The 56710-nt window shown below is 59.4% G+C and carries 52 protein-coding genes (2 of these 52 running past the window's edge); 25 read left to right on the forward strand and 27 right to left on the reverse strand.

The window, feature by feature from the left end; all coding sequences use genetic code 11:
* Window positions 1-1160: the 3' portion of a murein DD-endopeptidase MepM gene (mepM, locus tag BS300_RS10420; RefSeq protein ID WP_071912594.1), read on the forward strand. It extends 178 nt beyond the left edge of the window; 1160 of the gene's 1338 nt are visible here — the last part of the coding sequence; its start codon lies off the left edge, out of view; it ends in the stop codon at window positions 1158-1160.
* 70 nt (window positions 1161-1230) lie between these two features.
* Here the strand turns inward: mepM and BS300_RS10425 are convergent, their stop codons facing one another.
* Window positions 1231-2175 (reverse strand): D-2-hydroxyacid dehydrogenase, encoded by a 945-nt coding sequence (locus BS300_RS10425; RefSeq protein WP_071912596.1) that lies wholly within the window; start codon window positions 2173-2175, stop codon window positions 1231-1233.
* 162 nt (window positions 2176-2337) lie between these two features.
* Here BS300_RS10425 and BS300_RS10430 point away from each other — a divergent pair, with 162 nt between their 5' ends.
* Window positions 2338-2919 carry a YjaG family protein gene (locus BS300_RS10430; protein WP_071912598.1) on the forward strand — a complete coding sequence of 194 codons (582 nt, stop codon included), beginning with the start codon at window positions 2338-2340 and terminating at the stop codon, window positions 2917-2919.
* 46 nt (window positions 2920-2965) lie between these two features.
* Here the strand turns inward: BS300_RS10430 and BS300_RS10435 are convergent, their stop codons facing one another.
* Window positions 2966-3445: a MarR family transcriptional regulator gene (locus tag BS300_RS10435; protein ID WP_041209315.1), complete on the reverse strand. Its 480-nt coding sequence runs from the start codon at window positions 3443-3445 to the stop codon at window positions 2966-2968.
* Between the two features lie 158 nt (window positions 3446-3603).
* On the opposite strand from BS300_RS10435, the gene BS300_RS10440 reads away from it, so the two are divergent.
* Both BS300_RS10440 and BS300_RS10445 read left to right on the forward strand, forming a co-directional pair.
* On the forward strand, window positions 3604-4131 hold the full coding sequence (locus BS300_RS10440) for a hypothetical protein (protein ID WP_042032612.1): 528 nt from the start codon (window positions 3604-3606) through the stop codon (window positions 4129-4131).
* Window positions 4132-4140: 9 nt separating this feature from the next.
* Window positions 4141-5739, forward strand: coding sequence for a BCCT family transporter (locus BS300_RS10445; protein WP_042032611.1), 1599 nt, complete (start codon window positions 4141-4143; stop codon window positions 5737-5739).
* 102 nt (window positions 5740-5841) lie between these two features.
* Here BS300_RS10445 and BS300_RS10450 read toward each other — a convergent pair whose 3' ends face one another.
* Window positions 5842-7080 carry a multifunctional CCA addition/repair protein gene (locus tag BS300_RS10450; RefSeq protein ID WP_071912599.1) on the reverse strand — a complete coding sequence of 413 codons (1239 nt, stop codon included), beginning with the start codon at window positions 7078-7080 and terminating at the stop codon, window positions 5842-5844.
* Between the two features lie 248 nt (window positions 7081-7328).
* Between BS300_RS10450 and mutY the strand changes: the two genes are divergently transcribed.
* The 3 genes from mutY to mltC all read left to right on the forward strand — a co-directional run bounded on the left by mutY (window position 7329) and on the right by mltC (window position 9881).
* Window positions 7329-8381 carry an A/G-specific adenine glycosylase gene (gene mutY / locus BS300_RS10455; RefSeq protein WP_071912601.1) on the forward strand — a complete coding sequence of 351 codons (1053 nt, stop codon included), beginning with the start codon at window positions 7329-7331 and terminating at the stop codon, window positions 8379-8381.
* 8 nt (window positions 8382-8389) lie between these two features.
* Entirely contained in the window at window positions 8390-8662 is a 273-nt protein-coding gene (locus BS300_RS10460) for an oxidative damage protection protein (RefSeq protein ID WP_041209221.1), read from the forward strand.
* A 115-nt stretch (window positions 8663-8777) separates the two neighbouring features.
* Complete coding sequence (mltC, locus tag BS300_RS10465; protein ID WP_071912927.1) at window positions 8778-9881, forward strand: membrane-bound lytic murein transglycosylase MltC; 1104 nt, start codon at window positions 8778-8780, stop codon at window positions 9879-9881.
* 87 nt (window positions 9882-9968) lie between these two features.
* On the opposite strand, the gene BS300_RS10470 is transcribed toward mltC, so the two are convergent.
* Window positions 9969-10355 (reverse strand): NirD/YgiW/YdeI family stress tolerance protein, encoded by a 387-nt coding sequence (locus BS300_RS10470; protein WP_033115065.1) that lies wholly within the window; start codon window positions 10353-10355, stop codon window positions 9969-9971.
* A gap of 337 nt (window positions 10356-10692) precedes the next feature.
* Between BS300_RS10470 and BS300_RS10475 the strand changes: the two genes are divergently transcribed.
* Window positions 10693-11715 carry an SGNH/GDSL hydrolase family protein gene (locus tag BS300_RS10475; protein WP_071912603.1) on the forward strand — a complete coding sequence of 341 codons (1023 nt, stop codon included), beginning with the start codon at window positions 10693-10695 and terminating at the stop codon, window positions 11713-11715.
* 254 nt (window positions 11716-11969) lie between these two features.
* On the forward strand, window positions 11970-13013 hold the full coding sequence (ompA, locus tag BS300_RS10480; RefSeq protein WP_043849686.1) for a porin OmpA: 1044 nt from the start codon (window positions 11970-11972) through the stop codon (window positions 13011-13013).
* Window positions 13014-13130: 117 nt separating this feature from the next.
* Here the strand turns inward: ompA and BS300_RS10485 are convergent, their stop codons facing one another.
* Window positions 13131-14153, reverse strand: coding sequence for a GGDEF domain-containing protein (locus BS300_RS10485; RefSeq protein WP_043849687.1), 1023 nt, complete (start codon window positions 14151-14153; stop codon window positions 13131-13133).
* Window positions 14154-14287: 134 nt separating this feature from the next.
* On the opposite strand from BS300_RS10485, the gene rnr reads away from it, so the two are divergent.
* From rnr to BS300_RS10510, 5 genes are all read left to right on the forward strand, one after another.
* Window positions 14288-16687 carry a ribonuclease R gene (gene rnr / locus BS300_RS10490; protein WP_041209218.1) on the forward strand — a complete coding sequence of 800 codons (2400 nt, stop codon included), beginning with the start codon at window positions 14288-14290 and terminating at the stop codon, window positions 16685-16687.
* A complete protein-coding gene (gene rlmB / locus BS300_RS10495; RefSeq protein ID WP_071912605.1) occupies window positions 16684-17433 on the forward strand; it encodes a 23S rRNA (guanosine(2251)-2'-O)-methyltransferase RlmB in 750 nt (249 codons plus the stop codon). Before rnr ends, rlmB begins: the two co-directional genes overlap by 4 nt.
* A 2-nt stretch (window positions 17434-17435) precedes the next feature.
* The gene (locus tag BS300_RS10500; protein WP_071912607.1) at window positions 17436-17999 is read left to right on the forward strand and encodes a Crp/Fnr family transcriptional regulator; all 564 of its coding nucleotides are present in this window, start codon (window positions 17436-17438) and stop codon (window positions 17997-17999) included.
* A 95-nt stretch (window positions 18000-18094) separates the two neighbouring features.
* Entirely contained in the window at window positions 18095-19264 is a 1170-nt protein-coding gene (locus BS300_RS10505; RefSeq protein WP_143241764.1) for a lysozyme inhibitor LprI family protein, read from the forward strand.
* 89 nt (window positions 19265-19353) lie between these two features.
* Complete coding sequence (locus tag BS300_RS10510) at window positions 19354-19809, forward strand: GNAT family N-acetyltransferase (protein WP_071912609.1); 456 nt, start codon at window positions 19354-19356, stop codon at window positions 19807-19809.
* A gap of 286 nt (window positions 19810-20095) precedes the next feature.
* Here BS300_RS10510 and srmB read toward each other — a convergent pair whose 3' ends face one another.
* Window positions 20096-21322, reverse strand: a complete 1227-nt coding sequence (srmB, locus tag BS300_RS10515) for an ATP-dependent RNA helicase SrmB (RefSeq protein WP_071912611.1) — start codon at window positions 21320-21322, stop codon at window positions 20096-20098.
* A gap of 118 nt (window positions 21323-21440) precedes the next feature.
* Here srmB and BS300_RS10520 point away from each other — a divergent pair, with 118 nt between their 5' ends.
* The 3 genes from BS300_RS10520 (at window position 21441) to brnQ (BS300_RS10530) (ending at window position 25306) form a co-directional block, all read left to right on the forward strand.
* A complete protein-coding gene (locus BS300_RS10520) occupies window positions 21441-22151 on the forward strand; it encodes a tRNA1(Val) (adenine(37)-N6)-methyltransferase (RefSeq protein WP_071912613.1) in 711 nt (236 codons plus the stop codon).
* A 190-nt stretch (window positions 22152-22341) separates the two neighbouring features.
* Window positions 22342-23649 (forward strand): branched-chain amino acid transport system II carrier protein, encoded by a 1308-nt coding sequence (gene brnQ, locus BS300_RS10525; protein ID WP_071912615.1) that lies wholly within the window; start codon window positions 22342-22344, stop codon window positions 23647-23649.
* A 379-nt stretch (window positions 23650-24028) separates the two neighbouring features.
* Window positions 24029-25306: a branched-chain amino acid transport system II carrier protein gene (brnQ, locus tag BS300_RS10530; protein WP_239693823.1), complete on the forward strand. Its 1278-nt coding sequence runs from the start codon at window positions 24029-24031 to the stop codon at window positions 25304-25306.
* Window positions 25307-25384: 78 nt separating this feature from the next.
* Here the strand turns inward: brnQ (BS300_RS10530) and BS300_RS10535 are convergent, their stop codons facing one another.
* The 3 genes from BS300_RS10535 to zur are packed head-to-tail and all read right to left on the reverse strand — an operon-like array spanning window position 25385 to window position 26530.
* A complete protein-coding gene (locus BS300_RS10535) occupies window positions 25385-25615 on the reverse strand; it encodes a hypothetical protein (RefSeq protein WP_041209212.1) in 231 nt (76 codons plus the stop codon).
* Window positions 25616-25620: 5 nt separating this feature from the next.
* On the reverse strand, window positions 25621-26082 hold the full coding sequence (locus tag BS300_RS10540) for a chemotaxis protein CheX (RefSeq protein WP_033115052.1): 462 nt from the start codon (window positions 26080-26082) through the stop codon (window positions 25621-25623).
* Window positions 26072-26530, reverse strand: a complete 459-nt coding sequence (gene zur, locus BS300_RS10545) for a zinc uptake transcriptional repressor Zur (protein ID WP_041209211.1) — start codon at window positions 26528-26530, stop codon at window positions 26072-26074. The genes BS300_RS10540 and zur overlap by 11 nt, the downstream gene beginning before the upstream one ends.
* A gap of 137 nt (window positions 26531-26667) precedes the next feature.
* Between zur and dusA the strand changes: the two genes are divergently transcribed.
* A complete protein-coding gene (gene dusA, locus BS300_RS10550) occupies window positions 26668-27654 on the forward strand; it encodes a tRNA dihydrouridine(20/20a) synthase DusA (protein ID WP_071912619.1) in 987 nt (328 codons plus the stop codon).
* A 63-nt stretch (window positions 27655-27717) separates the two neighbouring features.
* On the opposite strand, the gene BS300_RS10555 is transcribed toward dusA, so the two are convergent.
* The 3 genes from BS300_RS10555 to BS300_RS10565 form a co-directional block, all read right to left on the reverse strand.
* Window positions 27718-29277: a PAS domain-containing methyl-accepting chemotaxis protein gene (locus BS300_RS10555; RefSeq protein WP_071912621.1), complete on the reverse strand. Its 1560-nt coding sequence runs from the start codon at window positions 29275-29277 to the stop codon at window positions 27718-27720.
* A 137-nt stretch (window positions 29278-29414) separates the two neighbouring features.
* Window positions 29415-29714, reverse strand: a complete 300-nt coding sequence (locus BS300_RS10560; protein ID WP_071912623.1) for a hypothetical protein — start codon at window positions 29712-29714, stop codon at window positions 29415-29417.
* Window positions 29715-29846: 132 nt separating this feature from the next.
* On the reverse strand, window positions 29847-31451 hold the full coding sequence (locus tag BS300_RS10565) for an ABC transporter substrate-binding protein (protein WP_071912625.1): 1605 nt from the start codon (window positions 31449-31451) through the stop codon (window positions 29847-29849).
* A 183-nt stretch (window positions 31452-31634) separates the two neighbouring features.
* Here BS300_RS10565 and BS300_RS10570 point away from each other — a divergent pair, with 183 nt between their 5' ends.
* Window positions 31635-32357, forward strand: a complete 723-nt coding sequence (locus BS300_RS10570; RefSeq protein ID WP_071912627.1) for a ParB-like protein — start codon at window positions 31635-31637, stop codon at window positions 32355-32357.
* A gap of 61 nt (window positions 32358-32418) precedes the next feature.
* Here the strand turns inward: BS300_RS10570 and BS300_RS10575 are convergent, their stop codons facing one another.
* Window positions 32419-33096 (reverse strand): CatB-related O-acetyltransferase, encoded by a 678-nt coding sequence (locus tag BS300_RS10575; RefSeq protein WP_071912629.1) that lies wholly within the window; start codon window positions 33094-33096, stop codon window positions 32419-32421.
* Window positions 33097-33382: 286 nt separating this feature from the next.
* Here BS300_RS10575 and BS300_RS10580 point away from each other — a divergent pair, with 286 nt between their 5' ends.
* Window positions 33383-33811 (forward strand): DUF2753 family protein, encoded by a 429-nt coding sequence (locus BS300_RS10580; protein WP_033115108.1) that lies wholly within the window; start codon window positions 33383-33385, stop codon window positions 33809-33811.
* A 12-nt stretch (window positions 33812-33823) separates the two neighbouring features.
* Here BS300_RS10580 and BS300_RS10585 read toward each other — a convergent pair whose 3' ends face one another.
* On the reverse strand, window positions 33824-34573 hold the full coding sequence (locus BS300_RS10585) for an enoyl-CoA hydratase-related protein (protein ID WP_071912631.1): 750 nt from the start codon (window positions 34571-34573) through the stop codon (window positions 33824-33826).
* An 89-nt stretch (window positions 34574-34662) separates the two neighbouring features.
* Here BS300_RS10585 and BS300_RS10590 point away from each other — a divergent pair, with 89 nt between their 5' ends.
* The 3 genes from BS300_RS10590 (at window position 34663) to BS300_RS10600 (ending at window position 36548) form a co-directional block, all read left to right on the forward strand.
* Complete coding sequence (locus tag BS300_RS10590) at window positions 34663-35118, forward strand: copper chaperone PCu(A)C (RefSeq protein WP_042032588.1); 456 nt, start codon at window positions 34663-34665, stop codon at window positions 35116-35118.
* 94 nt (window positions 35119-35212) lie between these two features.
* Window positions 35213-35839 (forward strand): TIGR04219 family outer membrane beta-barrel protein, encoded by a 627-nt coding sequence (locus tag BS300_RS10595; RefSeq protein WP_071912632.1) that lies wholly within the window; start codon window positions 35213-35215, stop codon window positions 35837-35839.
* Window positions 35840-35867: 28 nt separating this feature from the next.
* A complete protein-coding gene (locus tag BS300_RS10600; protein ID WP_071912634.1) occupies window positions 35868-36548 on the forward strand; it encodes an SDR family oxidoreductase in 681 nt (226 codons plus the stop codon).
* Between the two features lie 84 nt (window positions 36549-36632).
* Here the strand turns inward: BS300_RS10600 and BS300_RS10605 are convergent, their stop codons facing one another.
* The 5 genes from BS300_RS10605 to BS300_RS10625 all read right to left on the reverse strand — a co-directional run bounded on the left by BS300_RS10605 (window position 36633) and on the right by BS300_RS10625 (window position 44166).
* On the reverse strand, window positions 36633-39689 hold the full coding sequence (locus BS300_RS10605; RefSeq protein WP_071912636.1) for an efflux RND transporter permease subunit: 3057 nt from the start codon (window positions 39687-39689) through the stop codon (window positions 36633-36635).
* Window positions 39690-39691: 2 nt separating this feature from the next.
* The gene (locus BS300_RS10610) at window positions 39692-40678 is read right to left on the reverse strand and encodes an efflux RND transporter periplasmic adaptor subunit (protein WP_071912637.1); all 987 of its coding nucleotides are present in this window, start codon (window positions 40676-40678) and stop codon (window positions 39692-39694) included.
* Between the two features lie 176 nt (window positions 40679-40854).
* A complete protein-coding gene (locus BS300_RS10615; protein WP_071912639.1) occupies window positions 40855-41484 on the reverse strand; it encodes a TetR/AcrR family transcriptional regulator in 630 nt (209 codons plus the stop codon).
* 214 nt (window positions 41485-41698) lie between these two features.
* A complete protein-coding gene (locus BS300_RS10620) occupies window positions 41699-41962 on the reverse strand; it encodes a hypothetical protein (RefSeq protein WP_050490107.1) in 264 nt (87 codons plus the stop codon).
* A gap of 479 nt (window positions 41963-42441) precedes the next feature.
* A complete protein-coding gene (locus BS300_RS10625) occupies window positions 42442-44166 on the reverse strand; it encodes a proline--tRNA ligase (RefSeq protein ID WP_042032585.1) in 1725 nt (574 codons plus the stop codon).
* Between the two features lie 551 nt (window positions 44167-44717).
* Between BS300_RS10625 and rlmD the strand changes: the two genes are divergently transcribed.
* Window positions 44718-46070, forward strand: a complete 1353-nt coding sequence (rlmD, locus tag BS300_RS10630) for a 23S rRNA (uracil(1939)-C(5))-methyltransferase RlmD (RefSeq protein ID WP_071912641.1) — start codon at window positions 44718-44720, stop codon at window positions 46068-46070.
* 185 nt (window positions 46071-46255) lie between these two features.
* On the opposite strand, the gene BS300_RS10635 is transcribed toward rlmD, so the two are convergent.
* Genes BS300_RS10635 through BS300_RS10645 form a run of 3 tightly spaced genes read right to left on the reverse strand, consistent with a single transcriptional unit; the run spans window position 46256 to window position 49735 of the window.
* The gene (locus BS300_RS10635) at window positions 46256-46825 is read right to left on the reverse strand and encodes an ABC-type transport auxiliary lipoprotein family protein (RefSeq protein WP_071912643.1); all 570 of its coding nucleotides are present in this window, start codon (window positions 46823-46825) and stop codon (window positions 46256-46258) included.
* Window positions 46822-48471, reverse strand: coding sequence for an intermembrane transport protein PqiB (gene pqiB / locus BS300_RS10640; RefSeq protein ID WP_042032579.1), 1650 nt, complete (start codon window positions 48469-48471; stop codon window positions 46822-46824). Before pqiB ends, BS300_RS10635 begins: the two co-directional genes overlap by 4 nt.
* Window positions 48464-49735 (reverse strand): paraquat-inducible protein A, encoded by a 1272-nt coding sequence (locus tag BS300_RS10645; RefSeq protein WP_071912645.1) that lies wholly within the window; start codon window positions 49733-49735, stop codon window positions 48464-48466. Before BS300_RS10645 ends, pqiB begins: the two co-directional genes overlap by 8 nt.
* Window positions 49736-49913: 178 nt before the next feature.
* Between BS300_RS10645 and hfq the strand changes: the two genes are divergently transcribed.
* Entirely contained in the window at window positions 49914-50273 is a 360-nt protein-coding gene (gene hfq / locus BS300_RS10650) for an RNA chaperone Hfq (protein ID WP_005335772.1), read from the forward strand.
* Between the two features lie 132 nt (window positions 50274-50405).
* On the opposite strand, the gene BS300_RS10655 is transcribed toward hfq, so the two are convergent.
* The 5 genes from BS300_RS10655 to BS300_RS10675 form a co-directional block, all read right to left on the reverse strand.
* A complete protein-coding gene (locus tag BS300_RS10655) occupies window positions 50406-50996 on the reverse strand; it encodes a beta-phosphoglucomutase family hydrolase (RefSeq protein ID WP_071912647.1) in 591 nt (196 codons plus the stop codon).
* A 66-nt stretch (window positions 50997-51062) separates the two neighbouring features.
* A complete protein-coding gene (locus BS300_RS10660; RefSeq protein WP_071912649.1) occupies window positions 51063-52166 on the reverse strand; it encodes an HDOD domain-containing protein in 1104 nt (367 codons plus the stop codon).
* 4 nt (window positions 52167-52170) lie between these two features.
* Window positions 52171-53811: a sensor domain-containing diguanylate cyclase gene (locus BS300_RS10665; protein ID WP_071912651.1), complete on the reverse strand. Its 1641-nt coding sequence runs from the start codon at window positions 53809-53811 to the stop codon at window positions 52171-52173.
* Between the two features lie 241 nt (window positions 53812-54052).
* Window positions 54053-56086, reverse strand: coding sequence for an exoribonuclease II (locus BS300_RS10670; protein WP_071912653.1), 2034 nt, complete (start codon window positions 56084-56086; stop codon window positions 54053-54055).
* 99 nt (window positions 56087-56185) lie between these two features.
* Window positions 56186-56710 carry the 3' portion of a LysR family transcriptional regulator ArgP gene (locus tag BS300_RS10675; protein WP_071912655.1) on the reverse strand. The gene runs 375 nt beyond the window's last position, so the window shows 525 of its 900 coding nt (coding positions 376-900); the start codon falls outside the window, past its right edge; it ends in the stop codon at window positions 56186-56188.

Raw genomic sequence — 56710 nt, forward strand, 5'->3', positions numbered from 1 at the left:
CGGGTACGGCAACCAACGAAAACAACACCGACTTTAACGAAATCCCCGATCACGAACTGGTTGATCCCGCCACGCCGGACGATGATATTCCGGTCGATACCGCGCCGCAGTGGCAGGATTACCGGGTGCGCAATGGCGAGAATCTGACCGCCATCTTCAACAATCTGGGGCTCTCGACCACCACCCTCTACAAGGTGCTGGATGCGGACAACAAGAATTATCTGGCGCGGCTCAAACCGGGCCAGACCATCGAGCTGCTGATTGATCAGGACAACATCCTGCAACAGCTCAAGATCCGCCTGAACATCAAACAGACGCTGGTGATGGCGCGCACCGACGACACCTATACCGCCTCGATGATCAACGAGAAGGTGGACTGGCAGCCGCAGCGCTACGATGGCGTGATCAATGGCAGCTTCTATGTCAGCGCCCGTAATGCCGGTATTCCGGCCAACCATATCCAGAAGATTGCCAACCTGTTCCAGTGGCGGATGAACTTTGCTCAGGACCTGAAAAAGGGTGACAAATTCAAAGTGCTGGTACGTCAGGAGACCGTCGAGGGCAAGAGCACAGGCAACAGCCAGCTGCTGGGTGTGGAAGTGACCAGCCAGGGCAAGACGGTATCGGCCTGGCTCTCCGATGACGGCAACTATTACGACGGTCAGGGCAACAGTCTGGAGCGTGGCTTCCGTCGCTATCCGACCCACAGCCGCTACCGGATCAGCTCCAACTTCAACCCGGCGCGTAAACATCCGGTAACCGGTATGGTGCGTCCTCACGAGGGCACCGACTTTGCAGTGCCGGTTGGCACTCCGGTGCTGGCGACCGGTGACGGTGTCGTCCAGAAGGCAACCAGCCACCCGCTGGCAGGTACCTATGTCGTCATCAAGCATGGCCGTACCCTGTCGACCCGTTATCTGCACCTGAGCAAGCTGCTGGTCAAACCGGGTCAGCGGGTCAAAATGGGTGACAAGATTGGCCTCTCCGGCAACACGGGGCGCTCGACCGGTGCTCACCTCCACTACGAGCTGCGCATCAACAACCGACCGGTCAACGCCATGACTGCCAAGCTGCCGATGGCCGAACCGCTCAGCGGCAAGGAGCGTCGCCAGTTCCTGGCCAAGGTGAAAGGCTACCGCAAGGAGCTGGCCGCAGGTTGATACCTCTCCCCGCTTGAAATGAAAAGGCCCCGCCAGATTGGCGGGGCCTTTTTGCATGAGCAATCAGTGGTCAGTATCCCTTGTCGAAGTCTATTTTGCCGTCGAGGGGCTGGCCGTCGATGAAGCGGATATAGTTGCGCACGAAGATTTGGGCCACATCCTCGGGGAAGCTGTAGGCGCTGTTGTGAGGGGTAACGATGAGGTTGGGTTGCCCCCACAATGGGCTGTCGGCGGGCAGTGGCTCCTGCTCGAACACATCCAGCACCGCCATCGCCAGCTTGCCGGTGCGCAGGGCTGTCAGCAGATCGCCGGAGTGAACTGCATTGCCACGTCCCACGTTGAACAGGATGGCGCCCGGTTTGCAGAACTCGAAGCGGGCGGCATTGAAGAGGTGGCGGGTGTCGCGGGTCGCCGGCAGCACGCTGACGATGACATCGGCCTGCGCCAGGATCTTGTTGAGTGCCGGTAGCTGGTAAACCTGATCAAAGCTGGCCCGCTCCCGGCCGCTGCGGCTGATGCCAAGTACCTTCATGCCAAAGTGCTTGCCGGTCTGGGCGATATGCTGGCCAATGCTGCCGGTGCCAAGGATCAGCATGGTTTTCCCCTTGAGCCCCTGATAGGGGTGGCTCTGCCAGAGACGCTGCCTTTGTTGTTCCCGATAGAGAGGAATTTGTCGCATCAAGCTGAGCAGATGGCCAAAGACATATTCGCTCATCAGCGGGCCGAAGATGCCGCGCACGTTGGTAAGCTGGTAGTCGCGCCGGCTGTCCGAGTCGAGCAGTACGTCCACTCCGGCATAGGTAGACTGGAACCATTTGAGTTTCCCCGCCTTGGGGAGGAGCGGTTTGGCACGGGCCGGTTCTGCCATCAGAATATGGGCTTCGCCAATCAGCTTCTCGGCATCGCTCTGGTTATCGGCTCGCAGAATGCGCAGATGGTGAAGATTGGCGGTCTTGAGCAGACGTTCGTAGTGAGCATTATCCTGGCTGAGCAAAAGAAGGGTACGTTGGCTCATACTCTTGTTCCTTATCAGAATTTGCGGCGCAACAAGATGCCGCACTCGTCCCATCTTACCCGAGTTGCCAGCGCAACATAGCCGACCAGGGCGCTTTTTCGTTTTCGCCGCGCCCCTCGTGGGCTACAATCTGCCCCACATTTTGCAGAGGATCCGACTCCAGTGTTTGGTGACAAGTTTTATAAGCGACTGGCCGAGCTACAGCCTTGGCAACAGACCGTCTACACCCTGGCGCTGGCAGAGCGCATGTACCCCAACTATGCCCTGTTCAGTCAGGCCTCCGGATTTGGCAATGCAGAGGCCTTCCGGCATGCGCTGGATCAGATGTGGAACTACCTGACCGTCAAGGGTTCCCGGGTCAATCTGGGTGCCATTCTCGAAGAGTTCGAAGCCCATATTCCGGATCCCCGCAAGTTTGAATCCTACGGTGCCTATCCGGCACTGGATGCCTGCGTGGCGCTGGGCTGTGCCTACAACTCGGTGATCTGCCGTGTTGGGGAAGAGGCCAACGATGCCAGTCATGCCTCCGTCGGTACCGTTGCCGGTTTTATCGAGATGATGGAAGAGCGGGATCTGACCGAAGAGGAGCTCTACGAGCACGAATATATGGAAGCCGAGCTGGAGTTTCAGGTCGAGTTGCTCAAGCGAGTTGCCCATGAGCGCGATAGCGACCGCATTCTGGCCATCAAGGTCTTTGCCGCTCAGGATGGCGTTTCCAATATTGGTATCAGCCTGGAAGAGTAATCGCCGGTGCAAACCACTAAAAAAGCTCCCGTTTCGGGAGCTTTTTTTATGCCTGCTCGGCGGTCAGGGGGCTGACGCTCAGCACCGGGGCGGCATCTATCCCGTCGGCATTCATCATGGCGGAGATGCGCTGCAGGGAGGAGAGCAGCAGGGTCTGTTCCCAGGTTTCAAGGGATTGAAAACGCTGGATAAAGCTCTCTTGCAGTGGTGTCGGCGCCTCGGCCAGCAGGGCGCGTCCGGCATCGGTCAGGGTCGCGTGTACCTTGCGCTTGTCGGTCTCGCTGCGAACGCGCTGTACCAGCTGACGGCTCTCGAGGCGATCCATGATGGTGGTGGCAGTGGCCTGACTCATGTTGGTGTGGTCGGCCAGCTGGCGCATGGAGATCTGGCCCAGCTCATCAATCCCTTTGAGCAGCAAGAGTTGTGGCGAGGTGAGACCCGCCTCCTTGATCAAGCGCTTGGAGTGCATGTCGATGGCACGAATGATCTGGCGCAGCGCTACCAGCACTTCATCATGTTTTTCCATGGTGTCGGAGTAGGAAGTCGGGTTGAAAGGGGGAAAATTCTGCTCCCGGTAGATAAAAAGGTCAATATAGTTATTACTCAAATGGTTTATGTTCAAATTAATTTTGTGTTAGTTTAGCCCCTCTTTGCGCTGTTTAACCTGACAAGAGAGGAGTAAACATGACCAATGAACTGGATATCAAGACCCTGGCCAGCGGCCTGAAAGTCGTGCGGGTTCGCTATGAACTGCCTGATACGTCAGCCTTTGTCCGCTATCAGCCCGCCTACGATGAAGACCCGAACAACCTCAAGGTTCACCACTACGACGGCGAACTGCCGCTCTCCTGTAGCGAAACAGGTACTTTCAACCTAAAGGAGTTGGTGAACGAATTGCGCTACGCCTATGTGCTGGTGCACCTCTTTCCTGACGAAAGCGCTATGCAGTTCTATCTGACCGGCCTCGATACCGGGTTGGCCCAGCTGGAGTTCATCGGCGGCTCTTACGACTTCAACCGGCTCTGGATCACCAGCGGTATCTCCAATCTGGGCGTGCCCATGGCCATCTTCCTCGGCAAACGCCACGCCGTGAACGGTCAGCCCTCGGTCACCCTGGTGGATCACCGTGAACAAGCGGCAGGCAAGCTGGTCTATCGCGCCATCGGTGGTGCCGGTGATCACGTGGGCGAAGAGTTTTTCAACAACGACTAAGGAGGCTGGATGAGAGCAAGCAAAGGGCTATTTAAAGGCCTCAACCCCACCATGGCCATGACGGCGTTGACCGTTATCACCCTGTTTCTGCTGTTCGGGGTCTTTGTCCCCGAGACGGCCGCCAGCTGGTTTGTCGGGGCCAAGGATCAGATTATTGCCGGGTTCAAGTGGTACTACATTCTGGTGGTCGCCCTGTTCCTGTTCTTCGCCGTCTACCTGATGTTCAGCCGTTTCGGCAACATCCGGCTGGGCGACGACGACCAGGTACCGGAGTTCGGCTACTTCGCCTGGTTCTCCATGCTGTTTAGCGCGGGCATGGGGATCGGGCTGGTGTTCTGGAGCATCGCCGAGCCGATGAACCACCTGCAGGGCAACCCTTTTATTACCGAAGGGATGACCCCGGAGGCGGCCCAGATCGCCATGCGCCTCACCTTTTTCCACTGGGGCCTCCATCCATGGGCAATCTATGTGATCGTCGGCTTGTCGCTCGCCTTCTTCAGCTATCGGCGCAAGCTGCCACTGGCCATTCGTTCCGTGCTCTATCCGCTGCTCGGCGATCGCATCTACGGCTTCTGGGGCCACGCCGCTGACGTGCTGGCGGTGTTCGGCACCGTGTTCGGGGTGGCGACCTCCCTTGGCCTGGGGGTCTCCCAGATGAATACCGGCCTCAACCAGATGTTTGGCATGGAAGTATCGCAGACGAACCAACTCTGGCTTATCGGTGGTATCAGCCTGATCGCCACCCTCTCGGCGGTCTCCGGGGTCGGGCGCGGGGTGAAGATCCTCTCCGAACTCAATATCTGGTTGAGCGTGTTCGTGCTCGCGCTCTTTCTGGTGCTGGGGCCGACCACCTATATCCTCAACGCCTATGTGCAGAACATCGGCGATTACCTGCAGAACATCGTCAAACTGAGCTTCTGGACCAACACCGAAGCCAATGGCACCTCGGCCTGGCAGTCGAGCTGGACGGCGTTTTACTGGGGCTGGTGGATTGCGTGGGCGCCGTTTGTCGGCATGTTTATCGCCCGCATCTCCAAGGGGCGTACTATCCGCGAGTTCGTGCTTGGCGTGCTGCTGGTGCCTTCGCTGCTCGGCATGTTCTGGCTCACCGTTTTTGGCGGTACGGCGATGAATCTGGAGCTGTTTGGTGGCGGCGGCGTGGTCGCAGCGGTCAATCAGGATGTGACGCTGGCGCTCTACAAGACGGTCGAACTGCTGCACTGGGAGACCTTTGGCTGGATTGCCAAGGGCGTGCTGACCCTGCTTATCTGCACCTACTTCATTACCTCCAGTGACTCGGGCACGCTGGTGATTACGACCCTGCTCTCCATCGGTGATCAGGATCCTCCTGTGCCCCACCGCGCGCTCTGGGGGCTGGGCCAGGGGCTGGTCGCTGCGATTTTACTGGTCTCCGGCGGTCTTGCTGCCCTGCAGGCGGCCAGCATCATAGCCGCGCTGCCCTTCTCGGTGATCATGCTGGCCATGTGCTATTCGCTGATGCTGGGGCTCAAACAGGAGAGCCAGCGCCAGTTCGAGTATCGTCAGAACCTCAAGCGCCACGATGGCTCATCCCATATGAGCTTGCTCGAGCGCATTGGCCCGGCGTAAACCGCCAGTCTGAACTCAGCTAAATGACAAAACGGCCGTACTGGCGAGGTCTCCTGCGGGAGCCTTGTCAGTATGGCCGTCTGTTCTTGTGCGGGGGGAGGGTTACTCCTCGATAAAGGTCCACTCATCCTTGATGCGGCTGATGGCATCGGTCCGCTTTTTGGCGAGCTGCTCCTTGATCTCTTCCCCCTTGTAACCGGCCGCCACTATCTCTTTCACCGGCACTGCCTGGGCGGCAGCCAGCGCTTCGGCCACATAGTCCGGCTCGGCGTAGACCCGCTCCTCGAAACCGGTGCGGCCGTGGAAGTCGGCGCGGCAGGCATCCAGCAGCTGGGCAAAGCGCTCGGGGCGGCGCCAGGCATCTGCCTTGTCAAACACCTTGAGCAGGGTGGCGGGCTTGAGTTCAAAGGCGATGTGGATGTGGGTGTGCAGATCGCTCACCAGCAGCGCCAGATCCCGGCACTCGTTGGGTACCCGGAACCGCTCGCACAGGGCGCGAATAAGCGGCAGCCCCTTCTGGCCGTGACCATGATGGCTGGGCCAGAACTCCTTGGGGGTCACTCCCTTGCCAAGGTCGTGGCAGAGGGCAGCAAAGCGGACGGTCAATTCCGAGGAGATCCGGCACGCCTGCTCCAGCACCATCAGGGTGTGGATGCCGGTGTCGATCTCCGGGTGCCACTTGGCTGGGGCGGGGACGCCGAACAGGGCATCGATCTCGGGGAAGAGCGCCTTGAGGGCACCGCACTGGCGCAGCACCTCGAAGAAGATCTGCGGGGTAGGCCCCAGCAGCACCTTCTCCAGCTCTTTCCAGACTCGCTCCGGCGTGAGGTGGGCCAGCTCGCCAGCGGCCGTCATCTCGCTCATCAGGGCGAGGGTCTCCGGCTCGATGGTAAAGCCCTGAGCGTGGAAGCGGGCGGCGAAGCGGGCGACCCGCAGGATGCGCAAAGGGTCTTCGGCAAAGGCGGGGGAGACGTGGCGCAGCAGCCGTTTTTCCAAATCCTTGATGCCACCGTAGGGATCGTGGAGCTCTCCCTGTTCATCTTCGGCGATGGCGTTGATGGTGAGATCCCGGCGCAGCAGATCCTGCTCCAGCGTCACATCGGGGGCTGCGTGGCAGACAAAGCCGGTGTAGCCCTGACCCTGCTTGCGTTCGGTACGGGCGAGGGCATACTCCTGCTGGGTTTTGGGGTGAAGAAACACGGGAAAGTCGCGACCGACCTGGGTAAAGCCCAGCGCCAGCATCTGCTCCACGGTGGCGCCGACCACCAGATAATCCCTGTCGCCCTGCTGCAATCCCAGCAGGCGATCCCGTACTGCGCCCCCAACCAGATAAGTCTGCAAACCATCTCTCCCGTCAACAATCGTGGGGCCGAGTATATCGTCTTTGTTACTGCATTGCTGCCCGGCCGTGACCGGGAAAATGTGGGGTAATCGAGTGTGTCAGCAGGGCTTTGACTTGGACGTGACGAGGCCGTACCCTGCCGCACCAGACGGCTGGCTCTGTATTGCGCAATGGCCTTACTACCGAGCAGCCAAAATAAGCCGAAGGAACCGCAGAGTTCCCTATATATCAACGACATGAGAACAACGTGAATCAATCAACCTTCGCAAGCCGAGTTCTGGAGTGGTATGAGCTTCATGGCCGCAAGAGCCTGCCCTGGCAGCAGGAGAAGACTCCTTACCGGGTCTGGGTTTCGGAGATCATGCTGCAGCAGACCCAGGTCGCTACCGTGATCCCCTATTACCAGCGTTTTATGGCGCGTTTCCCTGATGTGGTGGCGCTGGCCGATGCCCCCGTCGACGAAGTGCTGCATCACTGGACCGGGCTTGGCTACTATGCCCGGGCCCGCAACCTGCACAAGGCGGCCCAGCAGATCCGCGATCATCACCATGGCCTCTTTCCCGAGCGCTTTGACGAGGTGATGGCGCTGCCGGGCATTGGCCGTTCTACCGCCGGGGCCGTGCTGTCGCTCTCCCTCGGTCAGCCTCACGCCATCCTTGATGGCAATGTGAAGCGGGTACTCACCCGCTGGCTGGCGCTGCCGGGCTGGCCCGGCCAGAAGCAGGTTGAGAACGAGCTGTGGGAGATCGCCATTCGGCTCACTCCCAAGCTGGGCGTGGCGCAATACAATCAGGCGATGATGGATATCGGGGCAACGATCTGCACCCGCAGCAAGCCTGCTTGCGAGCGTTGCCCGGTGCGGGCCGATTGCCAGGGGCTGTCGCAAGGCAACCCGACTGCCTACCCCAACAGCAAGCCGAAGAAGAGCATTCCGGCCCGGGATGGCATCATGCTGCTGATCCGCCATGGCGACGAACTGCTGCTGGAGAAGCGGCCTCCGCAGGGGATCTGGGGTGGGCTCTATTGCTTCCCGCAGGTCGCCTCGCTGGCGGAGGTAGAGGGTCTGCTGGCGTCCCTTGGCCTGAGTCATCACGGTTATCGGGAGCTGGCCGGTTTTCGCCATACATTCAGTCACTTCCACCTCGATATCCAGCCGCTGCTGCTCGAGATTGAGGCAGCGCCAGCGCTGCGCCTCATGGAAGCAGATAACCGACTCTGGTATAACTTACGCCATCCTGCCGAGGTGGGGCTGGCGGCCGCCACGGCCCGTCTGCTCGCCTATCCGGAGCTACAACCATAGAGGTCAACATGAGCCGTACTGTATTTTGCCAACGCCTGAAAAAAGAGGGTCCGGGCCTGGATTTTCAACTCTACCCGGGTGAACTCGGCAAGCGGATTTTTGACAACATCAGCAAGGAAGCCTGGGCCGAGTGGCAGAAGAAGCAGGTGATGCTGATCAATGAAAAAAAGCTCAATATGATGAATCTTGAGCATCGTCAGTTGCTGGAAAAAGAGATGGTCAGCTACCTGTTTGAAGCGGGTGAAGTGCAGATCGAGGGTTATACCCCTCCCAGCCAGTAAGCAATCGAGCTGTAGTACCTGCGAGCGGGGAGTGGAGCCAAAGGTGGTCAGCCTCCCCTTGTTTACTCGCGGCATATGAATGATGGGCGGCACTGCCGCCCTGTTTGAGGATCCTATGGGCCGAATTTTCTGGCTGCTGTGCACCCTGCTGTTTCTCTCTGCCTGTTCATCTTCTCCCAAGCCCAGCGGGAATGAGGATGATGATCTCGTCAACGGCAAGGACATCCGCGGCTTTGAACACATGATCAGTGCGCTCTCCCATAACGTGAACGAAATATGGGGGCGAGAGGCGCTGTTTGCGGGCAAGTATGACTACGTCAAATACACGGATCAGTACAAGAGCCGTGCCCACATCGATTTCTCCAGCGGCCATATCATGGTCGAGACGGTATCTGGCATAGATCCCCGCGCTCACCTGCGTCGTGCCATTGTCGAGACCCTGCTGACACCAGACGATCCGGCCGAAGTGGATCTTTACTCCGACCGGGAGATCATGCCCGGCGGCGAGCCTTTCCTCTATGGCCAGGTGGTGGACAATCAGCGTCAGCCCATTCGGGCATCCTGGCGTGCCGAACGTTACGCCGACTACCTGCTCAACACGGCGATGAAGAAGCGCACCCTTGGTATTCGCACCATCTTCTTCGTCGATATCCCCATGGTGGCCAACCACGAAGACAGACGGGGTTACAAGTACGCCAGCCTGATCCGTGAAGCCTCCCGCAAATACGGGGTCTCTGAAAGCCTGATCTATGCGGTGATCAAGACCGAGAGCAGCTTCAACCCCTATGCGGTGAGCCATGCCAACGCTTATGGCCTGATGCAGGTCATTCCGGCGACGGCTGGGCGTGACGTCTATGTGCGGGTCAAGGGCAAGAGCGGTCAACCGACCCGGGAAGACCTGTTCAATCCGGCCTACAACATCGATGTCGGGACTGCCTATCTGCATCTGCTGCAGACCGTCTATCTGTCGGATATTCAGGATCCCCAATCCCGTCGCTATGCGGTGATCTCCGCCTATAACGGTGGGGCTGGCGGGGTGCTCAACACCTTCTCAAGCGATCGCAAGGCGGCTCCCAGCATGATCAACCAGCTCTCACCCGAGGCGGTTTACCAGGTGCTGACCGAGCAGCATCCCAAGGCGGAGGCGCGTCGCTACCTCTACAAGGTCAATCAGGCCGAGAAGGGGTTCAAGCGAACATTTGCCAGCCGTTCCGGTTAACGGGTCGCAGCGGCAGAACGGAAAATGAAAAAGGGCGCTTTCAACAGCGCCCTTTTTTACGTCTGGTCAGTCAGGGATCATTCCGCCTTACTTGGCGATGAAGCCGCCTTTAGCCTTGGGCGCCGCGCCCACTTTCTCCAGACTTTCCACATCAAGCTCGGTCTTGTTCCAGCTGTGGTCCACCTCGCCACGGATGCGGATCAGGTCGTCCGGCCCTACCTCTGTGCCACGCCATACCTTCTCGTCTACCTCGACCTCTACTTCGCCGCTCTCGTCGCGGAACAGGTAGTTTTCACCGCCGAGGTGCTTGACCAGTTTCCCTTCCAGGGTGGCCCAGCTGTCATCGGCCAGATCCTTGAGTTGCGCCACGGAGACCTTGTTCTGCTCCATCGGGCCCGTGTAGGCCGCCATGGCGAAAGAGGATACGGACATCAGGGTCAACATTCCGATAATGGCTGCGCTTGCTTTGTTCATTTCATGCTCCTGTCGTTGGGATGGGGGCATTGTGCGGAGGGGGGCGTGAAACAAGCGTGAAAGCATCCGTTTTATTTGCGATAAGGGGATAGAGCACAAAAAGTACGCGCTTTTTTCGGCTGTGGCAGCAGCCGAAATGGGTTGAAAATGGAATAAGAGATCGCCTGTTTTGTGAGCGCAATCGATTCTATTGTGCGAAAGAGTAGGTGAAGGTTTAGCCAGCTCGTTAATCTGTCGTCTTGATCAGGCGTCAGTGGAGATCTGCTTCTTCCCAAAGAGATCTCCGTTCGAGGAAAGCGAGCAAGGGTAACCCTTGCCGAACAATGAGAATAACAATATGAAAAAGTGGCTTGTTTGTTTATTGGGGTTGATGGCATTGACCGTTCAGGCGGTCGAGCGTCCTGCCTTTTCCCGTATCGTGATGTTTGGCGATAGCCTCTCCGATACCGGAAAAATGTACCAGAAGATGAAAGGGTATCTCCCCTCCAGTCCTCCCTATTTCAAGGGGCGTTTCAGTAATGGGCCAGTCTGGCTGGAATTGTTGCAACAAGAGCATTTCCCGGGGCTTAAGCTGGCCAACGAGGCTGAAGGCGGTGCCACTGCGGTGGCCTATAACCACCTCGGCCCCCTGAATGGCTGGCTTGGCTTCTGGTCCTGGGATCCCAAGTATCAGGTGATCAATAACCTGGAGTACGAGATCAAACAGTTCCTGAAAAAAGACAAGTTCCGCCCCGATGATCTGGTGGTGATTTGGGTGGGAGCCAACGATTATCTGGCCTATGGCTGGAACAAGGAGAAGGATGCAGATCGGGTGGTAGCCACCATTCAGGCGGCAGCGAATAATCTGGTTTTAAATGGCGCCAAGCAGATACTTCTGTTCAACATTCCTGATCTGGGGCAGACCCCGTCGGCTCACAGCATGAAGGTGGTCGACAAGGTGCGCCATGTAGCCAAATACCATAACCAGCGTTTGCAGGCGCTCACCAACGAGCTTGCCCCTCTTGGCATCGTGAAGCTGTTCGAAGTCGACAAGCAGTTTGACGAGATGGTGCGCGACCCGCAGCAGTTTGGGCTCAGTGATATCGAACATGCCTGCTACGGCGGTGGCTATGTCTGGAAGCCCTTTGCCAAGATGCCAAAAGCGGCGGCGCTGACGCTGCCGGAGCAGCTTGCCATTGCGAGCAACCCGATCCTGGCGCAGGCTGTGGTCAGCCCCGAGTTGATGCGGGCGGCCATGACAGCCAATTGCGAGGGCAACATGTTCTGGGATCAGGTGCACCCGACTCGTACCGTGCATAAAGTTCTGGGTCAGCGTGTGGCCGATTTTATCGAGAAGAACTACGAGTTCATCCGTCAGTAACAACCCTTCCGGGCCGGCGACAGGCTGGCCCGTTTCCCCGCAGAATGATGCATTCATCCCTTTCTTGGTTAAATAACAGACATTTGTTGCTGTTTTTGTGGTGCCATTGAGTTAAAGTGTTATTTGTTAATTGATATCAGGTACTTGAAAATAGGCTAACGTTGATATGCTGCGATCGTGTTTGTGCGGTTGCGCCTATAAGACGAGGTGATATCAATCAACCTCCTCCTACATAAAGTTGCAGAGGCTAAGACATGAAAAAATCATTGATTACCTTACTGGTTACCGGTTTGCTCGCTGCCAACGCACAGGCGGCCGGTCAGGACAATACCTGGTATGGCGGTGCCAAACTGGGCTGGTCCAACTTCTATGGCATTGATGAAAGCAACGCTTTTACTCTTGGCAATGAGACCAATGATTCCCTGGGGGCCGGTGTGTTTGGCGGCTATCAGGTTAACAAGAATCTGGGTGTTGAGCTGGGTTACGACTATCTGGGCAAGTACAAGTTTGATGCCGTAGAGAAATCAACCGGCACTGCATTTAACGACTCCGTGAAGGCACAACTGGCGCAACTGACCCTGAAGTTGGGCTTCCCGGTGACCGAGAGCCTGGACCTCTACGGTCGTGTAGGTGGTGGCTATGGCTGGGCTGACAACAGTGGTGAGGGAAGCGACAGCCGCTTTGTTGTCGTAGGTGCGCTGGGTGCTGAATATGCCTTCAATCGCGACTGGGCTGCTCGCCTCGAGTATCAATACTCCACTCCGTATGGCAGCCGTGACGACACCGGCCTGCGTATGGACAACGGCCTGCTCTCGCTGGGCGCTGTCTATCGCTTCGGTCAGGTTGCTCCTGTGGTTGCCGCACCGGCTCCTGCGCCGGCACCCGCTCCCGAGCCTGTTATTGTCGAGAAGCAGTTCACCCTGAGCTCCGACGTGCTGTTTGACTTCAACAAGGCAACGCTGAAGCCGAAAGCCAGCGAGGCTCTGGACAACCTCTACAGCCAGATTGAGTCTGCGCGTCCGAAGGATGGCGTCGCCACCGTGATCGGTTACACCGACCGCATTGGCTCTGACTCCTACAACCAGAAGCTCTCCGAGCAGCGTGCCCAGACCGTTGCCAACTATCTGGTTGGTAAAGGGATCCCGGCCAGCAAGGTCAATGTGGAAGGGCGTGGCAAGGCTTCCCCGGTTACCGGCGACAGCTGCGTCAGCAAGTCCAAGCGCGAGCTGATCGTCTGCCTGGCTCCGGATCGCCGTGTCGAAGTGAAAGTGGAAGGGGTCACAGAGGCCCAGCAGTAATCATCTGACTGGTGCCGTCATGGTTCCACCCCGGCGGCATTGGTAAGAGATGAAGAAAAGCCAGTCAGTGATCTGACTGGCTTTTCTATTGGGGACGATCCGGCAATTTGACGGCTCTCAGGAGGGGAGTGGCATGACCCGGTTACGGCCAAGCTCTTTGGCCTTGTAGAGCAGCTTGTCGGTTCGTTCGACCAGACAGTCGGCACTCTCCTGACCGTTGAACTCGCCCACGCCGAACGAGGCGGTGATGTGATCGATGCGTCGGCCCGATTTGCGATCCAGAATCGACATCCGCTCGATGGCGCGGCGCATGCTCTCTGCCATCTGCCTGGTCAGTGCCAGATTGCGATGGGGCACCAGCATGGCGAACTCTTCGCCCCCCAGCCGATAGGCGGTCACTCCCTCCTTGCAGGCATCGCGCAGCCGTTTGCTGAAAGCGCGCAGCACCTGATCGCCAAGCAGGTGACCATATTCGTCGTTGAAGTTCTTGAAGCGGTCGATGTCGGCAAGGATCAGCGAGAAGGGCTGCTGGCTGCGGATCAGGCTATCCAGTTCAAGGTCAAAGGCGCGCCGGTTGAGCAGGCTGGTGAGGGCATCCTCGTTGGCCAGTTTGCGGGTCTCGTTGAGCGCCGCCCGCAGCTCCTTGATCTCTTTTTCGGCATTGCTGAGCTGGTTGCGAAAGTGCATGGTGGACATGCGTACATCCCGCGATTCGCGCACCAAATCCCGCAGGATCCCCATGGTGTCTTCCAGACTGAAGCCTTCGTCGTCTATACGGCTCAGCTTGTCGAAGCTCTTGTCGAGCATCTCCTGAAACATGCCGGTATCCGAGATGGCGTCCTGCATGGAGTGGCCCAGCTCGTTGGCCATGGCGGCGAGGTTGAGCTTCATCGCCTCCATTTGCTTCTCGTCCTGAGCCGCCAGATATTGGTGGTAGAGGCGCTCGCAGGTGGTAAGAGAGCAGGTGCCCTGTAGCTTGACCGCCTGATCGATCGCCTGATTGAGCTCGGGCATGCTGGCCGCAACGTAGTTGTACCAGAGGTGATAGTTATCCGGCGTCGTGGGGATCTGGTACTTGATCATCAGGGGGACTGCCTGCTTGAGATAGGCGGCAGATTGGGCAAATGTGTCCTTACTCATGAGTTCTGTGTCTCATCATGCCAGCGAACTGAAGATAGTATGACAGAGAGATTGGCCAAAAGGCAGCCGATGGATGCCATTCGCCCCCCCCTCCGATATAATGGCACCGTTACCACCTACCCTAAGGCCTGCTTATGTCTCAAAAAGATCCTTTCCTCGAACGCGAGGCCGAAAAATACGAGAATCCCATCGCCAGTCGCGAGATGATCCTCGACCTCATCAAGGGCCACGAAAAACCCATGTCACGGGAAGAGCTGGCCAAGGTTCTCAAGCTGACCGATGAAGAGCCACTGGAAGCCCTGCGTCGCCGTCTGCGTGCCATGGAGCGCGATGGACAGCTGGTCTTCACGCGCAACCAGTGTTATGCCCTGCCGGATCGCCTGAATCTGGTGAAAGGCTACGTACTCGGCCACAAGGATGGCTTCGGTTTCCTGCGTCCCGAGGGTGGTGGCCCGGATCTGTTCCTCAACAACCGCGAAATGCAGCGTCTGATGCACGGCGACTATGCGCTGGTGCAGCCGACTGAAATCGACCGCAAGGGGCGCCAGGAGGCGCGTCTGGTGCGTCTGCTCAAATCCCGCGAAGCGGATATCGTCGGCCGTTACTTCGTCGAAAACGGCGTTGGTTTCGTGGTGCCTGATGACAGCCGCATCGGTCAGGACATCATCATCCCGGAAGGGGAGAATAAAGGGGCTCGCCAGAGCCAGGTCGTGGTCGTGCGCATCAACCAGCGCGCCACTGCCCGCTTCAACGCGGTCGGTACCGTGCTGGAGGTGCTGGGTGAAAACATGGCGCCCGGCATGGAGATCGAAATCGCCCTGCGTACCCACGGCATTCCGCACACCTGGCCGGAAGAGGTGACCAAAGAGGTTGCCGGTCTCGGCGAGCAGGTGCCGGAGAAGGCCAAAGAGGGCCGTATCGACCTGCGTGCCCTGCCGCTGGTCACCATCGACGGGGAAGATGCCCGCGACTTCGATGACGCCGTCTTCTGTGAAGCCAAACGCGGTGGCGGCTGGCGCCTGTGGGTTGCCATTGCCGACGTATCCGCCTATGTGAAGCCGGGCACAGCCCTCGACACCGAAGCCTATCAGCGCGGCAACTCGGTCTACTTCCCCGAGTTCGTGGTGCCCATGCTGCCGGAGGTGCTCTCCAACGGTCTCTGTTCCCTGAACCCGCAGGTTGACCGCCTCTGTATGGTGTGCGAGATGACCATCTCCGCCTCTGGCCGCATGTCCGGCTACAAGTTCTACGAAGCGGTGATGAACTCCCACGCTCGTCTCACCTACACCAAGGTGGCGGCGATCCTCGACGGGGATCCCAAGCTGCGTCAGCAGTATGACCCGCTGGTGGGCCATATCGAGGAGCTCAACAACCTCTACAAGGCGCTCAAACAGGCTCGTCATCAGCGCGGCGCGGTGGAGTTCGAGAGCGAGGAGACCCGCTTCATCTTCAATGCCCAGCGCAAGATCGACCGCATCGTGCCGCTGGTGCGCAACGACGCCCACAAGATCATCGAAGAGTGCATGATCCAGGCGAACGTGGCTGCCGCCCGCTACATCGAGAAGAACGAAGCTGCCGCCCTGTTCCGGGTGCACGACCGTCCGGGTGAAGAGCGTCTGACCGGTTTCCGTGACTTCCTGGCCGAACTGGGTCTGGAGCTCAAGGGCGGTCTTGAGCCCGAGCCGAAGGATTTCGCCGAGCTGGCTGCCAAGTTTGAAGGGCGGCCCGATGCGGAGCTGCTCTCCACCATGCTGCTGCGCTCCATGCGTCAGGCCATCTATCAGGCCGACAACATCGGTCACTTCGGTCTGGCTCTGAAGTCCTATGCCCACTTCACCTCGCCGATCCGTCGTTACCCCGACCTCATCCTGCACCGCGCGATCAAGTATCAGACCGCCAAGGAGCAGCAGGCCAACCTGCGCCACAAGTGGACCCCGAGCGGTGGTTACCACTACCAGCTGGAAGAAGTGGACCCGATGGGCGAGCACTGCTCCATGACCGAGCGTCGTGCCGACGATGCCACTCGCGATGTGGCCGACTGGCTCAAGTGCGAGTACATGCTGGATCACGTGGGTGACGAGTTTGACGGCGTCATCGCCAGCGTCACCGGCTTTGGCTTCTTCGTGCGTCTGGCCGAGATCCACATCGACGGTCTGGTGCACGTCAGCACCCTCACCAACGACTACTACCAGTTCGACCCGCTGCATCAGCAGCTGATCGGCGAGAACTTCCGCCGCCGCTACCGTCTGGGCGACAAGGTGCGGGTCAAGGTGATGGGCGTCAATCTGGACGATCGCAAGATCGACTTCGTGATGGTGGAAGAGCCCCTCAAGATCACCGGCAAGAACGCCAAGCAGGCTGTTCGCAAGATGGCCGAGATCAAGAAGGAGAAGGCCAAGAGCGCCGAGCGCCACGAAAAGCGCAAAGAGAAAGATGGCAAGGAGAGCGGCAAACCCGCCAAGGGTGGCCGTGCCAAACCCAGCAACAGACGACCGGGCAAAAAAGCTCGCGATAAGGCCAAGAGCACTAAATGAGTACTGAACTGATCTACGGCATTCACGCTGTATCCGCGCTGCTGGAGCGCACTCCCGAGCGCTTCATCGAAGTGTGGGCCCTCAAGGGGCGGGATGACGACCGGCTGCAACCCCTGCTGGCCGAGCTGGAGTCCCTCGGCTTGCGCGTGCAGAGTGTGAACCGCAAGACCCTTGATGACAAAGCGGAAGGCAACAATCACCAGGGTATCATGGCCCGGGTGAAAGAGGCGCCGAAGCTGGCCGAGCACGATCTGGCCAGCCTGCTGGACGAGTTGGCGGCACAACAGAGCCAGCCCTTCCTGCTGGTGCTGGATGGCGTGACCGATCCGCACAATCTCGGCGCCTGCCTGCGCAGCGCCGATGCTGCCGGGGCTCATGCTGTCATCGTGCCGCGGGACAAGGCCACCGGCCTGACCCCAATCGTGCGCAAGGTTGCCTGTGGCGCCGCCGAAGTGGTGCCGCTCATTCAGGTCACCAACCTGGCCCGCACCCTGCGCGAATTGCAGGAGCGCGGCGTCTGGATCGTCGGCACCGCTGGCGAGGCCGACCACGACCTCTATCAGGCCAAACTGACCGGCCCGATGGCGTTGGTGATGGGCGCCGAAGGCAAGGGCATGCGTCGCCTGACCCGCGAGCACTGCGACGAGCTGGTGAGCATCCCGATGGCGGGGGCGGTATCCAGCCTCAACGTCTCGGTGGCAGCCGGCGTCTGCCTGTTTGAAGCCGTGCGTCAGCGCCGCGGTTAATCATGCTGACTGACAGACCCCCCTTCGATTGGGCGCAGGTCGCAGATAAAGAGGAGGCCGCGCGCCTCCTCTCTTTTGCCCGCCCGCTGGCCCTCAGCCCGAAAAGCTGCCTCTGGCATGCTGGCGACAGCCCGGATCTGCTGGTCAGGGTGGAGCAGGGGCTGCTGCGGGCCAAGCTGGTGCTGGAGGATGGCCGCGAGTACATCAAGGAGTTCTACTGGGAGGGGGACGAGTTTCTCGACTTTCACCACCTGCTCAGTGGCGAGCCTGCCCGCTACAGCGTGGAGGCGCTGGAGCCCTGCCGTCTGCAGCTGTTCAGTTTGGCCGACTTGCGTCAGCTGCCCGGCTGGCCGCGCTGGTACCAGCACCTGCTGGAGGTGCAGCTGCGCATCAAGGAGGAGAAGGAGCCGTTGCTGCTGACCGGCAGCCCGCAGGCGCGCTATCAGCACTTTCTCGACAGCTTTCCCGCGCTCGATGCCAGAGTGCCCGACCACCAGATCGCCGCCTATCTCGGTATCACTCCCATCAGTCTTAGTCGCATTCGCAAAAGGTTGCGTTTCGTTTAATAAAGGCTGAGGTTCATAGTCTTACGTTAGTGTTGTTCTCATTTGAGTTCAAAATTGCCATGTGTAGTATTTTCAACAGAATGCGGAATTTACCCATGAGATGGTCATTAACTGTGGGTCAGTTAGTTTTAATGCTTTTTGGCACTGTTTCGGCGGCTTACTCTGCTTCATTTGACTGCTCAGTTGCTGGCACAGTAATAGAGCGAGAAATTTGTCATAACCAGGGACTTGGTGTTCTGGATGAACAACTTGCTGAATCATATCGGGATCTGCTCAAAAGAGCTCCGTTAGCTAAACGGAGTGTGCTGCGCACTGAACAGCGACAGTGGTTGAAACAGCGTAATAGCTGTAGTGAACAGTCATCAGTGCTGGTGCATTGTCTGAAAAATAGTATGACTGAACGGCTCAAAGCGCTTGATGAGCGTCTGTCACTTCAAGAGCAAGAGTTTGCCAAGGTTGTGAGTTCAATTCCTGGCAACCCTGCTGTCGCCGCGACCAAATTAAAGGACTACAGCACAGCAGAAGCATCAGCTTGGTTGGTCTATCTCAATCAGTTTGAGCCAACTAGCAAGGTGAGTGATGAACTGGCTCAAGCCCGCTATGAACAAGCGTTGGCTAATTTCAGCGACAAATCTGTCGCTCTTATGGCATCAGACAATGGTTACGATGCGGCTGCCACAAAGGCTAAGGCTGCGCTCATTCTGCTACGTTTAGCCCTCGAAGATGCCTCCAGAAATGAATCACAGATGCACTGTTTTATTTTTAAGCGGGTCGGTTGGCCTGCGTATGAGGCATTTGGCGGGTTCTGGGGTTCCAGTCGTGACAGTCAAGTGCCCTATTGCACAGTGCCGAAGAATTTGTTCAATCAACCCGCATGGAAACGGCTGTGGCAGACACTGGAGGTCCAGATGGGGCGAGTGTCCCCGAATTTTGGCACGATCGTGCATGGATACTATGCCAGTTGGACGATCAATGAGTTGCACGTCAATATTGCTCCGCAGGATTTTATGGCAATAGATCAGAAGTTCATGTCAACCCAACCAGTCGAGCCGCGCCTCAGCAACTGGGATGAGAAATCTTGGCCGGCCATAGAACGTGACGCTGTGATTAAGGCTCTTCCTACTGTTCGCCAGATCACCAAGATGTGGTTGCAGGATGAGAAGGGAATGCAGGCATCGGCTGCCACAATTGCTGCGAACAATATTGTTGCAATTTGGATGAACCAGAGACTTGATCTCATCGAAGAGTTTTCTGGGGCTGAATAACTCGTTACAGGCACTGAACTTAACAAAGGTTAATGCAGGGCGCTGGCGCCACGATTATGCTGGCAGGCCGAACTGATAAGGAGTTGCCGATGAACTGGATCCTGAAACCCTGGTCTGAACTGACCACTGACGAGTTGTATGAGTTGCTGGCGCTGCGGGCCGAGGTGTTCGTGGTGGAGCAGACCTGTCCCTTTCAGGATCTGGACGGGCTCGATCGCCGCGAGGGTGTCTGGCACCTGCTCGGCTATCAGGGCGAGCTGCTGGCCGCCTATGCGCGGATCATGGCGCCCGGCATCGGCGACGAGCGCGGCGCCGCCATCGGTCGGGTGGTGACCTCACCCAGGGCGCGTGGCGGTGGTCTCGGTCACCAGCTGATCGGCGAGGCGGTCAAGGCGTGCGAGGCGCGCTGGCCGACTCACAGCATCTGGCTGGGGGCGCAGGCCCATCTGCAGGGCTTCTATGGCCAGCACGGTTTTGTGGCCGAGGGGGAGGGATATGTCGAGGACGATATCCCCCATATCGGCATGCGCAAGACGGTAGCCTGACAGACTGGCAGCATTCAGAGGTGATTCGTTACCCAGATCGGGCGATGGCCTGGCAGGGCGTCTGACGGGCAAATTGATGCCCTGATGATCGGATGAGGTTCACTATAAGTTTTGGTTAGGTCATTTCCCTAAAACCCATAAATTAAATTTATAGTGAGCCGTTCTGGCTGCAAATAGCCCTGCTACGGCTGTGGCGAGCCCTAAGTAACACGGCTCCGATTGGCCAGATGTACAGAATGCAGAAGGGCCATCCCGCGGGATGGCCCTTCTCTTTATCGCCAGGCGATCACTTCTTCTTTTTCTTCTTGGCCGCTTTCTTCTTGCCATCGACCGGCTTTTTCTTCTTCACCGGTACCCGCGCCTCTTTATGTTTGGGGCGCAGCTCGTCGATCACCCGGCGCTTGAGGCGCTCTTCGGTGTAGCGCTCGATCTTGGCGACCATCGCCATGTCGTGGGCTTCCACCAGGCTGATGGCACAGCCGCGGTTGCCGGCGCGGCCGGTACGGCCGATCCGGTGGACGTAGACATCGGCGCCGTAGGGCATGTCGTAGTTGATGACATGGCTGACGTTCGGCAGGTCGATGCCGCGGGCAGCGACGTCGGTGGCGATCAGGAAGGGCACTTCACCTTCGTGGAACTTGCGGATCGACTCGATACGCTTGCTCTGCTCCATCTCGCCGCGGATCCAGGCGCAGGAGATGCCTGCCGCCTGCAGCTGGCCGGAGAGCTCCGCCAGACGCTCGCGGGTCTTGACGAAGATGATCGCCTTCTGGGTTTCCGGGTTTTTCAGAATGTGGGTCAGCAGCGCCAGCTTGTGGGCGGCGTCATCGGCCAGATGGATCCACTGGGTGATGGGACGACGCTCGCTGCGCGGCGGCTCGGCGTGCAGCTCCACCGGATCTTTGAGGATTTCGCTGGCGAACTTCTCAAGGCCAGCCCCTTCCAGGGTGGCGGAGAAGAGCATGGTGTGCTTGCGGTAGCGCGCCTCAGCCACGATGCGGTTCACATCCTTGATGAAGCCCATGTCCAGCATGCGATCCGCTTCGTCCAGCACCAGCACCTCGATGTCGTGGCTCTCGAACTCCTCTTTCTCGATGTACTCGAGCAGACGGCCCGGGGTGGCGACCACGATGTCGGTGGTTTTGGTCAGGGCAGGCAGCTGCTCTTCATGGCTGACGCCGCCGATGATGGTCTCGATGCTGAGGTTGGTGTGGGCCGCCAGCGCCTTGGCGTGGGCAGTCACCTGCAGCGCCAGTTCGCGGGTCGGGGTCAGGATCAGCATGCGGCAGGGGCCCGGCTTGCGACGCGGGAAGTCCAGCAGGTGCTGAAGCGCCGGCAGCAGGAAAGAGGCGGTCTTGCCGGTACCGGTCGGAGCGGATGCCAGAATATCGCGGCCGTCCAGGGCTGGCTCCAGTACCATCTGCTGGATGGTAGTGGGGCGGGTGAATCCCATCTCGGCCAAAGCCCGGTTGAGGGCAGGGTGCAGGTCGAAATCATCAAAGGACTGGCTCATGGCAATACTCGGTCATTAAGGAAACGGCAGATTATAGGCGATTATCTCGTCGGCTCCTATGGCGAGTGTGGCTTAGTCGCTATAATCGCCAACCATTTTTTCAGATGACGGGGGCCAGATGGGACGTAGTCGCGGTTTTACCTTCAAACAGTTCCATATCAATCACGATCGCTGCGCCATGAAGGTGGGCACCGACGGCATCCTGCTCGGTGCCTGGGCCCCGGTCGAACAGGCGCGCCGGGTGCTCGATATCGGCTCCGGTAGCGGCCTCATCGCCCTGATGCTGGCCCAGCGCAGCAGATCTGACTGCCAGATCGACGGGGTGGAGCTGGATAGTGATGCAGTGATCCAGGCCAGAGAGAACGTCGCCGCCTCCCCCTGGGCCGATCGCGTGGCCATCATCGAAAGCGCGGTGCAGGGGTATCAGGCCGCCCCTTACGATCTGATTGTCTCCAATCCCCCTTACTTCGTGGCAGGCCAGTCATTTAGCGACCCGGCGCGGGCGATGGCCCGCCATACCGGCGCCCTCGACAGCCATGCCCTGCTGGCTGCCTGCGACCGACTGCTGGCCCCGAATGGCGAAGTGGCACTGGTGCTGCCGACGGCCATGGCTGATGAAATTTTATGCATCTCGGCGGATTATGATCTGCATGGCATTTGTTATACAGCTGTTATCACCAGAGAGGGTAAAGAGGCAAATCGTGTTTTATTGCGACTTGGCAGAGGATTAAACAGGTGTGAAAGGGGGGATATTGTGATCCATTCTGCTGATGGAGCCTATTCCGACAGATATATCCAACTGACCAGCCCCTTCTATTTGAAGATGTAAATTTCGTCTTGAACTATTTTTTCATGCCATTATGCTGGTTCCAGATCGAGCACCCGCTCCAGACCAGCCAAAACCACTGGTCGCGATGAAAAATCAAGCGGGGCTCTTTTTTTTACCCATATAAACAAACTGGTCAATGACCGATAAAAACTATAACAAGCAATAATTTACAAGACAGACGAGGTTGAACTTGAAGAAATCACTCACGTTGTCCGACGTACTCGGATTGGGGTTCATGACCTTCGCCTTCTACCTGGGCGCCGGTAACATCATCTTCCCGCCGCTCGCTGGTTACATGGCTGGCGAACACCTCTCTCTGGCGATGCTGGGTTTTCTGGTTACCGCTGTGGGCCTGCCGCTCATCACCATCATTGCCGTCGCCAAGGCCGGTAACGGCTGGGCCGGCATGACCAAACTGCTGCCTGCAGGCGTGGCCACTGCGCTGGCGGTTGCCATTTACATCATCATCGGCCCGGCCTTTGCGGCTCCCCGTACCGGTCTGGTGGCCTACGAGATGGGCCTCAAGCCTTTTATCGGTGATATGGGTCAGGCGGGTCTGGCTGCCTACACTGTGCTCTTCTTCGGGGTGGCCGTGCTGGTCTCCATGAATCAGGGCAAGCTGATGGACGCCATCGGCAAATACCTGACGCCGGTACTGATGTTGCTGCTGCTGACCCTGGCGATCGGGGTATTCGTGGCGCCGCAGGGCACCATGCCGGAATCTGCCGGTGACTATCAGAACAGCCCGTTTGTGAAAGGGATCCTGGAAGGCTACAACACCATGGATACCCTGGCTTCCCTGATGTTCGGTGCCCTGATCGTCGACCTGCTGCGCCAAAAAGGGATCCATGACTACCAGAGCCAGTTCAAGTATCTGGCCATTGCCGGCCTGATCTCGGCCATTGGTCTCTCCGTGGTCTACATCTCCCTGTTCGAGCTGGGCAACACTGCCGCAGGCGTAGCGACCGATGTCAGCAATGGTGGCGCCATCGTCAACGCCTATGTGCTGAGCCTGTTTGGTCAGCCGGGTCAGTTCATTCTGGCAGCCATCATTACTCTGGCTTGCTTTACCACCGCTGTGGGTCTGATCTCCGCCTGCTCCGACTTTTTCTACAATCTGACCGGCATGGCTTACAAGAAGCTGGTCGTGCTGCTGGGCGTCATCTGTGCCGTGGTGGCCAACGTGGGTCTGAGCCAGCTCATCAGCCTCTCCATTCCGGTGCTGGTTGCCATCTATCCGGTTGCCGTGGCGCTGGTGCTGGTCACCTTCCTGAAGGGTTACTTTGGTCGCCCGCGTCTGGTGTTCCGCGCCGTGCTGGTGGTGGCTTTCCTGTTCGGTTGCCTGGATGGTCTGGGTGCTGCCGGCATGAAGATGGATGCGTTTGCCTTCCTGCCGCTGTTTGACAAGGGCCTTGCCTGGTTGATGCCGACCCTGCTGGCTTGCGTGGTAGGGATGGTGGTTCGCCCGGCCGAGAAGCTGGCCGCCGAAGCTGCCTGATAGCTTCCTTCTTTCTGAACAAAGAGCCTGCCTTGTGCAGGCTCTTTTGTTTGTTGATTACTGCACTGCTGCCGGATGCTTTCCCGCTTCCTTTCTCTCTCCCGCGCTTCAGCTCCTTCCCCACCCTGGTCATTCAGCGATTAATTCTGGCCAAGCAAATTGTTTCAAGATATTAATGTGTGATTGAGATCAAATATCTCTTCTTTATGCTCAGGATGGCGCTCCTCATCCGATTGTCGGGGAGAGCGGGAAGCGAGCATATGGTTGTCAGGTTATCTGCCAGGCAGTGGGTGTAATCAACAAGAACAAGCTGATAAGGCAGATGAGGTTGGGTTTGACGAAATCATTGAAGTTGTCCGACGTATTCGGATTGGGGTTTATGACGTTCGCCTTCTATCTGGGGGCAGGCAATATCATTTTTCCGCCGCTGGCCGGTTTTATGGCCGGTGAGCATCTGGTCGCCGCCATGTGCGGTTTTCTGCTGACGGCGGTGGGGCTGCCGCTGATCACCCTGATTGCGGTGGCCAAGGGTAGCTCCGGGCGTGGTGCCGGTGGCTGGACCGAGCTGACCCGCTATCTGCCGGCAGGCGTTGCCACTGCGTTGGCCATCGCCATCTACATCATCATGGGGCCTGCTTTTGCCATTCCCCGCACCGGTCTGGTTGCCTACGAGATGGGGCTCAAGCCCTGGCTCGGCGATGCCGGTCATGGGGGGCTGCTGCTCTATACCCTGAGCTTCTTTGCGCTGGTGATCCTGGTGGCGCTCGATCGCGGCAAGCTGCTCGATGCGGTCGGCAAGTACCTGACGCCGGCCCTGATGGTGATGCTGCTCATTCTGGCGATCGGGGTTTTTGTGGCGCCGCAGGGCACCATGCCTGATGCTAGTGGCGAGTACGTGGACGCTGCCCTGACCAAGGGGATGCTGGAGGGGTACAACACCATGGATACCCTGGCCTCCCTGATGTTCGGTGCCCTGATCATCGGTTTGCTGCGCCAGAAGGGGATTGAGGATTATCGCAGCCAGTTCAAATATCTGACCATCGCGGGGTTGATCTCGGCGGTCGGGTTGTCGGCTGTCTATATCTCGCTCTTTCATCTGGGCAACAGCGCTGAAGGGGTCGCGAGCGATATCAGCAATGGTGGCACCATCGTCAATGCCTATGTGTTGAGCCTGTTTGGTCAGCCGGGTCAGTTCATTCTGGCGGCGATTATCACGTTGGCTTGCTTTACCAGCGCGGTCGGCCTGCTCTGTGCCGGTGCCGACTACTTCCATGGTCTGACCGGCTGGGCCTATCGTAGCTGGGTCATGCTGCTGGGGGCGCTCTGTGCGCTGGTGGCCAATGTGGGGTTGAGCGAGCTGATCGGCCTCTCCATCCCGGTGCTGGTGGCCATCTATCCGGTCGCCATCGCGCTGGTGCTGGTCACCTTCCTCAAGGGCTATTTTGGTCGCCCCCGTCTGGCGTTCCGCTGCGTGCTGGCGGTGGCCTTCCTGTTTGGCTGTCTCGATGGGCTGGGAGCTGCCGGCATGAAGATGGATGGGTTTGCCTTCCTGCCGCTGTTTGATAAGGGGCTCGCCTGGCTGATGCCAACCCTGCTGGCTTGTGTGCTTGGCATGCTGGTGCGGCCGGTCGGCGATCTGGCTGCCGAGGCAGCGTAAGCAGGTGATTTACCTGTTCGCATAACAAAAGAGGCCAGCTGATGCTGGCCTCTTTGTATTGGTCTTCGAGCTGACGAACTAGATGCGCGGGCCTTCCGGCTTGGGTTTGCCATCCAGACCATACCAGTGGGTCTGAACGCGCCCGGCATGCCATTCGAAGGTGCCCCACGGCGCTTTGGCTTGCCAGCGGGGGAAGTTGATGACTACCCGATTGTCTTCGTATTTGTAGAGGGAGGTGCTGATCTGGATATCAGAGAGGATCAGCAGCAACGCCCAGCAGATAAAGAACCATTTCAAGGCAGTCCACATCGTGACTACTCGAAGCAGATTTCGATGGTGGCACGACCAAAATCAGATTCGAAAGGCATCATGATCTTGGTGCCATCGGCGCGGTGAGTGATGGTGTGGTTAGGGCCGGAGACGATAACCGGAGTGGCCATGTCAAACTCGTAGCCCTTCTCGCCCAGCATCCGCTTGGCACCACCGGTCACCATGTTGGTGATTTCACCGACCATGTCGGTCACCTCTTCATTGATGGTGGCAGGAGCTTCCCCCAGCATGCGGCGCATGATCTCCAGCGCCAGCCCTTTTTCAAAGCTGATGGAGAGGGAGCCACGGGTCTGCGGGCCAACCATACCGATCAGGCCGGAGACATCGCCACGAGCCAGCTCGTCCATCTTGCGTTTTGGTTTGCCCGGTTTGAGTTCCAGTTGTGCCATGGTAGAGAGCACATTGAGCAGAGAGAGCAGGAACGGATTTACAAAATCAGCCTTCATGATGACTTCCTACAGTGGGCGTACAGCGAGCACATTGGCCATGTGCCTCTATCGTCTTATTGGTAATAGTAAAACCATGCAGATGGGCCTGCTCGGAAAACGCGCTATCGATCGCCGTGTCGTGCAGCTCGACCACCTCGCCGCAGTCATCGCAGATGAGCAGCTGCATCGGGTGAGCGTGATCGAAGTGGCAGCAGAAGATAAATGCGTTCAGCGATTCCACCTTGTGGGCAAAGCCCTGTTCGAGCAGAAAATCGAGTGCCCGGTATACGGTTGGCGGTTTGGCGTTGGCTTCCGTTTGCTGCAGTTGAGCCAACAAATCATAGGCGCTGATGGCATTGCCATGTGCCGCCAGCAGGCGAAATACCTGACGTCGGGTCGGGGTGAAGCGGATCCCTCGCTGTACACAGAGTCGCTCGGCTCGTTGTAAAAGTTGGTCTTGATTCATGATCGCGCAATTGCCCTTTCTATTAGCTGGATACTATCACAGGGCCTCGCATGGCGCGGCGACAAAATTCATTTTCTGGGGCTGCTTCACGTTGTGATAAAATCCGCCCCTTTCTTTAGCCAACCCGGATGATTTTTATGCAGGCGCAGCGTTTTTCCATCGCCCCCATGCTGGACTGGACCGATCGGCATTGCCGTTATTTTCATCGACTGATGAGCCGCCAGACCTTGCTCTATACCGAAATGGTGACCACTGGCGCCATCATCCACGGCAAGGGTGATTATCTGGGTTACAGCGAGCAGGAGCACCCCATCTCCCTGCAGCTGGGTGGCAGCAATCCGGCCGACCTGGCGCGCTGTGCCAAGCTGGCTGAGGAGCGTGGCTATGACGAGGTGAACATCAATGTCGGCTGCCCCTCCGATCGGGTGCAGAATGGCCGCTTTGGTGCCTGCCTGATGGGTGAACCGGCGCTGGTGGCTGATTGCGTCAAGGCGATGCGCGATGTGGTCGATATTCCGGTGACGGTGAAGACCCGTATCGGCATCGACGATCAGGACTCCTACGAATTTCTGCAAGCCTTTATCGAACAGGTGCGCGATGCCGGTTGCGACACCTTCATCGTCCATGCCCGCAAGGCCTGGCTGAGCGGCTTGAGCCCCAAGGAGAACCGCGAGATCCCGCCGCTCGATTACCCTCGGGTCTATCGGGTCAAGCAGGATTACCCGGATCTCACCATCGCCCTCAACGGCGGTGTCACCTCCATGGAGCAGACCCTTGAGCACCTGCAACACGTGGACGGCGTCATGATGGGGCGCGAAGCCTATCAGAACCCCTACATTCTGGCGCAGGTAGACAACCTGGTGTTCGGCCAGAATAACGCCGTGCCGAGCCGCCATGAAGTGGTACGGATGATGCTGCCCTATATCGAGCAGGAGCTGGCCAAGGGCAACTACCTCTCCCACATGACCCGCCATATGTTGGGGTTGTTCCAGAATATGCAGGGGGCGCGCGCCTGGCGTCGTCACCTGAGCGAAAACGCCTGCAAGCCGGGGGCTGATATTCAGGTGGTGCTAGATGCCATGGCGAAGGTGCCGGAGTTTGCTGCCAGCGAGCAGGACGAATAACTCTCCTGTCAGGCAAAGCGAAAAAAGCGCGTCTTGTGACGCGCTTTTTTGATCGCTGTCGCTTCAATATCTGAACTGGTTGATCAGCCGCGAGAGATCCTGCAGCCGTTCTACCAGCAGGGTGATGCCATCGAGCGCCTGCCTGCTGTTGTCGGCGGTGTGGCTGGCCAGCTGGTGGATCTGGTGCACCCCTTCATCGAGCGTTGCTGTCACATCGGCTTGCTGACTTACCGACTGGGCGATCTCGTCGCTGGTGCGGGTCACCTGTCCCAGCATCCGGTTGATCTGGGTGAGCACGTCGGCGGTGGTGCCGGCATGCTGCTGGCAGCGCTCCGAGGTTTGCGCTCCTTGCGTCATCCCGTCTGACAACTGACGGGTGGTCTGTTGCAGCGCCTGGATCATTCCGTGGATCTCGCTGGTTGAGGCACGGGTCTTCTGGGCCAGCGCCCGCACTTCATCCGCAACTACCGCAAACCCGCGGCCCTGTTCGCCCGCCCGGGCTGCCTCGATGGCTGCATTGAGGGCGAGCAGGTTGGTCTGGTCGGCGATTTGGCTGATCACCTCCAGAATGCCGCTGATCTTCTGGCTGTCGCTGGTGAGCTGGGCCAGCACCGCGTGGTTGGCATCGAGCTCATGATGGAGTTGGTTGACGGCGGAGCGGGTGGTCGCCAGCGCTTGCAGCCCTTCGGCGGAGACCTGCTGTACCTCGGTGACCAGATTGCTCGCCTCATGGGCACTGTGGGCCACATCACGAATGGAGTGGCTCAGCTCGGTGATGGCGGTGGCCAGCTGCTCGCTGCGGGCACGCTGTTGCTGCAGGTGAGTATCGATGGTCTGGATATTGCCCCTGTCATCTTCGGCAGCTTGCAGGATCTGCTGGTTGGTGTCGGCGCTGCGCCCGACTACGGCCTTGAGCTCTGCCTGCTTCATCCGCAGCGCCAGTTCGACGGCAGCCAGGGTATCGCGCCGCCGGGTATAGAGCACCTGACAGAGGCGGGTTCCCTTGTCTTGATCGGCAAGGGTGAGCAGATGCGTCAGCCGCTGTTGCAAGCGCCAACCGTGGATTGCTTGTGTCAGTAGCAGCAGGGCAGTGGGCAGCAGCCAGAGCAGGTTGTCGGTAGTAAACGCAATAAGGGTGGTGAGGAATGCAGAAACGGAGAGCCAAAGGGTCAGCTGGCCCGGTTCAATATGAAACCGGCTCAGCCAGGGAAGCGCCTTGCCGCTGCGCAGCAGGCCATAGAGCTGCTCGGCCCAGGCCACATCGCTGGCGGCGGGTTTGGTGCGTACCGACTGGTACTCGACGATCTCCTTCTGGGCATTGAGGATCGGGGTGACGTAAGCGTTTACCCAATAGAACTGACCGCTTTTGGCGCGGTTCTTGACCAGCCCCATCCAGCTTTTGCCCTGTCGCAGCCGCTGCCACATGTCGGCGAAAGCCGCCTTGGGCATGTCGGGGTGACGTACAAGATTGTGGGGCACCCCTTCCATCTCGGCAGCACCATACCCAGCCACATCACAGAAGTGCTGGTTGGCATAGGTGATATGGCTGGCGGGATCCGTGGTCGAGATGAGTGCAATGTTGTCGGGGAAGTGTATCTCCCCCTCCTGATGGAGTTTGGTCATGTGTCGTTCCTGAAAAAGCCAACTAACTGATAAATATGTTTTTTATTATTGTTTTCAGCTAGTCATTCTAAGGCGCTTCAGGGAGCCGAACTTGGCTTGGGTCAATTAATCAACACTATGAATTGATGAAGTGAGGGTCAGCTGGCTGGAGCAAAATCGTGAATTTCACCACTCCTCGGGGTGAGGCGAGGATCGCCGTCGTTATAGCTGCTCACTAGCTGCATGGTCTGGCAGAAACTGCCTGCTTTGTCGTACTCCTGCCGGGCAAGGTCGATAGCCCGCTCGGCCCGTCGCCGCGCCATCTTGTCCGCCTTGCGATCGCTGAACTGCTGTTGCTGATGCAGCATCCAGTCGACAAAGGCTTGCTGGCAGTGAGATTCACTCTCGGCCAGGGCTGGCAGTGTCCAGAGCAGGGAGAGCAGTAACAGGTAACGCATGATAAATGGCGATCGACAACGACTGATGGAATCGGAAAGCGGGCATTCTATGCGGCGATATCGGGTGTGAACAGTATCAATAAGAGGGCCGCCCGCAGGCGGCCCTCTTGTGCTTCAGCGCTCTATATCAGCTCAGTGTTTGACGATATAGAGCTGGCGGCTGTAGGCCACATCTTCCGGGTTGTTGATGGGGTAGCCCTTGAGCCAGGGCTTGATGAGCCGGGCATTGGTGTACTGATAGATGGGGGCGATGGGCGCCTGCTGTTCGAGGATGCTCTCCGCCTGATCGAACAGCCGGCTGCGGGCGCCGCTGTCACGGGTTTGCGCCGCCTTGTCCAGCAACTGGTCATAGCTTGCATCGGCAAAGCCGGTCATGTTGCCGCTGTGGTGAGAGCCCCACAGACCGAGGAAGGCTGAGGGGTCGTTGTAGTCGGCCACCCAGGAGGAGCGGATCACCTCGAACTGGCCGCTCTGGCGGCTGTCGAGATAGGTTTTCCACTCCTGATTGGTCAGCTCTACCTGAGCGCCCAGCTTCTGCTTCCACATGTTGGCGATGGCGAGCGCCAGCTTCTTGTGTACTTCGGCGGTGTTGTAGAGCAGCGAGAGCTTGAGCGGTTTGTCCGGGCCGTAGCCAGCCTCCTTGAGCAGCGCCTGTGCCTTGCTGTCCAGCTCCTGCTGGCTGCTGCTCGAGAGCAGGTTGGCCTTGGGCTCGAAGCTGGCGGTGACATCCGGGGTGAAGTGGTAGGCCGGTTTCTCGCCGGTGCCGAGCACCTTGTCGGCAATCAGGGCGCGATCGATGGTGTAGGAGAGCGCTTTGCGCACCCGCACGTCGTTCAACGGCGGCTGACGGGTATTGAAGGCATAGTAGTAGGTACCAAGCTGCATGGGGGTGTAGACCTCACCCGGGATCTCTTTCATCAGCTTGTCGTACTGCTCTTTGGGGAAGGATTCGGTGATCTGCAGATCCCCCGCCAGATAGCGGTTGGTGGCGGTGGTCTCCTGATTGATCGGCATGAAGATGACCTTGGTCAGCACAGTGTGGGCCTTGTCCCAGTAGTGGGGATTGGGCACCAGCTCCAGCTTCTCGTTGACCACCCGACTGCTCAGCACGAAGGCGCCGTTGCCGACCAGCTTGCCGGGCTGGGTCCACTTGTTGCCAAACTTCTCGATGCTGGCCTGATGCAGTGGCGACAGGCTGGGGTGGGTGAGCAGGCTCAGGAAATAGGGAACTGGTTGGGAGAGGTTGATCTGCAGGGTGTGGTCATCGATCGCCTTGACACCCAGCTCGCTGGCAGGCAATTTGCCAGCCATGATCTCGTCCACCTTGTCGAAGCGGGCAAGTTGGGCAAACCAGGCGAAAGTGGCCGCCTCTTTCGGGTCGACCAGCTTGCGCCAGCTATAGACGAAGTCGCCAGCCTTGACCGGATCGCCGTTGGACCAGCGGGCATCCGGGCGCAGGTGGAAGGTGAAAAACTGGTTGTCCTTGTTCTCCCAGCGCAAGGCAACGGCGGGGACGGGTTTGCCATCCGGCCCCTGGGTCAGCAGCCCCTCGAACAGATCCCGCAGCACCTGCAATTCGGGCAAGCCGACCAGCTTGAGCGGACTGAGACTGGCAGGTTCATCTTTCAGGTGGCGAACCACCACCTGTGTGGCGGCCAGTTCGGTTCCGGCGGGAATATCGGCAGCCTGGACTGCGGCACAGCCCAAGAGGGCCAGCAAGGGGCTCCATCCTTTCATGGGTCGGATCCTTCAAATTGTGTGAAGCGGGGAGAAAACTCGGCGAGAAAATGTCGCCGACAGACGGGAAATCATGATATCCCGTTTACTGGTCTGACCGCCAGCATTCGGCTCTCATCTGTCGCCGGGGCGGCGCCGCGTTGTCGCGTGTCCGGGATTGAATGTGACTAGGAGTAGCAAACGATGAAAGCATGGTTATTGCCGGGCTGTTTCCTGATGGTCGGGGCGCTCAGCCAGAGTGCCTGGGCGTTGACTCCGTGCCAGAGCGACACGGCGGTGGGCAGCTGGTGCGAGGCGGGGATCGAGACCCTGCACCCGACCCAGGGCGGGGTGGGGCAGCTGCAGGTGGATGAAACCCAGGCGACGCTGGCGGACATGAATCCGAAGCAGCTCGACAAGCTGATGAAAAAGAAAGAGATCCCTGTGGTGATTGCACCGGATGGCGGCTATTGGCTGGTGGACCGACACCACCTGACCAAGGCGCTCTGGCAGCAAGGGGTCAAGCAGGTGCGGGTCAAGGTGATCGGTCGCTTGCAGGATAAAGACAACTTCTGGAGCCAGATGCAGAACAACCACTGGGCCTGGCTCAAGGATGAGAAGGGGTTACCCCTCACGCCGGAGCAGCTGCCGACCAGCATCGACAAGCTGCCCGACTACCCCTATCGCACTCTGGCGGGGTTGCTGCAGGATGCGGGTTACTTCAGCAAGCAGGATCAGGTCTACTTTGTCGAGTTCGCCTGGGCCAGCTGGCTCGGCAAGCAGATGCAGTGGATGCCGATAGACAGCGCCAATCTGGCGGCCCGGCTGCAGCAGGCCAAACGGCTCGCCTGTGGTAGCGATGCCAAAGATCTGCCCGGTTATCCCGGCCGGCAGTGCAGCCTCAACCAGTCGAAAACGGCGAGCTGATAGCCAGACAACGAGAGAGGGCGACCCGTGGGTCGCCCTCTTTGTTATGCCTGTCTGCGCGTTATGGTGTCGCATCTGGCGCAGAAGCTTGGCTCTGCCAAGTGGCAGCCGCCTGTTCCAGTAGCGCCACCTCGCCCTGCTGGATCAGTGGCAACAGGGCATTGACCTGTTCGTTCGGCCAATCCCACCAGGCGAGGGCCTGCAGCCGGGCTATCTCGCTCTCGGTGAAGCGCATCCGCACTATGGCCGCTGGCGTACCGGCCACCATGGCGTAGGGCGGCACATCTTTGGTGACCAGCGCCCGGGCGGCGATGATGGCGCCATCGCCGATGGTGACGCCGGGCATGATCATCGCCTCCATGCCGATCCAGACATCGTTGCCGATGCGGGTATCGCCAGCAGGGCGGTAACTGCGCTTGAGCGCCTCCAGATCAGCAAACGGATAGGTGCTGATGAAGGCGGTATTGTGGGTGTGGTTGCCGCCCATGATGATCTTCACCCCGGCGGCGATCTGCACGTAGTCACCGATATGGAGCTGGTCGATATGCCAGAGCGGCTCCCAGCCGGTATCGGGATGGCGGCTGAAGCTGTCGCCATAGAGGTAACGCACCACCTCCTGTTCGAAGGGGCCATCCCAGGCGCCCGAGTAGTAGCTGTGTTGCCCCTTGAGGCGGATGTTGGGGTTGCTGACCGTCAGATGCAGATATTCGACCTGTGACCAGTGCTGGCAGGTTTTCATCCTGGTACTCCTTTGCTGAATGGATTTGATTGGTTGCGCTTGATGGAGCGCAGCTAATAGATCCAGACCAGCATGCGGGGCACGCAGAGCAGGGAGCAGCCCAGCATTTGGGGCAGACGGGGTCGCATTCGGGGTAAGCCCTGATATGGGAAATCGGCGCGATCATAAGGGTAATGATGGCGATTTGCCAACCTGCAGCGGAGATCCTGCACTAACCATCAGGTTGATATTTATTCTCAATTAGCCATCATTAACCTCCCGGTTGAGCAGGTGGGGAGAGAACGAAATGACACCAGAGAGTTGGCAGCGTTACATGCTGGAGGCGGAGCGGTCGTGGCAGTCCGGTTCGCTGGGGGCCGCCGTCTGCTTCTATCAGCAGGCGCTGGGGGATGTCTACGAGATGAGCGAGGTTGAGCTTGCCGAGCTGGCCAGCATGCGGGTCGCTACCTGCCACCGGCTGGCCGATTTCTGGCGGGCGATGGATGAGCCCGCCTACGAGTTGCGTTATCTCAAGCTTGCCTCCGAGCTGGTGACGGCGCTGGTACCGCAGTGCCCCAACCGGGAGTGCGAGGCGCTGATCAGCGAGCTGGGCTGCTGCCGCGGCGCCCTGCTCGCCTTCTTGAAGCGCCACCCCAACCCCGAAATAGCCAAACTGATCCAGTTGCAGGACAAGGTACAGGGCTGTGAACTGATCGGCCGTTTTCGTCTCAACTGACAGGCGTCGATCTCAGCTGCGGCGTTTGAGCTTTTGAGCGATGCGCTGCTGCGCCTCTTCCCCTTGCAGCGCCTGGGCGAAGGCGCGTGCCTCCAGATCGATGACGAAGTGGACCGCCTGTTTGAGCTCCTGTTTCATAAGCGCTTTGCTTTTTTGCACCGCCCTGGGCGCCTTGGTTGCCAGCTTGAGCCCCTGCTCGCGGGCAAAGGGGAGCAGGGCATCGGCAGCCACCACCTTGTTGGCGAGCCCGAGCCGCAGTGCCTCGTTGGCATCGATCGCCTCGGCCAGCAGCAACAGCTCCGCTGCCTTGAAGTGACCCACCATGCGCGGCAGCAGCAGGCTGGAGGCGAACTCCGGCACCAGCCCCAGCTCGACGAAGGGGAGTTGCAGGCGGGCGTTATCCGCCAGATAGACCAGATCGCAGTGGAGCAGGATGGTGGTGCCGATCCCCACCGCCGGGCCGCCGACCGCCGCAATCACCGGCTTGGGAAAGTCAGCCAGGGTGTGGAGGAACTGCAGGATGGGGTCATCGGGTTCCAGCGAGCTCTTGCCGACGAAATCGGCCAGATCATTGCCCGCGGTAAAGCAGTCGCTCTGACCCTGCAGCAGCAGGGCGTGCACCTCCTCATCGTTTGCCGCCTGTTGCAGGGCGCTCACCAACTGCTGATAGAGGGCGGTATTGAGGGCATTGCGCTTGTCGGGGCGGTTGAGCGTCAGGGTGAGCAAGCCATCCTGCTGCTCGGCGACGAGAATGGGGGCCATGTCTAAATCCTTGTTATTGAAGGGTGCACAAAGGTTACTGCCGGAGTAACCTTGGAGCCGTTTAACAACATCATAAAAGGATTTCAACCATGTTTAAACGTGCGTTTTATTCTCTGCTGGTGCTCGGCATGACGGCTCCCGCGCTGGCCAAGGTGGATGCGGTTGACGGCTATGTGCGTTTGCTGCCGCCGGGCTCTCCCAACACCGCCGCCTTCATGGTGCTCAAGAACGATGCCGACAAGCCGGTCAAGCTGGTGGCGGCAGCCTCTCCTGCGGCGGGTCGCGCCGAGCTGCATACCCACCTGCACGAGAATGGCGTGATGAAGATGCGTCAGGTCGAGAGCATCGAGATCCCGGCCAAGGGCGAAGTGGCGCTCAAGCCCGGCAGCTTCCACATCATGCTGTTCGAGATTGGTGCGCTCTCCGAAAAAACGCCGATGCCGCTCACCCTGACCATGGATGATGGCGAGAAGCTGGAGCTCTCCCTGCCGGTCAAACCGATCGAGCCGATGGCGGGGATGAACATGAAGCATATGAAACACTGACATTTGTCGTCGCTTGTTCAGATTTGAGACTGGGTATTTTGGCTGCACCGGGTAAAATAGCGCTCTTTCCATGTATGCAAGAGGAAGTGAAGTGATGAAAAAGACGCTGATTGCCGGTGTTCTGTTTGCCCTGTGCAGCCAGGGTGCCATGGCCGCCAATGACTGGCGTTTCGCCGCCGGTGCCGACGTATGGAACGCCCAGGGCAGTGGTCAGGTTTATGGTGCCAGCACCAACTATGACGATCACTACAACTGGAACGGCTACCTGCAGCTGGAACACGGCATCATTTTCCTGCCGAACGCCAAGTTTGAGATCTCCGACTTCAGCACCTCCGGCGGCACCTTCAAGAACGAGCTGACTGCCTACGATCTGAACCTCTACTACCGTCTGTTCAACAACGATCTGTTCAAGATCGATCTGGGTCTGACCGGTCGTTACTACGATGGCGAGCTGACCTCCTACGGTCGCAAGGGCTACGACAAGGACACCGTGATGGCCTACGCCGGTAGCGAACTCTACATCCCGAACACAGGTTTCGCCTTCTTCGGTGATCTGCGTACTCACGACGTGGACAACTATGACTACCGTCTGGGCGCTTCCTACAAGTTCTCCAACATGCCGGTCAAGCTGCGTGCCGGCTGGCGTGAAGCCAATGTGGACTTCGACAACGTCGACCAGCGTATCGACGGCTGGTTCATGGGTGGCGAATTCACCTTCTAATCTGAGCCTCTGACGACAAGGAGAAGTAATGGGCTACATCATAGTGACGGGGGCCGGTTCCGGTCTGGGCCGCGCCTTGACCGCAGGGCTGGTTGAGCGGGGCCATCGGGTTGCCATGATGGGGCGCCGTTACGAGAAGCTGCAGGAGCAGGAGGATCTGCTCGGTCAGGCGGTGATCGGCATTGCCGCCGATCTGGCGCACCACGAAGAGGTGGAGATGGCGTTTGCCGCCGCCGTCGAGTGGGGCGGCCTGCCCGAGATGGTGATCCACTGCGCCGGGGTTGGCGAGTTCGGCCCGGTCGGTATCTACACCGCCGAGCAGATCCGCAGCGTGGTGGAGAGCAATCTTATCTCCACCATACTGGTGGCCCAGCAGACGGTGCGCCTCATCGGCGAGAAAGGCGGGGTGCTGGCCAACGTGCTCTCCTCTGCCGCTCAGGTGGGCAAGGCCAACGAGAGCCTCTACTGCGCCTCCAAATGGGGGATGCGCGGCTTTCTAGAGTCGTTGCGCGCCGAGCTGAAAGGCTCGCCGCTGCGACTGGTTAACCTCTACCCGAGCGGGATCCGCAGCGCCTTCTGGGATAACTCGGATCACGTCGACCCGACCCGTTTCATGACCCCGGAAGATGCCGCCGCCTACATGCTCGATGCGCTGGCGGCGCGCAGCAGCTGCCACGTGACCGATCTCTTTATCGGTCGCAACGAGTAGCTCTTTCTCTTGCCGCGCAGGCTCAGGTTAAAGAAAGAGGGAGGCGTGATGCCTCCCTTGTTTTTTAGCTGATAGCAAAATCGATCATTGGCGCCCCCCTGCTTGGCCGCTTCTGCTGGCCAGTTTCCCTTTCAGCCAGCTCTCCAGGTCGGCCACATAGCTGTAGACAACCGGCACCATCAGCAGGCTCATGGCGGTGGCTGACAGTAACCCCCCTATTACGGCAATGGCCATCGGTTGGCGGAAGCTGGCATCCGCGCCAAAGCCCAGCGCAAGTGGCAGCAAACCCGCCGTCATGGCGACCGATGTCATGGTGATCGGCTGTGCCCGTTTATGACAGGCATCGAGCAGGGCATCGCGCAGGCTCATCCCCTGCTGTCTGGCTACGATGGCAAAATCCACTACCAGTATCGAGTTCTTGGTGACGATCCCCATCAGCATGACCAGCCCGATGAGCGATGGCAGATTCAATTCGCCGTGGGTCAGCAGCAAGGCGGCAAAGGCACCTCCCGCAGCCATCGGGACGGCAGAGAGGATGGTCAGAGGCTGGAACCAATCCTTGAACAGCAGCACCAGTACCCCGTAAACGCAAAGCACACCCGCAATCATGGCACCGCTCATACCGGCAAACAGCTCGGCCTGGGTCTCTGCATCGCCAGATTCCAGCAGCCGTACCTGTTCCGGGCGATCCTGCAGAGCAGGCAGCGCTTTAGCCGCTTTCAGGGCATTACCCAAGGCATAACCACCCAGGTCTGCCGTCAGCGTGACCTGACGTTCGCGATCAAATCTGTCTATTTGTGATGGGCCGCTCTCCAGCCCAATTGCGGCTACGTTGCCAAGAGGAACCAGTCCGGTGCGACCCGGCACGCGCAGCGCCGCGATAGCCTCAAGGTTCTGGCGCATCTCCCCGCGCAACAGCACCCTGATATCCAGTTGTCGCTGTTCCAGATTCAGTTTGGAGAGCGAGGACTCGCGATCTCCTGCCAGCGCGACCCGCAAGGTGTCGCCAATGGCCTGGGTTGTCACGCCGCTCTCGGCGGCCTGATCGGCATCGGGTCGGATGACTACATCTTGCCGCTCCAGACTGGCTGTCGAGGTCACGTTGTGGAGAAATGGCAAGCCACGTAGCTGTTGTTCCAGCTGTTTGGCGCTATTCATCAGCGCGTGTGTATCTGAGCTGGAGAGCACCAGCTCGAGTTTTTCACCCGAGCCACCGCTGCTAAATGAGAAGCGGGCACCGGGAACATCAGCCAACCGCTGCCGCATGGCCAGCTCGATCTCCCTCTGTTTCGGACGTTCCCCACGCTCGGCAAGCACGACGACCAGGCTGGCAAAGCGTACTTCACCGGGATCATTGGCCGAGGCATTGCCGGCATAGGCGAACATGGACTTCACGCCTTCAGTGCCAATCAGCGCATTTCTGGCCTCCTCGGCCATCTCCATGGTTTGATTGATGCTGGCTCCCGGAGGCAGCTCAATGCTGATGGTGGTGCTACCCCGATCAGCCGGTGGAATAAAGCCGGTAGGCAGCAGCGGCAACAGGGCGGCGGAGAGTACAAACAGACCGACCCCGATGAGCAAGGTCTTCAGACGATGATCGAGGCACCAGCGAGCCAGTCGCAGATAGAGCTGCATGGTGGGGCCATCGTGCTCTTGCTGGTGCAGACCGAGTTTGATCAGCCAGACCGCCATCATGGGGGTGATGATGCGGGCGACCATGAAAGAGAGACCGACGGCAATCACTATGGTCCAGCCAAATTGCTTGAATACCAGCCCGGGGACACCACTCATCATGGCGGTGGGCAGGAATACCACGATCAGCGTGGTGGTGGTCGCCGCTACTGCCAGCGCAATCTCGTTGACCGCGTCTTCAGTGGCTTCCCGGGCACTTTTTCCCTTGTTCATATGGCGGGCGATGTTCTCGACCTCAACGATGGCATCATCGACCAGGATCCCGACGACGACCGCCAGCGCCAGCAACGTAATGGTGTTGAGCGTATAGCCTGCCCAGTGCATATAGGCGAAGGCCGGTATGATGGAGAGAGGGAGTGCAACCGCCCCGATCAGGGTGGCTCGCCAGTCGCGCAGGAACAGCCAGATTACCAGCACGGAGATAATGGCGCCCTCATAGAGCATGTGCATCGAACCTTCGTACTGCTCCTCGGTATGCTCGACCGTGCTGTTGACCCGTAGCAACTTGATATCGGGATTTTTGTGCTGGATCTCCTTCAGCGCTTGCTCTACCCCTGCGGCAATGCGCACCTCGTCAAACCCCTTGGTGCGCCAGAGTTGAAATCCCACCGCAGGTTTGCCATCCAGCATGGCCGACTGGGTTCTGTCGGCAGTTGTATCCTGGACGGTCGCGATCTCGTCCAGACGGATTTTGCGTCCATCACTCAGCACCACCGGCAGGGCGCGCAGCTGGTCGGCTTGCTGTACCGTCGCCAGGGTTCGCACACTCTGCTCAGCCCCACCCATCTGACCCCGTCCGCCGGATGACTCCTGCTGGACACTGCGTAGCGCGCGCGATACATCAGCCGCAGTGGCCCCCAGCCCGGAGAGACGAATGGGATCGACTTCGATGCGCACTTCCCGGCGCACGCCACCGATCCGGGTGAAATCTGTGATGCCGGGAACGGCTTGCACTGCTTTGGCCAGTTCGTTGTCAACCAGCCACGACAGGGCCTCTTCGCTCATCTTGTCGCTGGCAATGGCATAGGTGAGCATGGCGCCGCCTGGCCCCGCGATCACCTTGCTGACGATAGGCTCCTGCAGGTCATCGGGCAGATCGTTGCGGATCCGATCCACCGCATCCTTGGTGTCGGACAAGGCTTCATTCAGATTGCGCTCCAGATCAAAGGTCACCGTGATGGTGACCACTCCATCGTTAATTTTGGTGGTCATGTGGCGCAGACCACGTACGGTCGCCAGCGAATCTTCCACCTTTTTGGCGACATCGGTTTCCAGCTGGGAGGGGCTGGCGCCCGGCTGACGGAGTTCCAGTTTGACGGTCGGTAAATCGAGATCCGGCAAATCCTGGATCCCCAGCTTCTGGAAGCCGGCCACGCCGGCCAGGGTCAGCATGATAAACAGCAGAATGGAGGGAATGGGGTTGCGGATCGACCAGGTTGCCAGATTCATGGTTACTCCTTGCCTTTGGCGGTCATGACGCGAATGGCTTCACCATTGTTGAGGAACCCGGCCCCCTTGAGGGCAATCAGGTCGTTTTCCCGGATGCCCCGGGTGATTTCGACGGCATTGTCGCGGCGCAGGCCCACGGTGACCTCCTGCATATAGGCCTTGCCATCGTCGATGCGGAAAACGACGCTGCGGCCATCCCGGATCAGCAGCGCCTGTGCCGGGATGGTCAGTGCCTGCCGTTTCTCGACTTCAATTTGGCCACCGATATACATGGCCGACTTGGCACCGCTGCCCGGCAGGATATCGACATAGGCAGTACCCATCCGGCTGTTGTTGTCGAGTGCGCCAGCCAGCTGCCTGACCTGCCCTTCCGTTCTGGCACCGGATGGCAGGAGCAAGGAGACATGCTGGCCCAGCTTGACTTGCTCCATCTTGGCGGCGGTCAGTTCGGCGCGCCACTCAAGGCGATTTTGCCGTATGAGCCGAAACAGTTCGGTGCCTGTGGCTGGTACCTGCCCCAACGTGGCATTGCGAGCAGTAATAAGACCATCATCCGGCGCAATGATGCGGGTATCGTCCAGACGCACCTGCTGACTGGTCAGTGATGCCTTGGCAGATAGCTCCTGCGCCTGAGCCAGCTTGAGCTCGGTTTCCACTTTGAGCAGATCCTGATCGCTGACACTCTTTGCCTGATAGAGCCTGCGCATGCGCTGGGCATTGGCCAGGTTTTGCTGCAGGCTCGCCTCGGCCTTGATGAGCTCGGCTTGGGCTCGCTGCACATCTGCTCTGGCGATCCTGTCATCCAGCCGAGCCAGCATGGTGCCTCGAGTGACCAGATCACCGACAGCGGCGTTGATCTCCACCACCGCCATGTTGCCGCTATTGGCACTGACGATGGCCTCCTGCCAGGGGGTAACAACGCCCATTGCCGGAATGATGTCAGGCCAGAGCTGCCGCAGTGGTGTCACCGTCGTGATTGCCGTCGCCATTTTGTTTTCTGCGGCATCACTTATTAATGGGGTCAGACATAGTTGAGCGATGATTAGCATGAACAAAGGATGTCGCATAATTTGGAGGCTCCACGCAGTGGCCAATATGGCAATCATGTTATGCTACTATGATTACCAGTCATATTATTTGGTGATGGATTAAATAAATAATAAATTTAGCTGGTCGCTGGTGAAGCTGATTCAGGATGGGTAATTCCGGCAAGGAATATTGAAAATACCCCCGGAGCCTGCTTCTGGAGTTGTTCCATATCCTCGGCAATGACGGCCTGCATAATCAAACCTTGCAGCATACCGATGAATAATGTCGCCGCAGCATCCATATCCAGAGTTGATGGAAATTCATGGTTTGCAATTCCTTGCTGCATTAATTTAATCAACATCGCCCGATAACGTAATAACAATGTCTTGGCAATCGCTCTGGTTGGCGAGGCTCGGCTCTTTTGCAGCTCGCCAAACATCATTCTCGGAATACCGGGGTGATGAGCTGCAAATTCAGCGTGCGTCATAAACATGGCTTCCAGTGCAGCCGGTGCCGACTCGATACCCTCTATGGCCCGTTCGAGACGGGAGAGCAGGGTGTTGGCGATCCACTCCATCACCGTCTGGAAGATGGCATCCTTGGTGGGAAAATGTTTGAACAGGGCCCCCTGGGTGAGCCCCATGTGCTGCGCAATGATGGTGGTGGTGAGCTCCCCGGGGTGATGCTTGGCCAGCAGTGTGATGACCGTCTGGATCGTGGCGGCTTGCCGCTCTTCGCTCGGTAAATGCTTGGGATGACGCGCCATCTGGTCTGGTCTCGAAGTAAAGTAAGTCGCCTATTACTTAGCATCAATCTCTGTACGTTTTTTGTCAAGCAAGCCACATCGACAAAAACATAACCACAGGAAAGAGAAGGTTTTTTATATACAGCATCGTTTCTCCATCCTGGCCATGATGAGCTTTGCCAGCGGTTGAGCGGACTGGACTATCGTCACCAGGTTTCACGGGTGATGGGGTAGATCAAGAGATGATGGAGATGAACTCCTTGATGTCTTCGCTGTGCAGAGTTAACGACCAGAGGGCACGATGCTGGTCTGAGCTGAGGCCATCGGTATATATAATTGTGCTGTCTTGAATATGAATATGGTTACGGTGTGCTTCCATTTGCAGTCCCGTCGTTGGAAACCAGATATGTATAATTCCCGATGTAATAAAGGTAAATTGAGCAAAAAGTTCATTTTCGCCGACCAGTCTGAAGGTTCTCTCAATCACTTTGACTTGCATATATCCTCCCGGTTAAAAAACGCAATTGATATTTGCGTCAAGAGATAGTCCTGAAATTAACGGGAGACAATAGAATGTGGTGCTGATTGTGAGAGCGCTCACGGGTGGTGAAAAAGTAATTGCTGGGGCTCACTTGGGGGTTTTATGGCAATTAAAGGCGTGCTAGGCAGATATTTCTGTTAAATATCGGCTATATATCGCCGCAAGACTGGATTGTCCCACAGTTTATTTACGCAGAGCCATATTGAGCACATGGTGGGGAATTTCCGGTATTTCCCGTCAGATCACCCCAACATAGCGACACCTCCTTACCAGAGCGGGTGGCGCGGTTTGGCGGTCAGGAGTCAGGAGACAGTGCAGGAGGATACCCGACATCCTGATGTAACAGGGCCATCCGTCAGAGCGAGCAATAAAAAATGCCAGTCAGTATTGGCTGACTGGCACCATTTTGAGTGCGTTCGTTAACGCGGCAGTGGGGCTTAACGGCCCAGCTTGGCCTTGATCATGGCGACGATGTCGCTGATGGCCACTTCCTGCTTCTCGCCGGTGCGGCGGCACTTGTACTCCACCACGCCGTTATCCATGCCGCGCTCGCCGATGACGATGCCGTGCGGCACGCCCAGCAGCTCCATGTCGGCGAACATTACGCCCGGGCGCTCTTTACGGTCGTCGAACAGCACATCGACACCGGCCGCTTTCAGCTCGGCGTAGAACTGCTCGGCCAGCTCGGCAACACGCACGGACTTGTGCATGTTCATCGGCACGATGGCCACTTCGAACGGGGCGATGGCGTCCGGCCAGATGATGCCGTACTGGTCGTTGTTCTGCTCGATGGCGGCAGCCACCAGACGGGAAACCCCGATACCGTAGCAACCCATCTCCATGGTGACGGACTTGCCGCCTTCATTCAGCACGCTTGCCTTCATCGCTTCGGAGTACTTGGTACCCAGCTGGAAGATGTGGCCCACTTCGATACCGCGCTTGAGCAGCAGCTTGCCCTGGCCGCACGGGCTCGGGTCGCCTTCTACTACGTTGCGCAGGTCGGCAACTTCGTAAGCGGTGATATCGCGATCCCAGTTGGCACCGGTCAGGTGGAAACCGGTCTCGTTGGCGCCGCAGACGAAGTCCGCCAGATGGGCGGCGCTGCGATCGACGATGATGCGACCGGCAAAGCCGACCGGGCCGATGGAGCCTGCGTCGCAACCGGCGGCCGCTTTGATCTGCTCGTCGTTGGCGAAGGTCAGCGGGTTGGCCACGCCAGAAAGCTTCTCGGCCTTGATTTCGTTCAGCTCGTGGTCGCCACGCAGTACCAGCGCGATGACGGCCTGCTTGCCAGCTTCATCCTCTTCGCCCAGCACCAGCAGGGTCTTGGCGATGGCGGTCGGCGCCACGTTCAGGAAGGCAGCTACTTCGTCGATGGTGTGGACGTTCGGGGTGGCAACCTTGGTCAGGGCAGCAGTGGCGGCAGCGCGCTCGCCAGCCGGCGCCAGCGCTTCGGCCATCTCGATGTTGGCTGCGTAATCTGATGTATCGGAGAAGGCGATCAAGTCTTCACCGCTCTCGGCCAGCACCTGGAATTCGTGGGAACCGGTACCACCGATGGAGCCGGTATCGGCCTGCACCGGACGGAAGTTCAGACCCATGCGGGTGAACGCCTTGCAGTAGGCGGCGTGCATCTTCTCGTAGGTATCGACCAGAGACTCTTTGTCGATGTGGAAGGAGTAGGCATCCTTCATCAGGAATTCGCGGCCGCGCATCACGCCGAAACGGGGGCGCACTTCGTCGCGGAATTTGGTCTGGATCTGGTAGAGGTTGAGCGGCAGCTGCTTGTAGCTGTTCACTTCGTAACGCACCAGCGCAGTGATCACCTCTTCGTGGGTCGGGCCCAGCACGAAGGGACGGTTGTGACGGTCGGTCAGGCGGCACAGCTCGGGACCGTAGTCATCCCAGCGGCCGGACTCCTGCCACAGCTCGGCGGGCTGCACCACCGGCATGGAGACTTCGATGGCACCAGCATTGTTCATCTCTTCGCGAACAATGTTCTCGATTTTCTTCAGTACCCGCAGACCGGTTGGCAACCAGGCATACATGCCGGAGGCCAGTTTACGGATCATCCCGGCGCGCAGCATCAGCTGGTGGCTGACAACTTCAGCGTCGGAGGGGGTTTCCTTGAGAGTGGAAAGCAGATATTGGCTGGTACGCATCGCGGTAGACCTTAGCTAGAACGGGCGCGGGGCCCAGGATAATTTCAAGGGCGGAATTTTAACAGGCTGGGCGTTGCGGCCCAAGGGCTAAATTTGCCGCAGCCGCGAAAGGGCGGCGCGGGCTGGTCATCTTGTCCGGATCGGAGGGGATGCCCGGCTGGCCATCACCGGCTTGCCGGAGGCGCATGTGGCTGCAATTGGCTTGGCATAAGTAAAAGTTTGGCCATTTTGGCAAAACCCATAAATTTGATTTATACCGCGTGGTTTGTCCCTGTAACGGGCCGTAGGTTGCCAGTGAGGGCTCGCTAGGGGGATTGGCCGATCCTGACGGGAGCTACCTTGCCGCAACCAGCGGTGAACGGGGGTTGGCGGGGCCTTGTCCACGGGCCATTGGGCCGGGCTGCAAAAGCGGGGCGGGTAGTACCACAACCATTGGGCTTTTAATGCCTGCAATTTGGCCGGATCTCCGCTAAACTCTGCCACCTTTTCGTGACGGGTCGGCCAAACCGGCCCCGTCGCCCCCTCTTTTATTTGTACTTTTGGAGCCGCTCATGCCGCTAGTGGGACATCAACACCAGATCGAGATCCTGGAACTGACCGACAAAGGAGATGGCAAAGGACGCCTGTTCGACCGCCCCCTGTTTGTCGAAGGTCTGCTGCCGGGTGAGCAGGCGTTGGTCGAACTGACCGAGGTGAAGCCCAACTACCTGCACGGCAAGGTCGCCGAGCTGCTCCAGCCCTCCGCCGACCGGGTAGCCGACTTCTGCCCCAACACCGAGTGCGGTGGCTGTCAGGTGCGCCCGCTGGCCTATCCGGCCCAGCTCAAGCTCAAGCAGAGTCTGGTGCAGAGCGCCCTGGAGCAGGTCGGGCTGGGTGAGGCCGTGGTCAATCCCATCCTCGGCATGGAGACCCCGTTCGCCTATCGCAACAAGGCGCAGTACGCGGTGCGCGGCTGTGACGCCGGTGCCGAGATCGGTTTTTATCGCAAGCACTCCCACGACCTCATCACCGCCGATGACTGTGCGGTGCAGGACTCGCTGCATGTGGAGCTGAACGCCCGGGTACGCAACTGGATGCGCGCGCACGACATCGCGGCCTATGACGAAGTGAACCACACCGGCTGTGTGCGCAACCTGATGACCCGTAAGGGCTTCAAGAGTGGCGAGCTGATGGTGGTGCTGGTGACCCTGAGCGAGGAGCTGCCGTTTGAAGCCGAGCTGCTGGCGGCGCTGCAGGATCTGCCGATCACTACCCTGGTGCAGAACATCAACGAAGCGCGCACCAACCGCATTCTGGGCGACAACAACCGGGTGCTGCTGGGCAGCGGGGTGATCCGCGACAAGATCCACGAACTCGAATTCGAGATCTCGCCGCTCTCCTTCTTCCAGAACAATCCGAGCCAGACCGACGTGCTCTACTCCAAGGCACTGGAGTATTGCGAACTGACCGGCAACGAGACGGTGTTCGACATCTATTGCGGTATCGGCACCATCTCCCTGTTCCTGGCCGGCAAGGCCGCCAAGGTAGTGGGGATCGAGTCGGTCGAGAGCGCCATCAGCGATGCCCGTCGCAATGCGGCCCTCAACGGCATCGAGCAGACCGAGTTCCACGTCGGCAAGGCGGAGCAGCTGATGCCTGCCCTGCACGCCGAAGGGGTGAGCGCCGACGTGGTGGTGATGGATCCGCCGCGCAAGGGCTGTGACAAGGCCGTACTGCAGACGCTGGTGGCCATGGCGCCGCGCCGTCTGGTCTATGTCTCCTGCAACCCGCAGACCCTGGCCCGCGATCTCGCCTGGCTGGTCAAGCAGGGCTTCGTGCTGGATGAGGTACAGCCGGTCGATATGTTCCCGCACTCCATGCACGTCGAAGCTGTCGCCCGCCTGAGCCTGCCAGCGAAAGCGTGATAGGACATTGGCGCGGAGCGATTGACATGTTCCTCCTCCACGCCATGCACGTCGAAGCTGTCGCTCGCCTGAGCCTGCCCGCCAAGGCATAAGTCGCCTCTGATCTTGCGCTTATAAAAAACGACGCCAAGTGGCGTCGTTTTTTTCTATCTGATGCTCGCACTGATGCTCGCAGCTTGCGGTGTTCAGCCCTGCTTGCGTACCTCGTCGGCAATCTGGTCGAGCAGCTGTTGCCAGCCCAGACCCAGCTCGCTCACCAGCGCGTTGTAGCCATCGGCCGGCAGCACCCGCACCTGATTGAAGGGGGCTTCGCGCAGTACCGAGCCATCTTCCGCCAACAGGCGCCAGCGTCCGCTCAGCACGGCGCGGCCATCGTGACGACCCTGGAAGCGCTCGACCAGTATGGTCAGCACCGGGCCCTTGCGGCCGCCATCCTGACGGACGACCCAGCCCGGCAGGCGGGTGGAGAGGCCGTTGAGGGTGAGCTGGTTGAGCTGATCGTCGAGCGAACCGGCCCAGCGGTGGTACTCGGCGAAGTGGAGCTCCTGCCCCTCCAGCTGATAGACCAGACTGATCCGGTCGAGTTGACCCGCCAGCGCGATGGGGCGCAGCACCAGCTGGTGCTGCGGGGTAACCGGCGCCGCCGCCGGTTGCTGGCTGTCGGCGGCGAGGGAGTAGTAGTGCAGCGCTGGCTGGGTGCCGCTGCACCCGGCCAGCAGGCCGGTCAGCGCCAGCGTCAGGATGAACTTTTTCATGGTGTGCCTCGCTTGGGTTCAGGGTCCCGGGGACGGACGCGATCGAAGATCAGCGAACTCGGCTGCTCGTTGAGAGAGTGCACCAGCGGCTGCAGCTCGCGCATCAGCTGGTTGAGGGTCTGCACCGACTGACGCAGATCCTGATTGGTTTGCGACTGGGCATCATAGGCCTGCAGGGTCTCCTGCAACTGCTTGAGGCTCTCGTTGAGCGACGCCGGCAGCTGCTGGGTGGAGTCCTTGGCGGTGAGTTTGTCCAGATTGGCGCTGACCGCACTGATGTTCTTCAGGGTGCCATCCAGCGTCGAGAGCGAGCTGTTGACCTTGGTCAGGGTGGTGGCCATATCCATGTCGACAAACTTGTCGAGGATGAGGTTCACCTTGCGCTCGATCTGATCCAGCCCACCCTGCACGGTCGGGAAGACCTGATAGCCGGCCAGCTTGACCTGATCAAAGCGGGGAGCCGTGGGGTAGAAGTTGAGATCGATGATCTTGCCGCCGGTCAGCAGGCTCGAGGTCTTGAGGCTGGCACGCAACCCCTCCTTGAACTGCTTGCTGAACAGGGCGCGCCACTGATCTTTTTCCGCCTTGGCATAACGGTGGGAGAGACGCTGCACCTCGATGCGGGCCAGTACCGGGATCTGGCGGTTCTGGAAGATGCGAACCCCCTTCTCCTCGATCATGTAGGGCGCCGAGATGACGGTACCGACCCGGATGCCGCGATACTGCACCGCCGCGCCCGGATGGAGGCCCGCCACGTTGTCGTCGAACAGGAAGACGTAGTCGATGAACTGATCCAGACTACCGGCCAGCACGCTTGCCTCATCCTGGAACAGGGTGAATTCGTCGTGCTGCTTGACCGGATCACCCGGTGACCAGCCGGCAGGCAGGCCCATGGTGATGCCGCCGTCGATCAGGCTCTCCAGCGAATCCATCTTCACCTTCATCCCTTCGCTGCTCATGGAGACCTCGAAGCCCGGGGTCAGCCAGAAGCGGGAGTTGCTGCTCACCAGAATGTCGTAGGGAGCGTTGATGAAGATCTGATACTGCATCTCCCGCTTCTCGGGCAGGAACTTCGCCTCTTCCACCTGACCTATGGTGAAGCCCTGGTAGTTGATGGGCGAGCCCTCGCCAAGCGCCTTGGCTTCGCGGCTGGAGAGGGAGAGGCGCAGTCCCTTGGCATTGATGGAGGAGAGCGGCGGCTTGTCGAGCATGGCGTACTCGTCGCGTGCCTTCCCTTTCTTGCCGGGGGAGAGCTCGATATAGGCGCCGGAGAGCAGGGTGCTGAGACCCGATACCCCTTCGCGACCGACCCTGGGTTTGACCACCCAGAACTTGCTGTCGCCGCGCAGCATGCTGGCGGCGTCGTTGGTCAGGCGCCCCTTGAGCACGGCGTGGCTGTAGTCATCGCTCAGCTGGACGGCATCGATGCGGCCGACGGTGACCTCGCGTGAGCGGATCTCCGTCTTGCCTGCCACTATGCCTTCGGCGGTGGCGACTGTCAGGGTGAAGCTCGGCCCTTGGGAGTACCAGTGCTGAAACAGCATCCAGAGACCGATGAACAGTGCCAGCAGAGGCACCATCCAGATTGCGGCGGCGGAGCTCAGAAAGTCAGAGCCCGGTTTCCACCTTGTTTTACGCTCACTCACGTTCGCGTTCTCCTTGTTGTAAATCCCAGATCAGGCGCGAGTCGAAGCTCATGGCGGCGACCATGGTGATCAGCACCACGCCTGCAAATGCGACGGCCGCAGGGCCGGGGTAGATGGTCATCAGGTTGTCGAGCCGGATCAGGCCCGCCAGAATGGCCACCACGAAGACGTCGATCATCGACCAGCGTCCGACAAATTCGGTCATCCGATAGAGCTTGAGCTTGCCGAGCGGCGACTCGGCATGACCGCTCTGCACCATGTAGCAGAGCCAGAACAGCGCCAGGATCTTCACCAGCGGCACGACCACGCTGGCAAAGAAGATGACGGCGGCGATGGGGTAGGAGCCCATCGCCCAGAGCAGCACCACGCCACCGAGGATGGTGGAGGGGCTGTCATCGCCGAGAAAGACGGTGTCCATAATCGGGTAGACGTTGGCCGGGATGTAGAGAATGGCCGAGGTGATGAGCAGGGCCCAGGTGCGGTTCAGGCCGCCCGGTTTGCGGGCATGCAGCTTGCCGCCGCAGCGCTGGCAGCTGTGGCTGCCCGCCTCGCTCAGGGCGCCGCAGATATGGCAGCCCACCAGACCTGATACCATGGCGCCCGCTTCGGGGTCGAGCTCACGCTGCTCGGTCGGGCCGAACAGCCGTTGCCAGAGCCACATCCGATCCAGCGACGAGATGGTCTTGATGAGCAGGATGGTGTAACCGACGAAGGCCCAGAACGAGAGGCCCATCTGGATGTCGGCCATCCCCATCAGCTTGACCAGCGAGATGAGCACTCCCACCAGAAAGACATCCACCATCAGCCAGGGCTTGATACGGCAGAGCAGGCGGCCGAGAGAGCGCAGGGCGTGGCTGTGCAGGTCTTTGTCGAGGCGCCACAGTACCAGCATGATGGAGCCGATATAGACCAGCGGCAGACCGATCAGGGTGATGCTGAGCACGGCGCTGAGAAACAGATACCCTTCGTCCACCAGAGTCGAGATGCACTGGAGAAAGGTCATCTCCTGCCCGATCCCCTTGGCCGAGAAGGACATGAAGGTAAAGGAGTTGGAGAGCACGAACATGATGAGCGCCGCAAACCCGTAGGAGATGGGACGCAGCTCCTGCTGTGGCAGATGCTGGCTCAGGGTGTGACCGCAACGGGGGCAGTGGCTGGCTTCGCCCACCGCCAGCGGTGTGGCCGGGATCAGCAGGTCACACTCTTCGCAGGCGGTGTCGTCATGAACGTAGGTGGTATGGTGTTGGTGTGAAACCGGATGCAAGATAAAACCCCAGATTAGGCTCGCGAGAGAACCAGAAGGGCGATTATCGCAGTTGTACCGGTCAGCGACCAGTCCTGCTGCGGTGCGATTTGCGGGGCGGTGTGTGAGAATGACTTTGACAAGCCAGTGGCCATTTAGCACAATCAAACGCCACTTTTTTTCCGCGGGACAATAATTTATGACAACTGAATCCCCAAGCTACTCCACGATTGAGCAAGCCTTCTCCCTCGGGAACGGGCAAGATTCTGCCCTCAACTGGTTGCGCAAAAACCGCAGTCAGGTCGCCATTTTCCTGGTGAGCGGCATCAAGCTGGAGGGCACCATCAGCGGGTTTGACCAGTACAGCGTGCTGCTGACCGATGCACATGGCAACCAGCAGCTGGTCTACAAGGCCAAGATCTCCACCATCGCCATGCACACCGGCCGTCCGCAGGTGAACATCCAGCGTGCTCGCAAGCCGCGTGTCTCCATGGCGCCGCGTCCCCACGGTGCGCCGGGTCGCTATGACGACAATCAGGGCGGCGGCAACAACGAGTAATCGTACGTCACTGCCTGTCCGTTGACCGCCTGCTGCGTCAACGGCTGACGGGAGTTCCGCTCATTCTCCATCCTGTCCCGTATGAGCGCGGACTCCCGTTATCGCCCTGTCAGGGCGATAACGTTCACCTCATCAGAAGTCGATCCCTACCGGTTTACCCTCTTTGACCATGCAGGTCTGCATCCCGGCAGCCTCGCCCGCCTGTACGCCGATCCCGGTATCTTCAAACACCAGACAGCCTGACGGTGCGACCCCCAGCTTGCTGGCGACCAGCAGGAAGGTGTCCGGATTGGGCTTGTGCAGCTCCACGTCGTCGGCCGTCACCACCACCTGAAAGTAGCGATCCAGCCCGGTATTGCGCAGCACCGCTTCGGCATTGACCCGGGGTGAGCCGGTGCCAATCCCCATCGGGATGGTGCCGTGATAGCGATCGAGCAGTGTCTGCATGGCTGGAAACACCGTCGCCTTGTGCAGGTTGGCCACATAGTGGGCGGTCTTGCAGCGGGTCACCTCGAGCGGATCGAGGGGGATCTGCTGCTCTTCGGCGACCAGCTGCGCGATCTTGCGGCTCGGCATGCCACCTAGTTCATAGAACCAGTCGGCATCGAAACGAAAGCCAAACTCACGGGAGGTGTGCTCCCAGGCGGCGAGGTGCAGCGGCATGGAGTCGACCAAAGTGCCATCAAGGTCAAAGACCAGGCCTTGGAATCCGGAAAGGGTCATGGTGCGGGGTCTGTCTCTGAAAAAAGGGAGCCCATTCTAGCCAGTGGCTCTCCGGCTCGCCATCACCTAGCTGGTGAGAAACGCTTGCCCCCACATTTGTGCCTGAAAATAGATAGGAGTGAGCCTGGCCGGATCGAGCTGGTAGTGTGGGGCCAGCTGTGCCAGCAGAGCCCAGTTGCCCTGCTCGTAGGTGTTGACCAGCTGGAACAGGTGAAACAGCGGCCCCTCGCGCAGCTCGATAGCCCGTTTGACGTTAGTTGGCAGGTGGCGCTTCATCTCCTCCGAGAGCAGGGAGGCATCCTGCACCAGCCCGACCAGAAAGGCCCAGCTGGCGTCGGCTTTACCGAGCGCCGTGAGGGCGATGAGCTCGCAGAAGCGGCCGCGAGCAATGGCCATCCGGGTACAGGCTTCGGGCATATGCTGGCTGGCCCGGGCCAGCCCGTTGATCAGCACGAACTTGCGGATCTCCTGCTCCCCCAGATAGGAGAGGGCGCGGGGCACCGAGGTGATGGGGGTCGCGTGATCGAAACCGGGGGCGTTGACATAGGTGAGCAGCAGGCCCGGTAGCCAGGCATCCTGCTCCAGCAGGCGGGCGACTTGGGCAAACGAGAACTCTTCGTGGCAGATGAGCTGGAGGATCTGCTGTACCAGTGCCATGTCGGGCTGCTGGGCGCGCTGGTTGACCAGCTCGGGACGGGCGAGAAATCCGCCGGCGAAGAAATCGACCCCCGCCTCCCGCAAGGGGAGAAAGTCCTCCCACGCCTCGACGTTCAGCGCCATCCGCTTGTGATCGGTGGGCTGGCAGATCCCCTCTTCACCGGTCCAGAACACCAGCAGGCGGCTCGCGCCCAGCCAGCGGGCATCGCGATGGGCGCCATGCACGGCGAGCCGGCGCCGGCTGTCGCGCCACTGCTCCAGCACCGGAAAGGAGGTGGGTAGCCGTTCGCTGGATGCCTCGACCAGCGGGATGGTCTCCTGAGCAAACAGCAGGGGGCGTTGCTCATCGAGTTGTTCGTGGTTGAAGGGGAGCAGATATTGGCGCCCCTGCGCCAGCAGGTGGCTATGTTGGGCCAGTGCGGACCATTCGGCCGGTGAGCTGAGCTGATAGTCGATGCCGTAGGCCACCAGAGCCAGGCGACGATTGAAGATGGGATAGCGACGCAACAGCATGGGATCACCGATAAGCCAGAGTGCGGGCCCTCCCTTCTGATTTGGCGTGGTAAAGCGCCTGGTCGGCTTGTTCGGTCAGGCTCTGCCATGCCTCGTCCTGGGAGGGGACCAGATAGCTAAAGCCTATGCTAACCGTAATGAAATCAGCAACTCGGGATGCGGGATGTGGTAGTCGCAGACGGGCGAGTCCCTCGTGAATCCGCTCCGCCAGCTGCTCCGCTTCACCAGGTTGCGGTGCGCAGAGCAGGATGACGAACTCCTCTCCGCCATAGCGAGCCACCAGATTGGTGCGGCGGCGCTCCGCTTCCTGTAGCACCCGGGCCACCTGCTGGAGGCACTCATCCCCCTTGGCGTGGCCAAAGTGATCGTTGTAGCCCTTGAACTCGTCCACATCGATCATCAGCACGGCCAGCAGGCTCTGGGTACGTCGTGCCCACTCCCACTCCCGTTGCATGGTGATATCCCACTGGCGCCGGTTGGCGATGCCGGTGAGGGGATCTTCGAGGGAGAGCAGGGAGAGGCGCCGGTTGGCCTCCTCCAGCGCACGGTTGGTCTCGGCCAGCTGCATGGTGCGCTCGGCGACCCGCTCCTCCAGCTCGCGATTGAGCCGCTCCAGCTGCTCCTGGGTGCGCTGGCGGATCAGCAGTTGTGACAGGATGGCGGCGTACTGTTTGAAGATCTCGCTCTGATAGGCTTTGAGCGGGCGGTGCCACAGCAGGTTGTCGGCGGCAATCCAGCCGATGGGGATGGCGCCATCCCAGAGCGATACCATGGCGTTCCAGCCCTGTCCCACCTGCTGTTTCTCGTAGTAGAGAGGGGTATCTTCGAGCACCAGCACGTAATCCTTGCGCTTGAGCGCCTCTTGCACCGTGGGGTGATCCGGGATGGGGCTGACAAAGTCGTGTTCGTCTACCAGCTCTCCCTCCTCACTGGTGCCCCAGGTGCCGCGCATGGTCTTGCCATCGGGCTCGATGAGGAAGATGGCGACCCGGTCAAATTGCAGCTCCTTGCGTGCCAGCAGCACGGCATCACGCAGTAACTGGTTCTCGCTGCGGCTGCGGGAGAGAGTGACGCTGACCATGTGCAGTGCCTGCAGCATGGTGAGGAAGGAGCCCTGCAGCGCCTGACTCTGCACCAGATCGGTCTGGGTATGCAACCGCTGGTCCCGCTCCTGATCAACCTGATCTGCGAGCAGATGGTTGCTCAGTTCGGCGGTCAGGTAGTGGATCAGCAGCTGGATCCCCTGACGCTGATGGCGGGAGAGGCGATCGATCCGGCGGTGGGTTTCGAGGTAGATGACCCCTTCCAGCTTCAAGTGACGTTTGAGGGGGAAGCAGGCGCGCAGGCGGGGAGGTTGGGGCTCCGATTCATCCCGCTCGTCCGGAGGCTGGTGGACCGGCTCGATCATCAGCTGGCCCTGATGAATCGCCTTGTCGATCAAGGTGTGGGGCAGGGGCAACGCATCCAGATGGGCGAGATCGAGCGTGGTCAGCCCCTGCTCCAGCTGGAAGCGATAGAGTTTCGGCTCGGGGGATTTCAGCCAGAGATAGAGGTAGTCGGCATCTGTCTTGTCACGAATGGTAGCGAGGCTGACTTCGCATAATTGGGCAAAGTTGGTGAAGTGTTCCGGATCCCATTCCTGCATGCCAATATCCCTTTGGGTCTAACCCAGCGAGTATATATAGAGTCTGTTTAATTTATTGATTGAAATGTCAAAATGGAGATCCAGAGCTCAGATTTTGGCTCCTTTTATGGTGCGTGATGACGGGCTTTGCGTGGGGTGATTAACTGTTACGGGTAACAGCAATCAGTGGCAGGTTGGCAGGGAGATTTGAAGGGTTATGAAAAGAAGAGCCCGCACAGTGGCGGGCTCTGGAGAGGGGGATTTATTCCGCCTTGCTGGCTTCATCGACCGGTGCCGCAGCGTTATCCGCACCGCTCTCTGCGACCGGCGCTTCCGGTGCCGGACCGGGTACCAGATCTACAGCCGGTTTGGCGATGAGAGAGCGGGTCTCTTCCACCGCTTCGGTCAGCTTCACCTCGATGATCTGGCCGAGCTCGTAGACCACCTCGGTCTTGTCCAGATAGACGCGGCCGTTGTCCCAGTTGCACTCCAGTCGATCCTTGTTATCGAGGATGTGACGGGCAGGCATGAACACCACGGCGCCGTTCTCCTGCAGACGCAGCTTGAGACCGGCACGCATCACGTCGATGATCTCGGCGTTGAACACTTTGTCGGTGCCAGCATCGGCCTTGAGGTAGCGAACATAGAGCCAGTCGCCGATGTCACGCTCCACCATGCGGTGCAGACGGCGGCAGGCGGTCAGATGCTCGGTGAGCTCGGTGCTCGGGCGCTCGCCCGGGGTCTTGCCGGCGATAACGGCTTTAAGCAGACGATGGTTGACCATATCGCCGTACTTGCGAATAGGTGACGTCCAGGTGGCGTAGGCATCCAGACCCAGGCCGTAGTGGGCGCCCGGCTCGGAGGACATCAGCGCATAGCTCTGGAAACGGCGGATCTTGCCATCCAGCCAGCGGGTGTCGAGGTTGTCGATCCAGCGGCGCAGGGCACAGAAGCCGGAGAGGCTGGCGATCTCGTCGCGCTCGAACGGGGCTTCGGCACTCTTCAGCAGGTCGATGGCGCCGTCGAGGGACTCTTCGTCAAAGCCGGTGTGAACGTTGAAGATGCCGTAACCGACGCTCTTGCCCAGCACGCGACCGGCGCAGATGTTGGCGGCGATCATCGACTCTTCCACCATGCGGTTGGCGATGCGGCGTGGCTCGACGTGGATAGCCAGCACTTCGCCATTTTCGCCCAGCTCGAAGTCGTAGTCGGGTCTGTCCGGGAACACCAGCGCATGTTCGGTGCGCCACTTGATGCGCGCTTCGGTCATCGCCTTCATCAGCGGCAGCTGGGCCAGCACACCGGCGTCGATGGCCAGCTCTTTGCCATGCTCAGCCCAGTCGGAGACGTCGTCATAGTTGAGACGGGCGTGGGAGCAGATGCGGGCGGCGAAGAACTCGGTCTCCTCCAGTAGCAGACCATCTTCGGCGATGAGCAGACGGGCGCACAGGGTGTTGCGCTCCTCGCCCTCCTTCAGGGAGCAGAGCTCGTCCGAGAGGGTACGCGGAATCATGGGTACGTTGCGGCCCGGCATGTAGACGGTGAAGGCGCGCTGGGCGGCTTCCTTGTCCAGCTCGCTCCCTTCGGCCACATAGGCGGTCGGGTCGGCGATGGCGACCAGCAGCTCCCAGCCGTTATCCAGCTTGGTGATGGCCAGCGCATCGTCCATGTCCTTGGTCTTGGCACCGTCGATGGTGAAGAAAGGCACCTTGGTCAGGTCACGACGGGGCAGCTCCTCCTCTTCGATCACCTTCCACTCCGGCAGATCAGCCGGTTCGACCTGGGCCAGGTTGTGGCGCGCCAGCACCACCCACCAGGGCACGTTGTGATCTTCCTGAGCGGCAATCTTCTGGATGATCTCGGCAGAGAAGTTGCCGTCGACCAGCGCATGGCGTTTGAGGGTGGCGACTACCCAGTCCCCTTCCTTGAACTCTTTCTCATCCAGACCCTTCTTGACGCGGGCCTTGATGGCATCCTTGATCAGCGGGTGGTCGGCGACCACGTTGAGGCGGTCGCGGAACATCTTGACCCGGGCCACGAAGCGGGTGACGGACTGCTCCAGCAGGGCATCCGGCTCGGCCACTTCCTTCTCTTTTTCGGTACGGATCAGGGCGCTCACCCGGTCACCGTGCATCACCTTCTTCATGTAGGGAGGCGGCACGAAATAGCTGGTCTTCTCATCGACCTCCAGAAAGCCGAAGCCCCGATCGGAGGCGCGGATAACACCCTCTTTCTTGGGGATGTTTTCGCGGATTTGTTGCTTGAGCTGGGCCAGCAGCGGATTGTCTTGGAACATAAGTGAGGAACCTGAAGTGAAAACCTGGGTGGAGACCTGATGAAGGATCGCCCAGCACTATACGTTTTTAGCCCTGCAAAGCCAAGGTGAATGGCCTGCTCAGCGTGGTTTCAACTGCGATCTGGCATGGTCGATGAGACGTTGGGAGAGCTGCTTGTGAACCCCTTTTTCCAGTACCCAGCGGTGCCAGTAGAGGCGTTCCGTCAGGACGTGGTCGGGACTGAGGTTGAGCAGTGACCCGCCTGCGAGCTGGCCTCTTATCTGCAATTCGGGGATGAGACAATAGGCCAGGCCCTGTTCTGCCATGGCGACAAAGGCCTCGGACGAGTGAACCGTGTGACAGGGATAACCGCCGGGCTCCAGCCCGAAGTGTTGCGCCATGAAGCTGACATGCATGTCGTCGCGTTGATCGAAGGCCACTGCCGGAGCCTTGGCCAGCGCCTCCCGGGTCAGACCGTGGGGAAAGTGGCGCGCCACGAACGCGGGGCTGGCGGTAAGCTGATAGTTCATTTCGCCCAGCTCATCGACGCAGCAACCAGCCAGTGGCTGGGGGCTCAGGCTGACGGCGCCGAAGGCTTGGCCCTCGCGAACCTTGTCGAGGGTGCGGCTCTCGTCATCCACCAA

Origin of the sequence: Aeromonas sp. SCS5, assembly GCF_001887375.1 — a bacterium.
Taxonomy (GTDB): domain Bacteria; phylum Pseudomonadota; class Gammaproteobacteria; order Enterobacterales; family Aeromonadaceae; genus Aeromonas; species Aeromonas jandaei.

Excerpts from the sequence above, each read along its gene's own strand:
- BS300_RS10615 (WP_071912639.1), bottom strand. The coding sequence starts at position 41,484 with ATGGCGCGTCATCCCAAGCATTTACCGAGCGAAGAGCGGCAAGCCGCC.
- BS300_RS10505 (WP_143241764.1), top strand. The coding sequence starts at position 18,095 with ATGAGATGGTCATTAACTGTGGGTCAGTTAGTTTTAATGCTTTTTGGC.
- BS300_RS10575 (WP_071912629.1), bottom strand. The coding sequence starts at position 33,096 with ATGAAAACCTGCCAGCACTGGTCACAGGTCGAATATCTGCATCTGACG.
- rlmD (WP_071912641.1), top strand. The coding sequence starts at position 44,718 with ATGCCGCTAGTGGGACATCAACACCAGATCGAGATCCTGGAACTGACC.
- rlmB (WP_071912605.1), top strand. The coding sequence starts at position 16,684 with ATGAGTACTGAACTGATCTACGGCATTCACGCTGTATCCGCGCTGCTG.
- BS300_RS10610 (WP_071912637.1), bottom strand. The coding sequence starts at position 40,678 with ATGGCGACGGCAATCACGACGGTGACACCACTGCGGCAGCTCTGGCCT.
- BS300_RS10565 (WP_071912625.1), bottom strand. The coding sequence starts at position 31,451 with ATGAAAGGATGGAGCCCCTTGCTGGCCCTCTTGGGCTGTGCCGCAGTC.
- BS300_RS10585 (WP_071912631.1), bottom strand. The coding sequence starts at position 34,573 with ATGGCCCCCATTCTCGTCGCCGAGCAGCAGGATGGCTTGCTCACCCTG.
- BS300_RS10660 (WP_071912649.1), bottom strand. The coding sequence starts at position 52,166 with ATGCTGTTGCGTCGCTATCCCATCTTCAATCGTCGCCTGGCTCTGGTG.
- BS300_RS10510 (WP_071912609.1), top strand. The coding sequence starts at position 19,354 with ATGAACTGGATCCTGAAACCCTGGTCTGAACTGACCACTGACGAGTTG.
- BS300_RS10540 (WP_033115052.1), bottom strand. The coding sequence starts at position 26,082 with ATGAAGGCTGATTTTGTAAATCCGTTCCTGCTCTCTCTGCTCAATGTG.
- srmB (WP_071912611.1), bottom strand. The coding sequence starts at position 21,322 with ATGAGCCAGTCCTTTGATGATTTCGACCTGCACCCTGCCCTCAACCGG.
- BS300_RS10670 (WP_071912653.1), bottom strand. The coding sequence starts at position 56,086 with ATGTTCCAAGACAATCCGCTGCTGGCCCAGCTCAAGCAACAAATCCGC.
- BS300_RS10625 (WP_042032585.1), bottom strand. The coding sequence starts at position 44,166 with ATGCGTACCAGCCAATATCTGCTTTCCACTCTCAAGGAAACCCCCTCC.
- dusA (WP_071912619.1), top strand. The coding sequence starts at position 26,668 with ATGCAGGCGCAGCGTTTTTCCATCGCCCCCATGCTGGACTGGACCGAT.
- BS300_RS10425 (WP_071912596.1), bottom strand. The coding sequence starts at position 2,175 with ATGAGCCAACGTACCCTTCTTTTGCTCAGCCAGGATAATGCTCACTAC.
- BS300_RS10520 (WP_071912613.1), top strand. The coding sequence starts at position 21,441 with ATGGGACGTAGTCGCGGTTTTACCTTCAAACAGTTCCATATCAATCAC.
- BS300_RS10445 (WP_042032611.1), top strand. The coding sequence starts at position 4,141 with ATGAGAGCAAGCAAAGGGCTATTTAAAGGCCTCAACCCCACCATGGCC.
- BS300_RS10460 (WP_041209221.1), top strand. The coding sequence starts at position 8,390 with ATGAGCCGTACTGTATTTTGCCAACGCCTGAAAAAAGAGGGTCCGGGC.
- BS300_RS10500 (WP_071912607.1), top strand. The coding sequence starts at position 17,436 with ATGCTGACTGACAGACCCCCCTTCGATTGGGCGCAGGTCGCAGATAAA.
- BS300_RS10605 (WP_071912636.1), bottom strand. The coding sequence starts at position 39,689 with ATGAATCTGGCAACCTGGTCGATCCGCAACCCCATTCCCTCCATTCTG.
- BS300_RS10590 (WP_042032588.1), top strand. The coding sequence starts at position 34,663 with ATGTTTAAACGTGCGTTTTATTCTCTGCTGGTGCTCGGCATGACGGCT.
- BS300_RS10600 (WP_071912634.1), top strand. The coding sequence starts at position 35,868 with ATGGGCTACATCATAGTGACGGGGGCCGGTTCCGGTCTGGGCCGCGCC.
- rnr (WP_041209218.1), top strand. The coding sequence starts at position 14,288 with ATGTCTCAAAAAGATCCTTTCCTCGAACGCGAGGCCGAAAAATACGAG.
- BS300_RS10620 (WP_050490107.1), bottom strand. The coding sequence starts at position 41,962 with ATGCAAGTCAAAGTGATTGAGAGAACCTTCAGACTGGTCGGCGAAAAT.
- BS300_RS10535 (WP_041209212.1), bottom strand. The coding sequence starts at position 25,615 with ATGTGGACTGCCTTGAAATGGTTCTTTATCTGCTGGGCGTTGCTGCTG.
- BS300_RS10635 (WP_071912643.1), bottom strand. The coding sequence starts at position 46,825 with ATGAAAAAGTTCATCCTGACGCTGGCGCTGACCGGCCTGCTGGCCGGG.
- BS300_RS10580 (WP_033115108.1), top strand. The coding sequence starts at position 33,383 with ATGACACCAGAGAGTTGGCAGCGTTACATGCTGGAGGCGGAGCGGTCG.
- BS300_RS10570 (WP_071912627.1), top strand. The coding sequence starts at position 31,635 with ATGAAAGCATGGTTATTGCCGGGCTGTTTCCTGATGGTCGGGGCGCTC.
- BS300_RS10470 (WP_033115065.1), bottom strand. The coding sequence starts at position 10,355 with ATGAACAAAGCAAGCGCAGCCATTATCGGAATGTTGACCCTGATGTCC.
- BS300_RS10655 (WP_071912647.1), bottom strand. The coding sequence starts at position 50,996 with ATGACCCTTTCCGGATTCCAAGGCCTGGTCTTTGACCTTGATGGCACT.
- BS300_RS10595 (WP_071912632.1), top strand. The coding sequence starts at position 35,213 with ATGAAAAAGACGCTGATTGCCGGTGTTCTGTTTGCCCTGTGCAGCCAG.
- BS300_RS10555 (WP_071912621.1), bottom strand. The coding sequence starts at position 29,277 with ATGACCAAACTCCATCAGGAGGGGGAGATACACTTCCCCGACAACATT.
- BS300_RS10665 (WP_071912651.1), bottom strand. The coding sequence starts at position 53,811 with ATGCAGGAATGGGATCCGGAACACTTCACCAACTTTGCCCAATTATGC.
- mltC (WP_071912927.1), top strand. The coding sequence starts at position 8,778 with ATGGGCCGAATTTTCTGGCTGCTGTGCACCCTGCTGTTTCTCTCTGCC.
- BS300_RS10475 (WP_071912603.1), top strand. The coding sequence starts at position 10,693 with ATGAAAAAGTGGCTTGTTTGTTTATTGGGGTTGATGGCATTGACCGTT.
- zur (WP_041209211.1), bottom strand. The coding sequence starts at position 26,530 with ATGAATCAAGACCAACTTTTACAACGAGCCGAGCGACTCTGTGTACAG.
- BS300_RS10560 (WP_071912623.1), bottom strand. The coding sequence starts at position 29,714 with ATGCGTTACCTGTTACTGCTCTCCCTGCTCTGGACACTGCCAGCCCTG.
- ompA (WP_043849686.1), top strand. The coding sequence starts at position 11,970 with ATGAAAAAATCATTGATTACCTTACTGGTTACCGGTTTGCTCGCTGCC.
- BS300_RS10435 (WP_041209315.1), bottom strand. The coding sequence starts at position 3,445 with ATGGAAAAACATGATGAAGTGCTGGTAGCGCTGCGCCAGATCATTCGT.
- BS300_RS10440 (WP_042032612.1), top strand. The coding sequence starts at position 3,604 with ATGACCAATGAACTGGATATCAAGACCCTGGCCAGCGGCCTGAAAGTC.
- brnQ (WP_239693823.1), top strand. The coding sequence starts at position 24,029 with ATGACGTTCGCCTTCTATCTGGGGGCAGGCAATATCATTTTTCCGCCG.
- BS300_RS10485 (WP_043849687.1), bottom strand. The coding sequence starts at position 14,153 with ATGAGTAAGGACACATTTGCCCAATCTGCCGCCTATCTCAAGCAGGCA.
- hfq (WP_005335772.1), top strand. The coding sequence starts at position 49,914 with ATGACAACTGAATCCCCAAGCTACTCCACGATTGAGCAAGCCTTCTCC.